This is a genomic window from Neptunomonas sp. CHC150, assembly GCF_030397555.1.
Taxonomy (GTDB): Bacteria; Pseudomonadota; Gammaproteobacteria; order Pseudomonadales; family Balneatricaceae; genus Neptunomonas; species Neptunomonas phycophila.
Map to the genome: position 1 here is coordinate 64,973 of NZ_JAPNXU010000008.1, position 57,671 is coordinate 122,643.

The 57,671-nt window shown below is 46.4% G+C and carries 49 protein-coding genes (1 of these 49 cut by a window edge); 20 read left to right on the forward strand and 29 right to left on the reverse strand.

Features of this window, described 5'->3' with window-relative positions; translation table 11 throughout:
- Positions 1–45: 45 nt before the first annotated feature.
- The 15 genes from OW491_RS09585 to OW491_RS09655 form a co-directional block, all read right to left on the reverse strand.
- Positions 46–312, reverse strand: a complete 267-nt coding sequence (locus tag OW491_RS09585) for a PAAR domain-containing protein (protein WP_075173909.1) — start codon at positions 310–312, stop codon at positions 46–48.
- A 7-nt stretch (positions 313–319) separates the two neighbouring features.
- Entirely contained in the window at positions 320–1,228 is a 909-nt protein-coding gene (locus tag OW491_RS09590; RefSeq protein WP_290035765.1) for a hypothetical protein, read from the reverse strand.
- Between the two features lie 591 nt (positions 1,229–1,819).
- Complete coding sequence (locus OW491_RS09595; RefSeq protein WP_290035766.1) at positions 1,820–2,173, reverse strand: hypothetical protein; 354 nt, start codon at positions 2,171–2,173, stop codon at positions 1,820–1,822.
- Between the two features lie 43 nt (positions 2,174–2,216).
- Positions 2,217–2,483: a PAAR domain-containing protein gene (locus tag OW491_RS09600; RefSeq protein ID WP_215151450.1), complete on the reverse strand. Its 267-nt coding sequence runs from the start codon at positions 2,481–2,483 to the stop codon at positions 2,217–2,219.
- Positions 2,483–3,547 carry a hypothetical protein gene (locus OW491_RS09605; protein WP_290035767.1) on the reverse strand — a complete coding sequence of 355 codons (1,065 nt, stop codon included), beginning with the start codon at positions 3,545–3,547 and terminating at the stop codon, positions 2,483–2,485. The genes OW491_RS09600 and OW491_RS09605 overlap by 1 nt, the downstream gene beginning before the upstream one ends.
- Complete coding sequence (locus OW491_RS09610) at positions 3,486–5,483, reverse strand: hypothetical protein (RefSeq protein ID WP_290035769.1); 1,998 nt, start codon at positions 5,481–5,483, stop codon at positions 3,486–3,488. Before OW491_RS09610 ends, OW491_RS09605 begins: the two co-directional genes overlap by 62 nt.
- Before the next feature lie 22 nt (positions 5,484–5,505).
- On the reverse strand, positions 5,506–7,035 hold the full coding sequence (locus tag OW491_RS09615; RefSeq protein WP_290035771.1) for a DUF4123 domain-containing protein: 1,530 nt from the start codon (positions 7,033–7,035) through the stop codon (positions 5,506–5,508).
- Positions 7,032–9,014 (reverse strand): type VI secretion system tip protein VgrG, encoded by a 1,983-nt coding sequence (gene tssI, locus OW491_RS09620; protein ID WP_075173913.1) that lies wholly within the window; start codon positions 9,012–9,014, stop codon positions 7,032–7,034. The genes OW491_RS09615 and tssI overlap by 4 nt, the downstream gene beginning before the upstream one ends.
- 152 nt (positions 9,015–9,166) lie before the next feature.
- On the reverse strand, positions 9,167–9,643 hold the full coding sequence (locus tag OW491_RS09625; protein ID WP_075173914.1) for a type VI secretion system tube protein Hcp: 477 nt from the start codon (positions 9,641–9,643) through the stop codon (positions 9,167–9,169).
- Between the two features lie 226 nt (positions 9,644–9,869).
- Positions 9,870–12,248, reverse strand: a complete 2,379-nt coding sequence (locus OW491_RS09630) for an AAA family ATPase (RefSeq protein ID WP_178969695.1) — start codon at positions 12,246–12,248, stop codon at positions 9,870–9,872.
- Positions 12,249–12,349: 101 nt separating this feature from the next.
- The gene (aroE, locus tag OW491_RS09635; RefSeq protein WP_290035776.1) at positions 12,350–13,174 is read right to left on the reverse strand and encodes a shikimate dehydrogenase; all 825 of its coding nucleotides are present in this window, start codon (positions 13,172–13,174) and stop codon (positions 12,350–12,352) included.
- Positions 13,175–13,176: 2 nt separating this feature from the next.
- Entirely contained in the window at positions 13,177–14,091 is a 915-nt protein-coding gene (gene hemF, locus OW491_RS09640; protein WP_290035777.1) for an oxygen-dependent coproporphyrinogen oxidase, read from the reverse strand.
- 58 nt (positions 14,092–14,149) lie between these two features.
- The gene (locus OW491_RS09645; protein WP_290035778.1) at positions 14,150–14,707 is read right to left on the reverse strand and encodes a Sua5/YciO/YrdC/YwlC family protein; all 558 of its coding nucleotides are present in this window, start codon (positions 14,705–14,707) and stop codon (positions 14,150–14,152) included.
- Between the two features lie 151 nt (positions 14,708–14,858).
- Entirely contained in the window at positions 14,859–16,025 is a 1,167-nt protein-coding gene (gene dprA, locus OW491_RS09650) for a DNA-processing protein DprA (protein WP_212667471.1), read from the reverse strand.
- A 106-nt stretch (positions 16,026–16,131) separates the two neighbouring features.
- The gene (locus OW491_RS09655; protein ID WP_075173919.1) at positions 16,132–17,169 is read right to left on the reverse strand and encodes a LysM domain-containing protein; all 1,038 of its coding nucleotides are present in this window, start codon (positions 17,167–17,169) and stop codon (positions 16,132–16,134) included.
- A 280-nt stretch (positions 17,170–17,449) separates the two neighbouring features.
- Between OW491_RS09655 and def the strand changes: the two genes are divergently transcribed.
- From def to OW491_RS09680, 5 genes are all read left to right on the forward strand, one after another.
- Positions 17,450–17,962, forward strand: a complete 513-nt coding sequence (def, locus tag OW491_RS09660) for a peptide deformylase (RefSeq protein WP_075179629.1) — start codon at positions 17,450–17,452, stop codon at positions 17,960–17,962.
- Between the two features lie 86 nt (positions 17,963–18,048).
- Positions 18,049–18,996 carry a methionyl-tRNA formyltransferase gene (gene fmt / locus OW491_RS09665; RefSeq protein ID WP_290035781.1) on the forward strand — a complete coding sequence of 316 codons (948 nt, stop codon included), beginning with the start codon at positions 18,049–18,051 and terminating at the stop codon, positions 18,994–18,996.
- On the forward strand, positions 18,993–20,303 hold the full coding sequence (gene rsmB / locus OW491_RS09670; RefSeq protein WP_290035782.1) for a 16S rRNA (cytosine(967)-C(5))-methyltransferase RsmB: 1,311 nt from the start codon (positions 18,993–18,995) through the stop codon (positions 20,301–20,303). Before fmt ends, rsmB begins: the two co-directional genes overlap by 4 nt.
- Before the next feature lie 13 nt (positions 20,304–20,316).
- Entirely contained in the window at positions 20,317–21,690 is a 1,374-nt protein-coding gene (gene trkA, locus OW491_RS09675; RefSeq protein ID WP_075173922.1) for a Trk system potassium transporter TrkA, read from the forward strand.
- A gap of 15 nt (positions 21,691–21,705) precedes the next feature.
- On the forward strand, positions 21,706–23,154 hold the full coding sequence (locus OW491_RS09680; RefSeq protein WP_075173923.1) for a TrkH family potassium uptake protein: 1,449 nt from the start codon (positions 21,706–21,708) through the stop codon (positions 23,152–23,154).
- 42 nt (positions 23,155–23,196) lie between these two features.
- Here the strand turns inward: OW491_RS09680 and OW491_RS09685 are convergent, their stop codons facing one another.
- Positions 23,197–24,099, reverse strand: a complete 903-nt coding sequence (locus OW491_RS09685) for a lysophospholipid acyltransferase family protein (protein ID WP_290035786.1) — start codon at positions 24,097–24,099, stop codon at positions 23,197–23,199.
- A 151-nt stretch (positions 24,100–24,250) separates the two neighbouring features.
- Here OW491_RS09685 and glyQ point away from each other — a divergent pair, with 151 nt between their 5' ends.
- The 6 genes from glyQ (at position 24,251) to OW491_RS09715 (ending at position 32,982) form a co-directional block, all read left to right on the forward strand.
- Entirely contained in the window at positions 24,251–25,222 is a 972-nt protein-coding gene (gene glyQ / locus OW491_RS09690; protein ID WP_075173925.1) for a glycine--tRNA ligase subunit alpha, read from the forward strand.
- Positions 25,222–27,270 carry a glycine--tRNA ligase subunit beta gene (gene glyS / locus OW491_RS09695; RefSeq protein WP_290035788.1) on the forward strand — a complete coding sequence of 683 codons (2,049 nt, stop codon included), beginning with the start codon at positions 25,222–25,224 and terminating at the stop codon, positions 27,268–27,270. The genes glyQ and glyS overlap by 1 nt, the downstream gene beginning before the upstream one ends.
- A 387-nt stretch (positions 27,271–27,657) precedes the next feature.
- On the forward strand, positions 27,658–28,134 hold the full coding sequence (locus tag OW491_RS09700; RefSeq protein ID WP_290035790.1) for a (2Fe-2S)-binding protein: 477 nt from the start codon (positions 27,658–27,660) through the stop codon (positions 28,132–28,134).
- A complete protein-coding gene (locus OW491_RS09705; RefSeq protein WP_290035791.1) occupies positions 28,131–30,353 on the forward strand; it encodes a molybdopterin cofactor-binding domain-containing protein in 2,223 nt (740 codons plus the stop codon). Before OW491_RS09700 ends, OW491_RS09705 begins: the two co-directional genes overlap by 4 nt.
- 10 nt (positions 30,354–30,363) lie before the next feature.
- On the forward strand, positions 30,364–31,599 hold the full coding sequence (locus OW491_RS09710) for a cytochrome c (RefSeq protein WP_290035793.1): 1,236 nt from the start codon (positions 30,364–30,366) through the stop codon (positions 31,597–31,599).
- 108 nt (positions 31,600–31,707) lie between these two features.
- Positions 31,708–32,982, forward strand: coding sequence for an XdhC/CoxI family protein (locus tag OW491_RS09715; RefSeq protein ID WP_290035795.1), 1,275 nt, complete (start codon positions 31,708–31,710; stop codon positions 32,980–32,982).
- Positions 32,983–33,012: 30 nt separating this feature from the next.
- On the opposite strand, the gene OW491_RS09720 is transcribed toward OW491_RS09715, so the two are convergent.
- From OW491_RS09720 to OW491_RS09750, 7 genes are all read right to left on the reverse strand, one after another.
- Positions 33,013–33,621, reverse strand: coding sequence for a nucleotidyltransferase family protein (locus tag OW491_RS09720; RefSeq protein ID WP_290035796.1), 609 nt, complete (start codon positions 33,619–33,621; stop codon positions 33,013–33,015).
- Positions 33,622–33,769: 148 nt separating this feature from the next.
- Positions 33,770–34,366 carry a DJ-1/PfpI family protein gene (locus OW491_RS09725; RefSeq protein ID WP_178969684.1) on the reverse strand — a complete coding sequence of 199 codons (597 nt, stop codon included), beginning with the start codon at positions 34,364–34,366 and terminating at the stop codon, positions 33,770–33,772.
- A 290-nt stretch (positions 34,367–34,656) separates the two neighbouring features.
- Complete coding sequence (locus tag OW491_RS09730) at positions 34,657–36,231, reverse strand: aldehyde dehydrogenase (NADP(+)) (RefSeq protein ID WP_290035797.1); 1,575 nt, start codon at positions 36,229–36,231, stop codon at positions 34,657–34,659.
- 115 nt (positions 36,232–36,346) lie between these two features.
- Entirely contained in the window at positions 36,347–37,867 is a 1,521-nt protein-coding gene (locus OW491_RS09735; protein WP_075179619.1) for a tripartite tricarboxylate transporter permease, read from the reverse strand.
- 3 nt (positions 37,868–37,870) lie between these two features.
- Positions 37,871–38,344 (reverse strand): tripartite tricarboxylate transporter TctB family protein, encoded by a 474-nt coding sequence (locus OW491_RS09740; RefSeq protein ID WP_170870371.1) that lies wholly within the window; start codon positions 38,342–38,344, stop codon positions 37,871–37,873.
- A 49-nt stretch (positions 38,345–38,393) separates the two neighbouring features.
- Positions 38,394–39,359 (reverse strand): tripartite tricarboxylate transporter substrate binding protein, encoded by a 966-nt coding sequence (locus OW491_RS09745; RefSeq protein WP_290035798.1) that lies wholly within the window; start codon positions 39,357–39,359, stop codon positions 38,394–38,396.
- A 104-nt stretch (positions 39,360–39,463) separates the two neighbouring features.
- On the reverse strand, positions 39,464–40,189 hold the full coding sequence (locus OW491_RS09750) for a ribonuclease activity regulator RraA (RefSeq protein ID WP_075173934.1): 726 nt from the start codon (positions 40,187–40,189) through the stop codon (positions 39,464–39,466).
- A 284-nt stretch (positions 40,190–40,473) separates the two neighbouring features.
- Between OW491_RS09750 and OW491_RS09755 the strand changes: the two genes are divergently transcribed.
- Together OW491_RS09755 and OW491_RS09760 are read left to right on the forward strand one after the other, a co-directional pair.
- Positions 40,474–41,190: a FadR/GntR family transcriptional regulator gene (locus OW491_RS09755; RefSeq protein WP_075173935.1), complete on the forward strand. Its 717-nt coding sequence runs from the start codon at positions 40,474–40,476 to the stop codon at positions 41,188–41,190.
- A gap of 77 nt (positions 41,191–41,267) precedes the next feature.
- The gene (locus OW491_RS09760; protein WP_075173936.1) at positions 41,268–41,546 is read left to right on the forward strand and encodes a peptidylprolyl isomerase; all 279 of its coding nucleotides are present in this window, start codon (positions 41,268–41,270) and stop codon (positions 41,544–41,546) included.
- Positions 41,547–41,878: 332 nt separating this feature from the next.
- Here the strand turns inward: OW491_RS09760 and gyrB are convergent, their stop codons facing one another.
- Genes gyrB through dnaA form a run of 4 tightly spaced genes read right to left on the reverse strand, consistent with a single transcriptional unit; the run spans position 41,879 to position 48,137 of the window.
- Positions 41,879–44,302: a DNA topoisomerase (ATP-hydrolyzing) subunit B gene (gyrB, locus tag OW491_RS09765; RefSeq protein WP_075179614.1), complete on the reverse strand. Its 2,424-nt coding sequence runs from the start codon at positions 44,300–44,302 to the stop codon at positions 41,879–41,881.
- 23 nt (positions 44,303–44,325) lie between these two features.
- Entirely contained in the window at positions 44,326–45,408 is a 1,083-nt protein-coding gene (recF, locus tag OW491_RS09770; protein ID WP_075173944.1) for a DNA replication/repair protein RecF, read from the reverse strand.
- A gap of 53 nt (positions 45,409–45,461) precedes the next feature.
- Positions 45,462–46,565 carry a DNA polymerase III subunit beta gene (gene dnaN / locus OW491_RS09775; RefSeq protein ID WP_075173945.1) on the reverse strand — a complete coding sequence of 368 codons (1,104 nt, stop codon included), beginning with the start codon at positions 46,563–46,565 and terminating at the stop codon, positions 45,462–45,464.
- Positions 46,566–46,592: 27 nt separating this feature from the next.
- On the reverse strand, positions 46,593–48,137 hold the full coding sequence (dnaA, locus tag OW491_RS09780) for a chromosomal replication initiator protein DnaA (protein WP_075173946.1): 1,545 nt from the start codon (positions 48,135–48,137) through the stop codon (positions 46,593–46,595).
- Positions 48,138–48,680: 543 nt separating this feature from the next.
- On the opposite strand from dnaA, the gene rpmH reads away from it, so the two are divergent.
- The 4 genes from rpmH (at position 48,681) to mnmE (ending at position 52,417) form a co-directional block, all read left to right on the forward strand.
- The gene (gene rpmH, locus OW491_RS09785; RefSeq protein ID WP_075173947.1) at positions 48,681–48,815 is read left to right on the forward strand and encodes a 50S ribosomal protein L34; all 135 of its coding nucleotides are present in this window, start codon (positions 48,681–48,683) and stop codon (positions 48,813–48,815) included.
- Between the two features lie 32 nt (positions 48,816–48,847).
- Complete coding sequence (rnpA, locus tag OW491_RS09790; protein ID WP_075173948.1) at positions 48,848–49,234, forward strand: ribonuclease P protein component; 387 nt, start codon at positions 48,848–48,850, stop codon at positions 49,232–49,234.
- Positions 49,235–49,238: 4 nt separating this feature from the next.
- The gene (gene yidC, locus OW491_RS09795) at positions 49,239–50,918 is read left to right on the forward strand and encodes a membrane protein insertase YidC (RefSeq protein WP_178969668.1); all 1,680 of its coding nucleotides are present in this window, start codon (positions 49,239–49,241) and stop codon (positions 50,916–50,918) included.
- Between the two features lie 131 nt (positions 50,919–51,049).
- Positions 51,050–52,417 carry a tRNA uridine-5-carboxymethylaminomethyl(34) synthesis GTPase MnmE gene (gene mnmE / locus OW491_RS09800; RefSeq protein ID WP_290035801.1) on the forward strand — a complete coding sequence of 456 codons (1,368 nt, stop codon included), beginning with the start codon at positions 51,050–51,052 and terminating at the stop codon, positions 52,415–52,417.
- Between the two features lie 11 nt (positions 52,418–52,428).
- On the opposite strand, the gene OW491_RS09805 is transcribed toward mnmE, so the two are convergent.
- Both OW491_RS09805 and OW491_RS09810 read right to left on the reverse strand, forming a co-directional pair.
- Positions 52,429–53,793 carry a TrkH family potassium uptake protein gene (locus tag OW491_RS09805; protein WP_075173951.1) on the reverse strand — a complete coding sequence of 455 codons (1,365 nt, stop codon included), beginning with the start codon at positions 53,791–53,793 and terminating at the stop codon, positions 52,429–52,431.
- A gap of 1 nt (position 53,794) precedes the next feature.
- The gene (locus tag OW491_RS09810) at positions 53,795–54,448 is read right to left on the reverse strand and encodes a TrkA family potassium uptake protein (protein ID WP_290035802.1); all 654 of its coding nucleotides are present in this window, start codon (positions 54,446–54,448) and stop codon (positions 53,795–53,797) included.
- Positions 54,449–54,587: 139 nt separating this feature from the next.
- Here OW491_RS09810 and OW491_RS09815 point away from each other — a divergent pair, with 139 nt between their 5' ends.
- The 3 genes in view from OW491_RS09815 to OW491_RS09825 are tightly spaced (each overlapping or abutting the next) and all read left to right on the forward strand, a layout consistent with a single transcriptional unit that may run on beyond the window.
- A complete protein-coding gene (locus OW491_RS09815) occupies positions 54,588–56,336 on the forward strand; it encodes a phosphoethanolamine--lipid A transferase (protein ID WP_290035803.1) in 1,749 nt (582 codons plus the stop codon).
- On the forward strand, positions 56,336–57,070 hold the full coding sequence (locus OW491_RS09820; protein ID WP_290035804.1) for a phosphatase PAP2 family protein: 735 nt from the start codon (positions 56,336–56,338) through the stop codon (positions 57,068–57,070). The genes OW491_RS09815 and OW491_RS09820 overlap by 1 nt, the downstream gene beginning before the upstream one ends.
- Positions 57,051–57,671: the 5' portion of a response regulator transcription factor gene (locus tag OW491_RS09825; protein ID WP_277252195.1), read on the forward strand. 63 nt of this gene lie beyond the right edge of the window; 621 of the gene's 684 nt are visible here — the first part of the coding sequence; it begins with the start codon at positions 57,051–57,053; its stop codon lies off the right edge, out of view. Before OW491_RS09820 ends, OW491_RS09825 begins: the two co-directional genes overlap by 20 nt.

Genomic DNA, 57,671 nt, shown 5'->3' on the forward strand with positions numbered 1-57,671 from the left:
ATGTGAAGTTCCTTTTCAGTTATTTTAGATTGAGTTGTTTTAAAGCTACGGCTCAACTAAGCACGTAGCCGAACCTGTCATAATGGTTCCACCGTGGCTGGTTTTGCAGCCGACGTACGCAATGGGTTTACCGTTCATATCCATGGTTGATGAACCTTGAACGATAACCGCGCCACAGCCGGTTTTATCACCGACCGTAGCAACGCGTTGACCGTCGACTTCTGAATCAGAAGCGACGGAAACGATAGGGGTAGTTCCACAGCCTTTTTTAGGGCAGGAGTGGAGGTCTCCTAGGCGGGCTATGGGTTTCATAATTGCTCTAAAAATCTGTGTCATTTGATATAAAGAATGGTATAAAAACCCCATCTTTTTTATAAAACAATAACCTAGAATCAATTTTTCTATCACCAAACTCCCATATTAAAGGGTCAGGAAAAATTCTGGCTAGCCTGCCGTCATCTAATATATCAAACGTAGTTCTCGAAAAGTCTGGCGGCATTATTTCATATTGGTTTCCATTACTAGTTCTTACAGCACTGAATGTTTCAATAACATTATTTTCTTCCAGATACTCTTGCAAACTCGTACCATTGTACTTTTTAGCTACCAATTCATACATAGGGTAGAGAGGTTTAATCGCATCTTCACGATTATTGGATTTAATTTTCTGATATTGATTTTCATAAGCCAGCTTTAGAAGATCTATATCTTTACTATCAATATGATCACCTTCTCTCCATATCCAAAAATCTTTTGAGGTTTTAAAATCTCTTACAACCACCTCTTTCTTTTTGGATATAGACTCATTTTTAAACCTACCTGTTAAAATAACGCTTCCAACAAAATCATCCTCTTTAACAACCTTTACATCATCACTAGCGAATTGAGCGACCCTACCTGTGTAAGTTTTGTTTCCATCGACCAACACTTTCTTATCCGCATCATACGACAAATTAAAAGCATCGACCTTATTACCATTCTTTACAATAGAGACATACAAGGATGATTTATCACTAAATTCTTTAATAATATCTCCCTCCTTATTTTCATATACCCCCATCACATTTACCTCTAGAGTATTACTACCTTCCTTAAACATATGATAGGCAGGTATTTGTAGGCTTCTTGGACTTAAATCTTTACTTTTTATTAAAGGCAACCCATTAACTCTAACGTCGTAAACCACATCTGTTGACTCAACACTGACTGAAATTTTATCGCTTGCCATAGTTACGCCCTGAAAAACAAATATAAAAAAGATGACTCTAAGAAGTATTAATCCACATTGGTATATCATCGGTTACCTCTTTAACTGTTAGCTCAAGCAGATCATATTATTTTTCCACTAATGTTTGACTGCTTTCTATTTTCGTTTTTTAAATTCAAGGTCTGCTTAAGATTGTTTATCAGTTACACCGTAATAAATCCCACCTTTAATCTTAAGTCCTTCAAAGAAATAACGCTTATATTCAACTAATTCGCCATTTTCTTTTTTCTGCTTATATTGAATATTCCAAGCGGTGTGTAAAATACCATAAATGCCAGCCTCGGCCTCCTAAATCACCACTTAAGCCTGCACCACAAAAGTAATTTTTGCCGATGTAGAAAACCTTAGTTCTTGCTCGGTTTCTTTTCCATAAGAGCTGCTTTTGAAAACCTTGTTACCATCCCTCTTTAATTCTACTCCTCCAGTAGAGCCATAATCAGTTATAAAATTCAGTGTGCAGCGATTTGATAGGTTGGTTGAGGGAAGCCCAAACTAAAACAGCAACCGACGTTGCTGTTTACAAATATGTCTTACTTAACGATAAGCGGTAACTTAAAAGAACCAGCCGGTAGGATTCGGGTGCGCTTGCTGCTGATCCAATGCTTTCATACCTTTAACGCAGCGAACGATGAGCCAGATGACCCAAAATAGAATAATAAACCAACCCACAAGCACCACCGATGTAATTGCGCCAATCGCTAGGTACAAGAAGCCGATCCAGAAGGTACGTATCTGAAATTGATAGTGTGTTTTTAGCCATTCAGAGGCATCACTTTTGTTAATGTAGGCCATGATGACACCTATCAAGCCTGTAATACCGAATACGATACCTGCTAGGTACAGAATGTAGACCAGCTTTGCAGAGCCGCTATTGGTTGATGAGGTGTTGATCACTTGATCAGTCATGTGAAGTTCCTTTTCAGTCATTTTGGACTGTGTTGTTTTAAAGCTACGGCTCAACTAAGCACTTAGCCGAACCTGTCATAATGGTTCCACCGTGGCTGGTTTTGCAGCCGACGTACGCGATGGGTTTACCGTTCATATCCATGGTTGATGAACCTTGAACGATAACCGCGCCACAGCCGGTTTTATCACCGACGGTGGCAACGCGTTGACCGTCGACTTCTGAATCAGAAGCGACGGAAACGATAGGGGTAGTTCCACAGCCTTTTTTAGGGCAGGAGTGAAGGTCTCCTAGGCGGGCTATGGGTTTCATTAAAAAACAGCTCCTACGCGCCATTCACCACTTTGATCTTTATAAAAAGCCACCTTCATTACAGGGCCTGAACCGTCAGACCTCACCCATTTAATCGGGGACGGGAGAACCGTAACTAACTTTCCTTTGCCAGCAATTTCAACATGAAAGTCTTCATTACTTTCTGGCAATTTAAGCTCTGCCAACTCAGCTCCTGGACTATGGACACGAATGTTATTCTTATTTAGAGAAATACTATTAAGGTAGCCATCTAAACCATCCAACCCTAATGCGGTCCCCACTTGTGTCCATAGAGGACCCATATAGTTTAAAAACTTTTCATAATTGTTATTATTAATAGTTTCATAAAATGATGAATAAACATTTCTTATTTCATCTTTTAAAGAGTCACTCATTTCAATTTCTTGAGCATTCACCCAAACAAACTCAGGGAACCAGTCGGACAATTCAAATTTTTTAGATATTGAATACGCGGCGATAGGTTTTGTGAAAGCATTATAGAATAAAGATTCACTTTTGTAATAAAGTTCATTTTCTACTTTTAGATGTTTAGAGTTTTTCGCTACTTCTATACCATTGAAGTGGTCATCCTCTTTTATTTCTCCCTTATCCATATCGTACGACGCATTGATAATCGTAGCAAAGTCCTTTCCCCTCGTCTTGTAATCTACACGTTCCAAACCTACATTTATATAAAATCCCTCTTTTTCTCCTATAATGTAATCACCCGAATTTTCATCTTTTCCAACTAAGGGAGAATATTTTATTTCTATGTCATTAATACCTTTTTTCAGAGTATAACTAATTGGTATTGAGGTACTTTGGGTCTTTACACTAGTTCTGTTTTCAACCTTAATTCCGTTAATATAAATAGAGTACAGCGCACCTTTAGAGTTAATATTTAAGTAGTAACCAGCTGTAACTTCTTTACCATATCCATTCATAGAGAAACCTAAAAAAACCATTAAAGAAATTGAAATATATACTACTATTTTTTTAAAATTAAACATCTTCCCACAAGTCATTTTCTTCAAGTGGGTCTTTAGTAGGTTTAAGAACTTCATACCAATCACCTTTTATTTCAGGACACTTATACGCATTACCACATACTGTTTCAGCAATTTTTTTTGACTCCTCTATAGCATCGTTCACTATACTGGAAACCTGAACATCCGTAGAATACAGATCGCTAGAGTTTCTAATTAGAGAAGTTTCAGATAAAGTTCCACCATTTTCAACGGCTTCTTCATCACTCTCTGCATCTATTCCTTCTGAAGAGGCACTTGGCGGAGTTTCATCAGTATATCCAATCTCTTTATATGCCTTAGCCTGTACTTTCAGGCCCTCAAAATAATACCTTTTTTGAAGCTTATAATTTTCACCTATTTTCTTTTTCCTCCTCTCCCAAACCCAAGAGGTATTAAGGCTCCCCTCTACACCAACACCTGCAGATAAGATCCAGACCCTAGCTTCCGCATGAAGCCTTATCAAGGCTTGCCCGAGAGTTCTAAATTTTCCGTTGAATTTATATTCCTTACCACCTGCATTTTCTTCAACTCCACCATTATTAGCTTTGATTAATAGCTTATATCCACTTTCTAAACCAAATTCTAAAGAACCAGTGGCAGACAAATTTATTTCAGCCCTAATTTCACCTTTAAAAGATTCACCATTAGCTATTTTTGTTCTACCTTCTTGGAGAACCCTCGCTCCTGCGGGTGTAAGTACTATATTGGCAATAACGTCCAATATATCAATAGTACCTTTTACACCTCCGGTAAAAACTACAGCGGCTTCTCCAAACTTCAACTCTAAATCCGGCGAACCTGAGCACGCAGCTAATTCCAAAGCACTTGTTTTAAGCTCTAACGAGCCGAAAAAATCAATTCCACTTGAAAATTGACTCATACCAGTATTGGTATTATTTTCTATAACTCTTCTATCATCACCGGATGAATCAAAATAACCTTTTAATTCTTTTATAATTCTAAGGACATCTCGAATACTTTTAGGATGATCATCTCTGCTGACTAACTCTTGCGCAGATGCGCCTTTGGCAGTTACTGAATTAGCACTTTCTATTTTGAATGCACCAAACTGGCCTGTTAAGTTTCCATCGAGGCCGGTGCTTATACTAACTCCCCCCGTTCTGATGCTCACTATTAGAGAGGCTTTAATTGTTCCATCTAATTTTACGTATGGATATGGTATAACTTTTATGCTACCAAAGTCCGCATCAATACAACATAGGTTAGGAGTAAATGCTTCAAAATCTGTTGTATTACGGTACTCATTTATATTATAAAACCAGTCAAAACAAGCTAACCCTAATGTAAATTTTTCACTTAGAAATAAGGATATGACCTCATAACGAAGAGTATTTTGATGCAAAGAAACTGCGACATCCGATTTAGAACTTAAATAATGGGGATTACTTGATTTTGTAAGGGCTATGGTAGCGCACATAGTATTAGAATTTTTACATTCCTCCTTATTCCAATCTATTGTTACTTCTGTGGCTAATTCGCTTCCCTTAACATCTTTAGCGACCATTAAAAGATTGGTTTTGTAATTGCCTTGACTGTCAACTTCCAACGGCCATGCAACGAACCTTCCCGAGCTATTTTTGTCCGAAACCCTGCCTGACTCCATACTACAAGGCTCCCTTGACTGGCAAGGTAAACATACACCACTAAATTGTGGGTCAAAGCCATTATCAGTCTCTGACTTGGCTAAGTACTCATACCCCCTCTTAGCCGCCTGCGCAGCCTTCGCCGCTTCCTCTCCTATTTCTTTACTTACTTCTGATGCTTCATTTAGAAGTTCTTGCCCTTTTTCTACAGCCGCTATAGCGCTTTCCTTAGTAGAACCTATAGCAGAGTTCACTCCGCTTCTTTCATAAAGCGTTTTTAGCGTCTCTTTAGCTGCAGCTGGATTAGCAAACTTTTCAGGGAACGCCTCCAAGACCGCCCGGGTTTCATCTAATTGACTAAGATCCATATTTAATTCCATATATATCTATTCATTCCATTGATTCTTTGCCAAGAAAATTTCTTCTTTCACATGCGCCCGGCAACCATCGTTTTATTTCTTTTCGTTTCTGCCATGCTAATTTATTACTACTAAGAATGGATTTTGCGTCTGGATACCCTTTAGGAAAATCAATACCCAGCTCCAATAAACAAATAGCCAGCATACTTATCTGATTCAAAGACGTCATGGAATAAAGCTGCCCGAGCTCCGGTGCATAATTTGACGCTGTTAAGTAGCTGCTTTCAGAAAAGCGATTTTGCGTGATAACAGAAAGTTTTCTAGCTAATGCTTTTCTAGCCCGAACCCCATGCAACTCCCCAAACCGTTCGAACTCGCGCTCAGTGACTTTAAACGCTTTTCGGCTGTTCACCGTTCCGTCCGGGAGTTCGGCTTGTGGTGCCACGGCGAGGATTCGGCCTTGGTAGGTGTACTCCTCACCAAAGAGGTCGACGCTGTTGTCGATGTTTTCGTGTTCGGCTAAGCCAAGCAGAGGCGATAGAGGGATGTATAGCTGCTCGATGGGTTGCAGGAGTCGGCCGATTTTCCAATCATCTAAGGTGTGTAGCGAGTCGAGCAATACGCGCGGGTCGTAGAAACGGTAGTAGATGGGCGATTTGTCGTCCGCCGGTGTCCAGAGCATGGTGAATAGCCGAAAGTGCTCGCGCAGCGCTTTGATGGGTTGATTGCTGCTAAAGACGATACCGCTGTGGTTGATTTGGTCTTGTTCTTTAAACCGTTCAGTAACTGGGTTGTCGGGGTCAAGCTTGACTAACCACGGGGCCATGGCTCGGTTTTCTTCATCCAGTGTGCTGTACAGGCAAGCGTGCGGTGGGTCGTGCGCTTCTAGCTCGTGCTGGATCTCTGGCCAGTTAGCGCCATCGATGATGGCCCATAGCGCGAATGGGGCGCTGTGGTGAAGTTGCGCAGCTTGCTGGAGTAGGGTGGTTTGCTGTTGGATGGCTTCCCAATCTAACTCGGTTAACGTCGGCAGCGGCCATTGCGGTTGGGGTGGCTCTGGGGTTGCTGATGCTGGCGGCGTGTTGTGCGGGCCTTCTACGTCCATGTCGCTGCGTAGATCCGCTGCGCTATTGTCTGTTGATCCATACTCATGAGCTATTTCAGGATTTTCAGACACCTCTTCTACACTCGGGACGCTGGGTTTGGCCTCGGTTTCTTCTAATGCTTGAAAACGACCAAAGATGACCGGCGAGGCAGGGGTGGCTTGTCGTGCTAGTTGCACTAAGTCTTGTGCCATGCCGCGCGTTTTAAAGCGTTGCAGTAGAGGCTCTACGTCGCCTAAACGAATTAGATCGAGCCCGTTATGCTGCAGTGATTGATAGAGTTGTGCTTTGTAGTCTTCCGGTGAACGAGCCAGTACGATGGCATAGGCAATGGCTTGCAGCTCTTGGCCTTCCCAAAAGCGAAGTTTGCCCGGTTGCGCCATGACCTGACATGCCCCAATCCAGGCTTGCGGACTTTGACTAGCGCTGTTGGTCATCGATGTAGCCTTCTGGTTCATGAGGCTTCTTTATCGGCGTTCGGGCAGTGAGATACAAACGGGGATCCCGTACCCGCCGCTGCTTTCATAACAGAGGGGGTCGTGGGAACCGCCGCGCCACCCGCACCACCGGGACCGACACTCATTTTAGGGATAGCTTTAACGCTACCGCCAGAAACAACCACGGCGGCACTACCGGCTACCAAGGTAATTTTTGAGGCATCTAGAATAATATTACCGGAGGCTTTAAACGTGAGGTCGCCACCTACTTTATTTTTCCAGTCTCCACCAACGGTTAGGCCTTTATCGCCATCGATTTTTTCGAGCTGTTTGCCTTTTACCGTCGCGTCGTGATTGCCTTCGATGGTTTCTAAACGGTTTTTGGCGACCACAAGGTTAGAGTCATTTCCCACAGAGGTGGTGTCATCAAACTCGATACGCGACTGGCGCGAATTTTCGACATGCGTTTCCATGTTCTTTTGGGCATGCATGTAGATGAACTCTTCGTCGGCTTCATCTTCAAATGTGAGCTCGTTAAACCCAGTCCCTTTATGGGTTTGAGTTTTGATGGTCATCCGGGTTTTGCCGCTCGGTAATTGGTTAGGCGGCATTTGTTCGGCGTTGTAGACTCGCCCAGTGATAATAGGGCGGTCGGGGTTGCCATCGTAAAAATCGACGATCACTTCTTGGCCGATACGCGGGATAACTAAACTACCGTAGTTGCGGCCAGCCCAGTTTTGGCTAATGCGAACCCAGCACGAGCTGTTCTCGTTGTGTTGGCCGTAACGGTCCCAAGGGAACTGGATCTTAACGCGACCGTATTCATCGGTGTAGATTTCTTCACCCGCGGGACCTACCACCACTGCGCTTTGCGGGCCTTGCATGCTAGGCCAAGGCGTTTTTTGTTCGGGACGGAAGATGGTGTCAGAGCTGATACAGCGAAATGCATTGCTGTAGCTTTTCTCTTGTTCGTCGTTGCTGGTAAATGAATAATCTTGTGCGGTATGCGCCACACTCAGCAATACATATTCACCTTGTTCTTCCGGCGAATCTTCATGCCGATTAAGGGTAAAACTATGGCCCGCCGTAAAGCTACGACAGCCACTTTCACCATTGACGGCATTGTAAGCCGCCTCATCGGCTTCGACGCGAATACGTGAGAACTGATCGCCTAGGGACTTATCGTGATAGCGTCCGGGATAACGGTAGTGTTCATACTTAGCAACGCCCGACACTTCCATATTAGCGGCGGCTGAGGTTTGTAAGCGATTACTAGGCTTTTTAAAATCAAAGTCACGATGCGTATGGCGACCTGCCATAAACTCGAACGAGTGATACCAATTATGAATGGTATGCTCCGATTGAGAGCCCGCATTGTAGCTTACCGATTCTTCTTCGCAGGCACCGTAGCCTCCGATATGATCACTAAGAACCAGCGTATGGGAATCAGCACTGTGCTCAAAGTAATAATAAATACCTTCTTCTTCGAGCAAGCGTGATACAAAATCAAAATCGCTCTCTTGATACTGTACGCAATATTCGCGAGCAGGATGCTGGCCTACAACACGGAACTGGAAGTCGCTAAAACCATTCTCTTTAAAGATGGAAGAGACGATATCTTGTACGGTTTTAAACTGGAAAATCTTACAGTCACTGGTTTGGGTTAAAAACCACAACCAAGGCACCACAACGGCGGAGTAGCCACGCAAATCATGTAGGTGTTGGCCTTCTTGCTTAAAGCTTTTGATGTAACCATTAATGTAGCGATATTCATTGGTTACCAGCAGCGCGTTTTCATCAGTGGCAGCAATTTTTAAGGTAACGTTTTGGCCGACAATATCAACTGGTTTAATATTGTTACGTGATGAATAGGCTTCGATGTTAATTTCGAACAATGACGATACAGACTCTTCACCTTCAAGACGAGTTAGCAGTAATACGTCATCGCCTAGCGGGCTATCCATTGCCAATAGGCGGCCTTGTTGGGTAAACACAGCCATACACTTCCTTGTATGAAATTCTCAGATTTGTAACAAAAATAAATTAAGCACTTGTTTTATAAGCCGTTTCAAACGAATGTTTAAAAACGCATAGCCTAAAACCCAAAACAACAGCCGTAGCTGTTGTTTCAGGTACCCCTACAAATGCAGGATTATAGACGAACGCCAGTGGCGATGTCGTAGCCTGCAGGGACGCTACCTTCTGGCTGATGTTGCTCATTCCAGTTGGTGTACTTCATCTCTACTTTAGTGAAGTTTAGCGATACTGCTTCAACAGGACGGTCGCCGTTGCTCATTACGCTGTAGCCACTGATCAACGTATTAGTCAGCGTGTATTCCATGTATGTTTCAATACCACCTGGAGTAGTTTGAACCATATGGATTTTAGCTGTTTTACCTTGACCTACGCAGGATTCAGCGAAGAACAATGGAGACGTTTTGTCCATTTTAGTTGTTAACGTGATTTCACCAACAACCGGTGTTGTAGACTCACGATCTTTACCTTGACCAGGCTTAGTTGTAAGGCTACGGTTTACGCTCCACTCCATTGAGTCACATTCAACCCAGTTTTCGTGGCCAGCTGCAGTTACGTCACCATCGAGTCCGTCGATTTTTAGATAAATTGCCATCTGTTTAAAGGTCCTTTTTTTGACAACATTTAAGAAAGTGCTCCAGCCCAAAGGCCGGTATTAGAAAGGAAGTCTGCAAATGCACACAGCTAGCGCGGAGATACAAATGGAAGATGTCCTTTTCTTACCATTCTTTAAAACTAAAGCTGAGCGATTGTAACGAATCTAGCGACAGTTTCAAAGGCGAAAATGGCACCAAATTCGTACAGGTCTGGGATTAGCTTTTTTACTTGTCGGCCAACGCTTTGTGCAACTCTTTTAGACGCTTTACAACCTGATGGTTGATACTGCGCTGTGGGAAGCTACCATCGTCTTTGCGCTTGCCGGGTGTCTTGTCCATTAAGATACCTAAGCACTCATCCACAGTAGATACCGCATAAACATGAAACAAGCCTTGCTCAGCGGCTTCGACGACTTCTTTTTTAAGCATCAAGTTACGCACGTTAGCTTTAGGGATGACCACCCCTTGCTTGCCCGTTAAACCGCGAGTTTGGCAAAGCTTAAAGAAACCTTCTATCTTCTCGTTTACACCGCCTATCGCTTGTACTTCCCCGTATTGGTTAATAGACCCAGTCACCGCAAAACATTGCTGGATAGGAATATGCGTGAGTGCCGAAATTAAAATACAGGTTTCGGCTAACGACGCACTGTCACCATCGACATAACCATACGATTGCTCCATGGCAATGCTCGCGGAGAGCGTTAGAGGAAAGTCTTGCGCGTATTGATGGCCTAAGAAGCCTGATAAAATCAAAACGCCTTTTGAATGAATAGACTGGCCTAGCTGCACTTCACGCTCAATGTCCACAATACCGCGCGTGCCTGGGTGAACGGTTGCCGTGATGCGCGCCGGAGAACCAAAAGCCACATCGCCTACTTCCAGTACAGTAAGGCCATTACATTTACCTACCGCCTCACCATCGGTATCGATGAGGACAGTCTCGTTTAAGATACTTTCTAGAATCTTTTCTGATAAGCGGCCGGTACGCCGAGATTGTGCTTCTAGGGCCATCTCCACGTGATGAGCGGTAATCAGATCATCTTGATTGGCAATCCGTTTGTAATCAGCTTCGCACAGTAAGTCCACTAAATCGCCAATGTGCGTGGATATTTTTTCTTGATCACCTGATAAGCGCGAGCTTTGCTCGACTAAACGCGCAACCGCTTCTCGTGTCAGAGGCGCTAGGCCTTCTTCAGCGGCAATGGTCTTCATTAAGCGGGCATAGTTGCGTATCGAAGAGGGGTCACGTGCGACTTCTTCTTCAAAATCGACCACCACACGGAACATCTTTTCGAAATCTTGATCCAGATCTTGCAACAGATAGTAAGTATCCCGACCACCGATTAGTACAATTTTTACATGCAGCGGAATAGGGGCAGGGCTTAGCGAGATAGTGCTAATGCCTGTGTAATCGCTAATGGGGCTTTCGATACCGATTTCGTGCGCTTTTAATGCGCGTTTAAGCGCGCTGTAAACATAAGGTTGCTCCAGCAACTTTTCTGCTTCCAAGACTAAATAGCCGCCATTGGCTTTATGTAAGGCGCCGGGGCGAATCATTTGAAAGTTAGTCACCATCGCGCCCATATCGCTGTTGTACTCGACGCGGCCAAACATATTCTCGTAACTAGGGTGCGCTTCAAAGACGACGGGCTGGCCTTTGGTTTTGTTGTTATCAACTAATAGGTTGACCCCAAACATCTCGTCTAAGAGGTTACGTTTACCGACCTCCGAACGCGCCTCTAACAACTTTTCATCGCCCAGCAAATCGGCGCTATTTTTAACAATGTAGCTTTCTAGTTGATTAAAATAATCACTTAGCCCGGTTATGTGGCTGTATTTTTCTTTAACGGCTTGTATGAGAGGCGAAATAGTTTGGCGCGCCGTATCGCGATCCAGCACTTTCATTTTTTCAGCCGCTTCACGTCGCCACTGAGGCATTTCGGTCAGACTTTCATTGAGATAATCTTCAAGGTCCGAAATGTTACGGTTAAAGGCATCCCGTACTTCTTCCGGTAACTGTGAGAACATTGCCTCGTCCATGGCCTGTCCTTCGGCAACCGGCGTAAAGCCAACGGAACCGGCATCACGGTATAACGCTATACTATGCTCGCGTGCGGCACGTTCTACCTGCTCGATGGCTTGATCGTAATGGCGGTTAAAGTCACGCTCTACTTTACTTTTACGGCGTAAGTATGCCGGGTTCTCGAAGGCGACCGGCAGTTCCGTCATCAGGGTTTCAATGAGTCGGCGGTTATCCCGACGAAGCTGCGTTGCTTTACCGGCCGGTAGCTCCACACTGATGGGATAGCGGCCGTCTTGCAGGTTATTGAGGTAGCACCAATCGGACGGTTTTTTTTCTTTTTTTGCGATGCCTTTCAGGTTTTCTAAGGCAAATGAAAAACGCCCCGTATGCGGGTTCCCCATCACAAACAAATTATAACCAGGGCGGCGCATACCAACACCAAAGCCCATGGCTTCTAGCGCTCGCTCTTGTCCAAAAAATCCGGAGAAGCTTTCTAACGTTTCAGTGGTTCGAAAAGGAAGTAGGTCTGTGTCACAGACTTGATAAAGCGCTTTAGGTGTCAGGGGTAGGTGCTTTTCCATGTAGCGATTCCACAGCAGCAGGGTTTATATTTGTTATAACCCCTGTGCTGCAGTGATGCAAGGCAGCATTGAAAGTTAAGCCTTTGCATCTCCCTTAAAAATCAAGCAGATAACAACTGTTCACGAATTGAACGTGTTACCTCGGCTGTTTCAGGACGCACGCCTCGCCAAATATAGAAAGATTCGGCCGCTTGCTCGACCAGCATGCCCAAACCATCGACACATTTATTAACACCTTGCGCTTGCGCCCAGCGTAAGAACGTTGTTGGCTCTGCACCATACATCATGTCGTAACACAGCGAGTTAGCATCGACTAGCCCGTCAGGCATAACCGGAACGGTGCCATTTAAGCTTGCCGAGGTCCCGTTCACAATGACATCAAAGTAGCCGTTTAGGTCTTCATACGCGCTTGCACTAACAAGACCGTATTCGGCGAATGTGTCGGCTAAGTCTTGAGCCTTTGATACCGTGCGGTTGGCAATCACAATTTCCGCAGGCTTTTCATCTAAAAAGGGCAGGATAGCCCCGCGTACAGCCCCACCAGCTCCCATCATTAAAATACGCTTACCGGTTAAATCTACACCGTAATTTTTCGTAATATCTGTGACAATGCCAAAGCCGTCAGTATTATCAGCGCATAATTGCCCTTGTTCATTGACGTACAGCGTATTAACAGCGCCAGCTAGCGTGGCGCGCTCGGACCGAATGTCGGCAATTTTCCAGGCATCTTCTTTAAACGGTACTGTAACGTTTAACCCTTTACCGCCTTGAGCCAAAAATGCCGCTACTCCTTCTTTAAAGTCATCAACTGGAATTAATAACTTCCCATAATCCATGTCTTGGCCTGTCGCTTTTGCAAAGGCAGCATGGATTTGAGGAGATTTAGAGTGTGCTACCGGATTTCCGGCAAGAACATACTGGTCCATTTTTACACCTCCAACCAATTACGTGGTGTTAAGTAACGCGTATACAGTTCAGCTTCTGGTGTACCAGGCTCGGGGTGCCAATCGTATCCCCACTTCACGTCAGGTGGTAATGACATAAGGATAGATTCGGTGCGACCACCGGACTGAAGCCCAAACAAAGTGCCGCGGTCATACACCAAATTGAACTCCACGTATCGACCACGACGGTACGCCTGAAACTCTCGCTCCCGTTCTCCAAACGGTGCAGCCTTGCGGCGCTCAACGATGGGCAGGTAAGCGTCTAAATAGGCGTTGCCAATTGACTGCATAAGCGCAAAGCTTTTCTCAAAGCCTAGCTCATTTAAGTCGTCAAAAAACAAGCCGCCAACGCCTCGCGGTTCGTCACGGTGTTTAATATGAAAATAATCATCACACCATTGTTTATAGCGCGGGAAAATATCTTCGCCAAATGGCTCGCACGCATTTTTGGCCGTTTGGTGCCAATGACGGCAGTCTTCGTCATTGCCGTAATAAGGGGTTAAATCGAACCCGCCCCCAAACCACCAAACCGGATCTTCACCTTCTTTTTCAGCAATAAAAAAACGCACATTAGCATGCGAGGTGGGTATGTAAGGGTTGCATGGATGCATCACTAATGACACGCCCATGGCCTGAAAACTGCGTCCAGCTAGCTCTGGCCGATGTGCGGTTGCCGACGCAGGCATAGATTCACCAAACACATGAGAGAAGTTTACACCGCCTTTCTCAAAGATACCGCCCTCTGAAATTACACGCGTTCGTCCACCACCTCCGCTTGGCCTTTCCCATGCGTCTTCGACAAACATTTGTTTAGCATCGGCTTCGGCAAGCGCATCGCAAATGGAGTCTTGAAGGCTTAAAAGATAAGCTTTTACGGCATCAATGTTCGGTACGGACATAGTGTTCTCAGCTACTGTCAAATGGAGTAGAAAGGCATACTTCCAGCTCCTTTTGAGATTAATTTCGTATGATTTTACTGCCTTGCAATGACTGGATACGTGTAGGCCTATCCAAGCCACCTAACTTTCCATCCACTTTGTAATCTAGCCTAGAGCCGAAGTAAGCATTTACTTCCCATAGACTTTTAGCAGGCGCAGCCCCTCCGGGGTTAGCCGAAGTCGATACCAATGGCCCGTCCACTGCATTACACAACGCACGTACTAAAGGATGGTCACTAATGCGTACAGCAACCTCTGAATGCTTGCCTTTTATCCAGTTGGGTACCCATTCATGAGGATCCGGCAGCAACCAGGTATAAGGCCCTGGCCAGGTTGCACTGAGACGCTCTTTTTCTTCCTCTGTTAAAGGATCAATCAAAGGCGCTACCTGTGATAGCGACGCCGCTATCAAGATAACGCCCTTTTCTACAGGGCGACGTTTCAGCAACAAAAGACGCTCCACTGCCGACGCATTAAAGGGATCACATCCCAAACCCCAAACAGCTTCTGTCGGGTATGCGATGACGCCTCCTTGGCGGACAACACGCGCTGCCTGAGATATATGCCATGTATTCATTACATAAAAGCTCTCAACAAGATGTACAAAATACGTGAAAAAACGAGAAACAAAGAAGCGGAAAACTACCTCTTTAGCGGGGCAGATGCAACTCAGCTAGCCGAGAACGAACAGGTTATAAAAGATGACAAGCAACGACTGAACAGCGTATTTAACGAATACGCCGATAACCTCCCGCTACAGATTCAATCCACCCAAAGAGCTCTAGCTCGACAAGTACTGTACTCAATTGGTCATGCGCAAGGCTTAGATTAAGGCATATATCTTCAACAAACGTGTGGGAGTAGTCGATACCTTGAAGCACTCTTTGCTGGCTAGCGTCGAGTTCCGATAAATCAGCCTCTAACAAAGGAGCCTGTTCCATCGTAGGGATAGCCGAAACCCTTTTTTGTGTTGTTTTTTGCTGAGCAGTATCGACAAACGCACGGTATCCACCTAAAAAGCCGCGTAGCTCGTCCACCATGTGATCCATAGATTCCACGAGCGTGGCTCCTTGGCGGATTAAAGCATGACACCCTCGGCTTCCAGGATGATCAATAGAGCCCGGCAGCGCAAAAACCTCGCGCCCTTGCTGCAAAGCTTGACGAGCCGTAATGAGAGAGCCGCTTTTTACCGCCGCCTCGACCACCAAAACGCCCGTCGACAACCCACTGATAATACGATTACGGCGAGGAAAGTGAGGAGCAAGCGGAGGCGCACCGGGTAACAACTCGGACACAAGCGCACCACCTGATGCCAAAATAGCCTCGGCCAAGCCTTTATGTCGAGCTGGGTAAACTTTATCGATACCTGTCCCCATAACCGCGATAGTTGGCTTTTGTAGCTCAACCGCGGCTTTATGAGCCTCGCCATCAATGCCTAGCGCTAAACCACTACTAACGACAAAGCCTGCCTCTGTTAGCGCTTTAGAAAACTGGTAAGCATGGCGCAACCCGCCAGCGCTGGCATGGCGACTCCCAACCAATGCAATCATGGGTAGATGCAAGGCCTCAACATTGCCTTTAACAAATAACAGAATAGGGTGGTCAGGTGCGGCTCGCAGTAATGGTGGGTAATCATCGCTATCCGGCATGAGCAGCCTTGCGTTAAGCGAGGTTAACGAGGCTTCCACCTCGCAACACTGCTCCCATAACGTGCCGCGTTGATCAACAAAATCTATGAGTTGCGTACGGTTTTCACTAGAAATAGCAAAAGGAGAGTGGTCCGTTTGCGCCAGTAATCGTTGCGGCGTCCAATCGTTATAAAACAGCCGCGAGAGCTTTGCCGGACCAATACCCGACAGCAAACTGAGCCCTATCCAATCCTTTGGATCAGCCACATGCATTATCCTTAATCAATGGCGCTTTGCTTAACGTTAGCTAAAAGCGCCGGCTGAATAGCCTTGCAACCTGTGCTGTAGGTCGCAAGGCGTCTTGCTTACAAGCTTACAAGTCCGGTGATTTAAAATTATCACCTACAGAAAGCACGTTTAGTGCTGTCATGACCAGTGCATAACTGACTTTATCGTACACCTTATAGACCATTAAGGTGCCTGCTTCTTCATCAGGCAATTTGACACGTTCACCTGTCACAGGATCGTCCATCTCTTCACCAGCGGCATATACAATAAAGACATGTCCGGGCTTCACACCCTCTCGGCGGCCTTTGTTAATCGCCACAGCATCAAAGCGTCCGATCTTCTGAACACCGCCATCGACCGACAAGATATAACCTTCTGTTTCTTCAGGCGCTGGGGCCGGATAAAACATAGACTGGATACGCGTTTCAGGGGCCGGTAATACTCGGTCCATAACACGCACTTCTTGTTGCGATTTAGCCAGCTCTAGGGTGGTGATATCTTCATCATTGGTCGAGACGACATAAGCCTCTGCTATTTTAGACAGCTCATAGCCCAGCAACTCATCTGTTATCGGGTCATGGAACGCCTGCAATGGACGATAGATATTCTGATACTTATGATCAGATTCCATTTCGCCACGCGCATAGATGCGGTCCCCAGCACCGGCAATGATGCGCTTATTGCGGCCGCCTAAGACATAAGGGGTTTCTGCCAGTAGCTCATCGTCTAACACGACGTTCTCCTGCATAAACGCATCCATGTCTTTCAGCGGTATAGCTGGAATAGGATTCTCTAACGGTGTCGCACGAGCCCGAGGCACCAGCTTGTTATCGCCTTTAATGCGTAAGCGCGGCTTTCCATCTACCCATGTCATGTAAATAACATCACCAGGATAGATCCAATGAGGGTCATCAATCTGTGGATTAACACCCCAAATTTCAGGCCATCGCCAAGGTTGGGTCAAAAAGCGCCCTGATATATCCCATAAGGTATCGCCTTTCACCACAACATATTCTTGCGGGTAGCCTTCCTGCAGAGCGAGAACATCCGCTCTGGCGTGTGCCTGGTTGGGCGTAGTAATAGCTAACCATGATGCCAAACACAAACCTGCCAGTTTTTTCATCTACAGTTTCCTTGCTACTCATGTCGGACACTCATGCTCAAACCCATAATTTTGAGCAAAAGCGAAAGATCCAGATTACATGTTAAGTCCTGCACTCATTAAAACGGATTATTCTTGACCCGATACAATGAAGAGCGCGTATAATTTATGATCATCAATGGTAAACGACAAATGCATCGTCACGCCAGATCAGTATAATAGATAAGTTACTCTGTTTGCCCATCAATTCATCTTTTTGACAGTGTGGCAAACTCAATATTAACAAAGCATTAGTTGAATTATGGCCCTGTTACCTATTTTAGAATTCCCTGACCCTCGCTTGCGTACGATAGCAGAGCCGGTTGATCAGGTAGACGACAATATCCTTACAATCATTAAGGATATGTTCGAAACCATGTACGACGCACCCGGTATAGGGCTTGCGGCGACACAGGTTAACATTCACAAACAAATCATTACGATTGATATTTCGGAAGATAATGACGATCCTTTAGTCTTAATCAACCCCAGCTTCGAAGTTATTAACGAGGAGCTAGAACAGATGCAAGAAGGATGTTTGTCAGTTCCTGGGTTTTACGAAGAAGTAGAACGTCCGAACAAAATCAGAGTAACCTCGCTGAATGAAAAAGGCGAACAGATTGAGTTTGAAGCCGAAGATTTACTTGCCGTTTGCATACAGCACGAGATCGATCACCTAAACGGCAAACTGTTTGTGGATTATCTTTCCAACACCAAGCGTACTCGGATCCGCGGAAAGCTTGAGAAAAAACATAAGCTTGAACGCGCAGGCTAACACGACAAAGCGTTACTAACAGGTTTGCATTTGCAAACCTGTTTTTCTATGTGGACACAACGGATACGCTTAGCAGCGAGGTTAATGTGAGAATTATTTTTGCCGGAACACCGGATTTTGCGGCCAGCAGCCTGTCGGCACTTTTGGATACAGATCATGAAATTATTGCAGTCTACACCCAGCCTGACCGACCGGCAGGGCGTGGCCGAAAACTCACTGCCAGCCCGGTAAAGCAACTCGCCCTCGACAACAACATCCCTGTTTACCAGCCCGCTTCTCTTAAAGACCCCGCCGAACAACAAATACTGGCAGATTTAAACGCCGATTTAATGGTCGTTGTCGCTTACGGTTTATTGCTCCCCAAAGCGGTATTAGACACACCCAAACGCGGCTGCATTAATGTCCATGGCTCTTTATTACCTCGTTGGCGCGGCGCGGCACCTATACATCGCGCCGTATTAGCAGGCGATACCGAAACGGGCATAACCATCATGCAAATGGATGTCGGGCTCGACACAGGTGATATGCTGTATGAAGTAAGCTGCCCCATTAACGAGACCGATACCTCTGGCGATTTACACGACCGTTTAGCCAAACTTGGTGCAGGCGCTTTAACCGACACACTAACCTTGTTAGAGCAGGGCGCTATAACCCCGCAGCCTCAAGATGACAGTCAAGCCTGCTATGCACATAAACTCGAAAAGCAAGAAGGCTTAATTGATTGGAGCCAAACCGCGCAACACGTTGACCGACAGGTGCGCGGCTTATTCCCATGGCCAGGCTGCTTTACGACGCTCAACGGTGATAACCTTCGTATTCATGCAACCACACCTTCAGAGCAAACTATTGATCCTCAGCTTCCACCAGGAACCATAGTTAACACAGACAACGGCGTTATTTTAGTCGCTTGTGGTGCAGGAACGGCTATCGCAATCACTCGCCTACAGATACCCGGCGGTAAGGCTTTGTCTTCTAAAGATGTGCTCAACTCACGTCGTTCGTTGTTTGCAGATGGGACTATATTAGGCCAATGAGAAATATAAGAGCGCTTGCCGCCAACGCAATCTATCCGTTATTGATGCATACAGGTTCGCTCAATCAATCACTGGTGAATGCACTGGACTCATGTCCAGAAAAAGACAGACCGTTGCTTCAGCAACTGTGTTACGGCACAGCGCGAAATTTTCCTCGACTGCTTTGTATTGCTGATTCGCTGATGGATCGCCCTCTACGCGAGCGTGATAATGATGTACTTGCTGTACTGCTAGTTGGCTTATACCAGCTTATGGACATGCGCATACCCGTACATGCAGCCATTAGCGAAACAGTCGACGCGGTTCACCAGCTCGATCGAGGTAGCCTTTCCGGTTTAGTCAATGCAGTGCTTCGCCGTTTTGATCGCGAAAAAGAAGATATTTTAGACGCGCTCTATGATGACATTACCTATCATTACAATCATCCTGAGTGGTTTATTCAAAAGCTCAAAGCCAATTGGCCCGAGTTTTGGCAAACGATCCTTGAAGAAAACAACCATCAAGCCCCTTTAACCCTCCGCATCAATCGCCAACATGTTTCACGTGAAACCTATCACCACATGCTGCAAGAAGCAGGGCACGGCTCAGAATTGACACGTTGGAGTGAAGACGGGATCGTTTTAGACGAGCCATGCGATGTCCATGTACTGCCTCATTTTTCAGATGGCTGGGTCAGCGTACAAGACGAAGCCGCACAGATCGCCGCACAACTCGTCAACCCAAGTCCTGGCGAAAGAATCTTAGATGCATGTGCAGCACCGGGTGGGAAATTGTGCCATTTGTTGGAACAGGCCAGTGTTTACGAGAGCAACGACATCACCATTGATGCGTTAGAGATAGATCGACGCCGAGCTAAACGCATCACAGAAAATTTAGATCGCCTCAGTCAGACCTGTAACCTTATGGTGGGCGATGCTTCTGAGACAGATTGGTGGAATCAAGACCCCTACGACAAAATGCTAGTCGATGCTCCATGCAGCGCTACAGGTGTAATACGACGTAACCCAGACATTAAAATTTTACGTACCGGCGAAGCGATACATCAATTATCAGCTATCCAAATGGCTATTCTCAAAAATCTGTGGCCAATGCTCAAAAAAGGCGGCACATTGGTGTATGCAACTTGCTCCATTTTTTCGCAAGAAAACGACAAACTGATTAAGCGCTTTATTGCAGAGACCGAAGATGCAGAGCACCAACCCATCTCGGCCGAGTGGGGAATTGAGCGACCTTATGGCCGCCAACTCTTCCCGCAACGCAATGGGCATGATGGCTTTTATTATGCCGTCATTAAAAAAATAGGCTGAGAAACCAAAACGCATGAAGATAATCATCTTAGGAGCTGGTCAAGTTGGTGCATCCCTTGCGGAAAACTTGGCCAATGAAGCCAATGACATCACCATAATCGATACCGACATTGGACGCTTACGCGAGCTACAGGACCGTTTAGATATACGCACGGTTAACGGTAAAGCGTCACATCCAAGCCTACTGAATCAAGCAGGGGCTCAAGACGCCGACATGCTGATTGCCGTTACTAACAGTGACGAGGTCAACATGATCGCCTGCCAGATAGGTCAGACGCTGTACAATATTCCGACCAAAATCGCTCGGGTCCGTGAGCATGATTACCTTCAACAAGAAAACCTCTTTAATCGAGAAAACCTACCAATCGATGTACTGATCAGCCCTGAGAAGCTAGTAACTGAGCATATAAAACGGATGATCCAATATCCCGGTGCGCTCCAAGTTCTCGATTTTGCAGATGGGAAAGCACAGCTTGTTGCCGTTAAAGCCTATTACGGTGGGCCTTTGGTAGGGCGTGAGATTTCTTATTTACGCACCCATATGCCGAATACCGATACTCGTGTTGCTGCAATATTCCGACAAGGCAAAGCGATCATACCGCAGGGCAATACGGTAATCGAAGCAGATGATGAGGTCTTCTTTATCGCGGCGCGAAAAGATATTCGCAGTGTAATGAGCGAGCTACGCCGTCTCGACAACCCTTATAAGCGCATCATCATTGCCGGTGGCGGTAACATTGGTGCACGTTTGGCTGAAAACCTAGAGAAGAAATACCAAGTAAAAATCATTGAGCGCAATATTAATCGCTGTAACGACCTAGCTCGAACGCTGAGCAACACCATCGTTTTACATGGCAGTGCGTCAGATCGAGATTTACTACTCGAAGAGAACATAGAAGACACCGATGTTTTTTGTGCCCTGACAAACGACGACGAAGCCAACATCATGGCTTCCATGCTCGCCAAGCGACTAGGCGCGCGCTCCGTCATGACATTAATTAACAACCCAGCCTATGTAGATTTAGTGCAGGGCGGTGTGATTGATATCGCGATTTCTCCACAACAAACTACGATAGGCGCTTTGCTAACACACGTAAGGCGGGGCGATGTAGTAGCCGTCCATTCATTACGACGCGGAGCAGCAGAAGCGTTAGAAGCCGTTGCGCATGGCGACAAACGCAGCTCAAAAGTTGTCGGAAGGGCACTTGAAGATATTAACCTTCCACCCGGCACCACCATTGGTGCCATTGTACGAAACGATGAAGTACTCATTGCTCACGATGATGTCATTGTTGAAAACGGTGATCATGTGATTCTCTTTTTAGTCGACAAACGCCGAATAGGCGAGGTCGAGCGATTATTCCAAGTTGGCCTAGCCTTTTTCTGATCAGCGGGGATCACTATGCGCTATCGCGTCATTTTACGAATACTTGGCATATTACTCATGGTTTTCAGCATCACAATGCTGCCGCCTGTCGTCGTGTCTTTTCTCTACGATGATGGCCATGACTTCGCGTTCATTGGTGCGTTTGCCATTACCCTCGCAACGGGTTTTGTGATTTGGTTACCCGTTTACCGGGTTAGGGAAGACTTACGCACACGTGATGGGTTCTTAGTAACCGTGCTTTTCTGGGTGGTTCTCGGGCTATTCGGTTCCATTCCGTTGATGATTTCTGAAAGCCCACACCTCACCGTAGTAGATGCTGTTTTTGAATCATTATCAGGCTTAACAACGACGGGGGCAACCGTTATAACGGGAATTGATTCACTGCCCAAGTCTATCCTCTTTTACCGCCAACAGCTTCAATGGCTGGGTGGCATGGGTATCATTGTATTAGCAGTAGCTATTCTCCCTATGCTAGGTATCGGGGGGATGCAGCTGTATCGTGCTGAGACACCTGGGCCCGTTAAAGACAGCAAACTGACCCCACGCATTACCGAAACAGCGAAGGCGCTTTGGTACATTTACCTTTCACTCACTATCGTGTGTGGTTTAGGTTTTTGGCTGGCAGGGATGACACCCTTTGATGCGATTTGCCATAGCTTCTCAACTGTAGCAATTGGTGGTTTCTCAACCCATGACGCTAGTATTGGTTACTTTGATAGTGCGGTTATAGAAGCGATTTGTGTATTTTTCATGGTCGTCTCTTCAGTTAACTTTGGTTTGCATTTCTTTGCCTGGCGCCAACGTTCTTTACTTCACTATTTTGAAGACCCTGAATTTAAGTTTTATTTGGGCATTTTAAGCACCATTATCTTAGTCACATTATTCTCTTTGATAGCGACATCAACGTATGGCCCAGTAGAGTCATTCCGCAAGTCGGTATTCATGGTGGTATCTGTCGCTACCACAACCGGCTTCGCGACTGCCGACTTCGCGCACTGGCCTGCTATGCTGCCTTTCATGCTGTTTATTGCGGCCTTTGCTGGCGGGTGTGCCGCTTCAACGGGCGGCGGTATGAAGGTGATCCGAATCTTACTGATCTTGAAGCAGGGCTATCGTGAGATTTTACGTTTAGTTCACCCCAATGCCGTGATACCGGTCAAAGTAGGGAACAAGCCAATTTCGGACAAGGTACTCGAAGCGGTGTGGGGCTTCTTCTCGGTCTACCTACTTGTCTTTGTTGTTATGCTGATTGCGTTACTGGGCACAGGCTTAGATCAAATCACAGCATGGTCTGCTGTTGGCGCAACACTCAATAACTTAGGCCCAGGGTTAGGGGAAGTGTCCACCCATTACGGCGAATTGAATGACACGGCAAAATGGATTTTATGCTTGGCAATGCTGATGGGGCGTTTAGAGGTATTTACATTGCTCGTGTTGTTTACGCCAGCGTTTTGGCGACGTTAACGCTTAAACCCTCATACGATTACAGCAAGATTAGTGCAGCGACTAATCTTGCTTTGCATATATCTTTGATTCACCCGCGGGTCGGGTATTAAAGCGCTTATATTCCCACTGGTATTGAGCAGGGGCATGAGCCACGCACTGTTCTACCGAAGCATTCAATCCTGATAAAGCCGTTAATGGCTCATCGCTGTAGATATCTGGATGCACGGCTTTGAAATAAATATCAAACTGATCGGTACCCTCTAACCTTAATGCGTAGCCGCAAACAACGGTTGTCTTAGTCTGCTTGACCAGCTGGGTGAACAGTTTCATTGTGTAAGCCTGAACACCAAAGAAAGGGGCAAACTCTCCACTGCCTTTAGCCGGCTCCTGATCCGGAAGTATTCCTACGGCTTCTTTCTTTTTTAATGCTTTAATCACTTTACGCACACCGCTTAAATCCGCGGGGGCTAGGTTTGTACCCAAACGTGCGCGCATTTTTTTGATTAGATCATCCATCATTTTCAATTTGGGCGGTCGATACATCACGGTGACAGGGCACTTATTCGATACGTAAAGATTGAGCACTTCCCAGTTCCCTAAGTGCGGTGCCAAGATAATAACGCCTTTCCCATGAGCTATAGCTTCAGTCAGAATAGACTCGCCATGTACATTACGAACTTTTTTAAGCGTGCGCTCAGGCTTCCACAGCCACGACATGCCCGCTTCAGTAATTGACATACCCGTATGCAGCAGACTTTCGTTGATCAAGGCTTCTTGTTGTGCATCGGAAAGTTGTGGATAACATAAGGAGATATTTTGACGTGTGATTCGCTGCATATCACTTTGTGAATTGGCAATAAAACGCCGGCCTATCATGCGGCCTAGCCTTTGAGCGAGTGATAAGGGCAACAAAGCAAAGATGCCAAGCGCACCCACAGCGAACAATGATTTTAATAACTGCATGAATAAACCAGCCAAAAGCGCGATGATAACAAGATAATGCGCTAATTATAGCGAATTAGTCTGCTCTAGCCTCGCACTAAGAACGCAAAAAGCGATCAATCGTGTATAATTTGGCGCTAATTTTTAAACTTTTTTTCTTCAGAATTCAGCAATGGTGGTTTCCGTGACTGATCAAACGACTCCGGACGCAAGCACGTTTCAGGGGCTAATTTTGGCTCTGCAAACATTCTGGGCCGAGCAAGGCTGTGTACTTGTTCAACCTCTCGACATGGAAGTAGGCGCGGGGACGTTCCATCCAGCGACTTTCTTACGCGCAATAGGGCCTGAAAACTGGCGCTCTGCTTATGTCCAACCTAGCCGCCGTCCAACTGACGGTCGCTATGGCGAAAACCCAAACCGCTTGCAACATTACTATCAGTTTCAAGTAGTCATCAAACCGTCTCCCGACAATTTTCAAGAACTCTATCTTGAGTCTTTAAAACGCCTAGGTGTAGACCTCAATATCCACGATGTTCGCTTCGTTGAAGATAACTGGGAATCACCAACACTGGGCGCGTGGGGGCTTGGCTGGGAAGTCTGGTTAAACGGCATGGAAGTCACCCAATTTACCTACTTCCAACAAGCTGGCGGTCTTGAGTGTTATCCCGTTACTGGCGAAATCACATACGGCTTAGAACGTATTGCGATGTATTTGCAAAACGTAGACAGCGTATACGACTTAATCTGGACAAAGAACCCCGATGGCAGCGTTGTAACTTACGGTGATGTTTTCCACCAAAACGAAGTTGAAATGTCGACTTATAACTTCGAACATGCCGATGTGCCTAAGCTATTTGAAAACTTTGATCACTACGAAGTCGAGTGTAACAAGTTGCTAGCTGCTAAACTCCCGCTACCTGCCTACGAGATGGTGCTAAAAGCTTCTCACACATTTAATTTGCTCGATGCTCGCCATGCGATTTCGGTAACAGAGCGCCAACGCTACATCTTGCGCGTTCGTACATTGGCCCGTGAAGTTGCTCAAGGTTATTTTAATACGCGCCGCGAACTTGGCTTCCCGATGGCATCCGAAGACATCCGCAATGAAGTTTTGGCCGCTACCGCTGCGCAGGAGGAGAAGTAATGTCTACACGCGATTTTTTAGTAGAACTGGGTACTGAAGAACTGCCACCCAAAGCATTGCTGTCGCTGTCTAATGCATTCACTCAGGGCATCACTGAAGGCCTGAAAAAAGCGAACATTAGCTTTGGCGAAGTTACTAGCTACGCTGCGCCACGTCGTCTAGCTGTAAAGATAAGTCAGCTGTCAGAACAACAGCCCGATGCAGAGATTGAGAAACGCGGCCCTAGCTGTAAAGCACCAGAGAAAGCCGTAGAAGGTTTTGCTCGCTCGTGCGGCGTAACTGCTGATCAACTGCAAGTATTGAATACAGATAAAGGTGATTACTTCATCTACAAAACCGTAGAGAAGGGCACCGAGACTAGCTCATTATTAGAAGGTATCGTTGAGCAATCGCTAAACAACTTACCTATACCGAAACGCATGCGTTGGGGTTCCAGCCGCGTTGAATTTGTTCGCCCTGCCAAATGGTTAGTTATGTTGTTTGGTGACCAGGTTGTACCCGCTAGCATCCTTGGTCTTGAATCGGGCCGCCATACTATGGGCCACCGTTTCCATTACAACCAACCCATTGAGATCATGGCAGCGGATGAATATGACCAGAAGCTATTGTCTCCTGGCTATGTTATTGCAGATTTTGCAGCGCGACGTGAAAAGATTCGTGAACAAATTATTGCGGCGGGTATTGCTCTAGGCGGGACTACAGAAATTGATGAAGACTTGCTGGATGAAGTCACCGCACTTAATGAATGGCCTGTTGCGTTAACAGGGCGCTTTGAAGAACGCTTTTTAGATGTACCGCCAGAAGCACTTATCCTGTCAATGAAAGAGAACCAAAAGTACTTTCATGCAGTAGATGCAAAAGGCAACTTAATGCCTTACTTCATCACAGTGGCTAATATCGAATCTACCGATCCACAACAAGTGATTGAGGGTAACGAGAAAGTGATTCGCCCTCGTCTTGCGGACGCGGCTTTCTTTTTTGAAACAGATAAAAAAGAGACGCTGGCGTCACGTACAGAGCGCTTGAATACAGTTGTCTTTCAAAACCAGCTTGGAACGGTCTACGATAAAGCGACCCGCATCTCTGCACTAGCCGCTTATATCGCAGGGCAGCTAGGCAATGATCAACAGACAGCTGAACGTGCGGGTTACCTTGCTAAAGGCGACTTACTAAGCGACATGGTCTATGAATTTACCGACCTTCAAGGGCTCATGGGTTATCACTATGCATTGCATGATGGTGAAGGCGAGGCCGTAGCTAAAGCCATTAATGAACAATACCTTCCAAAGTTTGCTGGTGATGAGTTACCCGAAACAGAGGCCGGTATCGCGGTAGCAATTGCAGACCGTCTTGATACCTTAACAGGTCTTTTCGGTATCAAGCAGCCACCGACAGGCTCTAAAGACCCGTTTGCATTACGCCGTGCTTCCCTAGGTGTGCTTCGCATCCTTATTGAGCGTAACCTAGATTTAGACCTTAAAGACTTAATTACTAAGGCGGCTTCATTACACAAAAGCCTACCAGCGGCTGAAACCGTAACAGAACAAGTCACTGACTTTATGCTGGAACGCTTACGAGCCTGGTATGAAGATAAAGGCGTAGCTATAGACAGCTACCTAGCCGTTCATGCCGTTAAGCCAACAAAGCCTTTAGACTTTGATAAGCGCGTTAGCGCTGTTAACGCCTTTAGATCGTTGCCTCAAGCAGCGTCATTAGCGGCTGCTAACAAGCGTGTTTCCAATATCATCGCTAAACAAGAGGGTGAAGCAACAGCGCTTAATACGGCTCTGTTATCTGAACCTGCCGAGCAAAAGCTGGCCCAATCTGTTGCTCAGTTGAGCGAGCAAGTAACACCGTTATTTGCCGAAGGGAACTATCAGGATGCGCTTGAGAAGCTCGCTAGTTTACAAACAGATGTAGATAGCTTTTTCGATAGCGTAATGGTCATGACCGATGACGAAGCTGTTAAAGCTAATCGTATTGCTTTACTTAGCCAGCTACGCTCTTTGTTTTTGCAGACCGCTGATATCTCGTTACTAAACGGATAGGAAGAACGTTTTAGTGATAGATTAATCACTGCATCTTTTCAAAAGCCGGCTTCTATGTCGGCTTTTTTATTTCCTCAAGCCTAACCACATACATGTATGCGTTAACAATGATCCATGTTTCATGTTTCACGTGAAACATACATCATCAAGAAAGAGAAATAGGCACATATTAAAGAGCTTTAAGCACAGGAACAGATCGTTCCAAGTCAGCATTAATAATAACCCTGCACCATCACACGTAAAGCATACATCCTTGGTAACATGTATTTAAACCGACGTTCGTTAGCATTAACAGCTATTTGAATAAGCTCAAGAACCAAGACAATTAACACGTCGAGCACATAATAACGCAGCCGATAGTATGAACACATACGGCTCGGGGGACACATGAAAACTCTCAATATAAACGGAAATATCGTTCAAGCCGATGTCGCCGATGACACGCCTTTACTATGGGTGTTGCGCGATGAGCTAGGTCTAACAGGCACTAAATACGGTTGCGGCATAGCACAATGCGGTGCATGTACAGTCCACATGGACGGCGCACCTGTACGCTCATGCTCATTACCAATAGGCGCGCTAACCGGCCAAAAAATTACTACCATCGAAGCCATTGGCGAAACACCGGTAGGACAAGCCGTGCAAAAAGCATGGCTAGAACACGAAGTTGTTCAATGCGGTTATTGCCAATCTGGCCAGATAATGTCTGCAACGGCTCTATTAGCAAACAATAGCACTCCTTCAGATTCAGACATAGACATGGCTATGTCGGGAAACATTTGCCGGTGTGCAACTTACACTCGTATCCGCTCCGCTATTAAAGATGTGCAGTTCGTTGATGCGATGGAAGGAGCTTCATCATGAAAACTTCCAGTATGTCTAACTCAACACCTGATGCAGATAATGGCTTAAGTACGGAGCGACGCCGCTTTCTAAAGAGAAGCAGCCTATTACTAGGCGGGTTAGCTATCAGCACCTGGCTACCGCCTATGACTCGTAACAGCTTTGCATCTGAGGCTATATCAGGAGCGCAGCTTGGTGACAATTCAGCGCAAAAGGGAGGATACGGAGCGTTCGTTCGCGTAGGCACAGATGGCAAGGTCACCCTCATATCATCAAAGATAGAGATGGGTCAGGGCGTACAAACGGGCATGGCCATGATGGTCGCTGAAGAATTAGAAGTCCCGCTAAAAGATGTAAGCGTGGTAGAAGCGCCAGCCAATGCGGCTCTATACACAGATCCTTTACTTCAATTTCAAGCAACCGGCGGCTCTACATCCACACGAGCAACGTGGGAGCCTTTGAGAAAAGCAGGCGCCACTGCACGTATGCTGCTTATACAAGCGGCCGCTAACCGATGGAATGTCGACGCCACATTATGTACGGCAAAAGCGGGGACTATCAGCGGCCCAGAAGGGCAGACCGTAAACTACGCAGAGGTGGTAGAAGACGCTATTGAGCTCCCAATACCGACTGAGGTAACGCTAAAATCCCCAGAGTCTTTTACATTAATTGGTACTCCAGCCCAACGACTCGACACACCAGCCAAGGTCAATGGTAGCGCTAAGTTCACTATCGATTTATCCGTGCCTAACATGCTAATTGCTTCGACGATCACGTGTCCTGTGCTTGGTGGTAAGGTAAAGCAGGTAGATGCCAGCAAAGCTAGGGCAATCAAGGGTGTCAAAGATATCATCACACTCCCTAATGCCGTTGCCGTAACAGCAACCAACACATGGACCTGCTTCAAAGCCATTAAAGCATTGGATATAGAATGGGATCTTGGAGATAACGCCAGCGTCAACTCAGAGGAAGAAGCAAACGCTGTACGAGAAGCCAGCCGGCAGCAAGGAGCCGTAGCAAAGACAGTTGGCGATATAGACACGGCGTTAAAAGAAGCACCGCATACATTTGAAGCATCTTACGAACAGCCTTTCCTATCACACTCGCCGTTAGAACCTATGACCTGCGTCGCCCATGTAAGACAAGACAGTTGTGATTTATGGGTAGGCACACAAGTACCAGACTTCGCTCAAAAAGCCGCCGCTAAACTAACAGGGCTGGCTCCTGAAAATATCGCAGTACATAACCAACTAATCGGTGGCGCTTTTGGAAGACGACTGGAATATGATTTTATTATTCAAGCCGTCCAAATTGCTCAGCACGTGAACTACCCAATTAAGTTAACCTGGAGTCGAGAAGAGGACATGACCCATGACCTCTACCGCCCCCATTATGTGGATCATATCCAAGCGGCACTCGACGATAATTTAGAGCCAACAGGTTGGCGTCAACACATAGCCGGAGCTTCTGTACTTGCTAGCTACGTAGGCAGCCTGCCAGAAAGCGGAGTTGATGGAGACGCAGTCGAAGTCGCGATTGACCCTATTTATGCTTTAAGTGATCTAGAAGTTCAGTACAACCGACAAGACGCTAAGTCTGTGAATATTTCTTGGTGGCGGGGCGTTGGCCCTTTGCGGAGCACCTTCGTTCAAGAATCCTTTATTGACGAACTGGCTCATCATGCCAATGTGGATCCACTTACCTTCCGATATGATCGACTTAAAGAACACCCTCGTGCTCAAGCACTTCTAAAAGTGCTAGAAAAGGCCAGTGATTGGCATTCAGCCTTACCCGAAGGGTATGGCCGAGGAGTTGCTATCAGCCATGTATTTGGCGGCTATGTGGCAACCGTCATAGAGCTAGCGATGCAAGGGGAATTAGGCGTTAAGATCAAACGTGTTATCAGCGCCGTTGATTGCGGTATTGTCACTAACCCAACATCAGTGTCAGCTCAAATTGAAGGGGGAACGTTATTCGGAATTTCGGCCGCATTCTTTAATGAAATCCATATAGAGAATGGCGCGGTACAACAAAAGAACTACGACACATACAGACAGTTGCGAATAACAGATGCGCCATCCGTAGAAGTACACATAACCAAAAGCGCTGAGCAACCCGGCGGCGTAGGTGAAGCAGGCACATCACTAGCAGCTCCGGCTTTAGTTAACGCCCTCTATGCAGCTTCTGGCAAACGTATTCGTCGTATTCCACTTAACCGTCACGGCTACTTTACCGTTTGAGGAGAACAGTATGACTATCATCAAAAAGCTCCTCATTGGAGCTAGCCTAACCTGTGCAGTTGCCAACGTAACACATGCGGCAACAAGCCAAGAAATGATTGATAAAGGCAAGTACCTTACCGCTGCCGCCGACTGTGTGGCTTGCCACATAACACCCGGCGGTAAGCCATATGCTGGCGGGCTGGAGTTTAAACTACCCTTTGGGTCATTGTATTCGCCCAATATTACACCGGATAAAGAAACCGGCATTGGCACCTGGACTGACGAGGAGTTTGTTAGCGCACTACAAGAAGGGGTAGGCAAGGACGGAAAACATTACTACCCAGCCTTCCCGTATACATCCTACACCAAGATGTCGCGCGATCAGATATTAGCTATAAAAGCGTATTTATTTAGCTTAGAACCGGTATCACAACGCCCGCCAGAAAATGACATCAGCTTTCCGTTCAACCAACGCTGGGGCATGATGTTTTGGAACTTCGTCTTCTTAGATGAAGAGCGCTACACACACAATCCAGACAAAAGCGACACATGGAACCGCGGCGCTTACTTGGTTGAAGGCCCAGGGCATTGCGGCGAGTGTCACACACCTCGCAACTTGTTCCAAGCGACTAAGGACAGTAAGGCACTTGCAGGTACAAACATACAAGGATGGAAAGCGTACAACATCAGCTCCGACCCTGAACAAGGTATTGGCGCTTGGTCCGAAGACGATCTTGTTAACTATTTCTCGCAAGGCGCAGCTCCGGGTTACGGTGTAGCAAGCGGCCCTATGGCCGACGTCGTAGAGCACAGCTTAAGCCAAATGACTCAAGAAGACCTCAACGCTATTGCGGTTTACTTAAAGGATACGCAACCTCAAACAGAAGGTGTCAGCAAACCGCCTATCTTTATCGCTAAGGCAGCTGAATCCAGCGATTCATTAGGCAAAAAGGTGTTTGCTGATGCATGCTCAAGTTGTCACTTGTGGACAGGCCAGGGGAGGCAAACCCCAGTGACAACATTAAGTGGACTCAAAACAGTTAATGACCCTGAAGGTACTAATCTTATTAATATCCTTTTGACCGGTAATTCGCCTATCCATTTAAGTGTAGATCATCGGATGCCAAGCTTTAAAGAAGGGTATAGTGATGAAGAGTTAGCAGCCGTTAGTTCGTTTGTGCTGAAGCATTTTGGCACCACGAATGCGAGTATCAACCAACAGCAAATCAAAGCCGCTAAAGAAGCACAATCAAAAGCGCATTAACTGAAATCTAATGCGAACAGCATCGGCAAAGAAGGGCGCTCCCCTTTGTCGATGCACCACTAAACCCGCATTAGCCCAAACTAACGATACCTGTAGACACACCTTTCCATGTCAGACATAAACCGACTTATTGATGCCATTAACCGTGCAAGAGAAAACAGTAACGAATCCGTATTAGCCACGGTCGTTAAAGTTGAGGGCTCGGCCTATCGCCGCCCAGGCGCACGCATGCTTATCTCTCAGTACAATGGCACACAAGGAACCATCAGCGGTGGCTGTCTTGAGTCACATGTTGCAAAAAAAGCCTGGTGGCACACCCAATCAGCACCTACCGTCTTATGCTACAACACGGCGCTTGATGACGATCAAAATGAATTCTTCGAACCCGCTAATAACAACTCATCAGCCATGTACCCAAAGCAAAACGAAACATCTCTAGAGTTCGGTTTAGGGTGTAATGGTAAGGTTTATATTTTATTAGAAAGGCTTGCCCACCATTACGACAATCCTTTAATGACGCTGTTCGAGACCGTCAACCAAACTGGGCAAGGCGGGGTGTCGGCCACTATCATTGCTCACAACACGGATCCGGCAAAAGCCCATATACAAATAGGGGACCGAGCTACACTCAGCCCCAGCGGGGCAATCGACAACGGCATAGCAAACCCGCAATTAGCTCATTACGTAAGCCAGCAATTGCAATCTAGCTTAGATGCTCAGCGCTCGACCCATTACACATTTGAAATTGATTTAGAAAATGGTAAAACGGCCATAGTCGATGTTTTCTTTGACTATATAGCCCCACAACAAAGGCTGGTTATTTTTGGCGCAGGGGACGATGCACTGCCTCTGGCTAACATGGCTGCACTAATGAACATGCACGTCACAGTGATAGACAGCCGCCCACAGTTTGCAACCAAACAACGGTTCAATGAAGCAGATGAGGTACTTAACATTGCTCTCGATGCACCGTTTGACTCAGCAAAATTATTGGATAACGCACACATAGTGGTAATGACTCATAGCATTACTCAAGATAAGTATTGGCTTAGTCTGTCGCTTAGTTCCTCACCTGCCTATATTGGTCAGCTAGGACCAAGATACCGCACAGAAAAACTACTGGCCGAAATTAAAGAAGGTATGGCCGACGTACATCAGATCGAAAATAACAGAGACAAACTTCATTACCCGGTGGGGTTAAACATCGGTGCTAATACACCTGAATCCATTGCAGTGTCGATCTGCGCTCAACTCGTCGAGTGCATGGCCAGAACAGGCGTTCGTGATCCCAAGGCTACATATGTCACAGGAGTCCATAACACTAACAGCCAACTCACACCGGATAATCCAGAGGATGATGTAACAATTTACATTGAGGATTAACGCCTTCAATCATTTCTACGTTTGTTTGTCCTATGCTGAAGGGATATCTTTTTGCCGATCGATATCACTAATAACACCTGGATCATCAACGGATATCTGCATCACATTAGCATCAGCCAATACCGCTTTAGCTCCATCATCACCACGTAACTCTTTTACCTTTTCCCAGTACTCTCGACCAACAATGACTGGATGGCCCGGCTGACCATTATAAATAGGGCGCACAATGACCTGTGCGCCTGAGCTTCGGTGAAGCAAGGTATGCGTGCTTTCATCAATAAAGGGCATGTCACCCAATATAACGGCTATTGATTCTACGTTTGTACTAGCGGATTCCACATCACTCTCATAACAGGTTATACAGTAATCCTCTATGGCAGCGAATGCCTCAGCCATACTAGAACTAAGGCCCTCTAATGCATGCAAACAACGAATAACATATACATGATCAGGGAGATTAAGAGAGAACGTATTATCATCTGGCCTGACTGCCACAAATACACGACGATACGTATTAGGAATAGATTGAATGGTAGAAGCTAATAACGACTTCCCATCACCGACAACCGCTTTACGTTTATCGGAGCCAAACCGGCGACTTTGACCTGCAGCCATAACCAGTGCGACCGAATCTTTCATCTAAGCAATCTCATTTTATTAATACGGTTATCAGTATCGTAGATTAATAAGATGACATCTAGCTGAACGTTAGCGATAAAATAAGATGTTCCACGTGGAACACCCCAATCAAACACATTAGGAACTCGTGGCGCACTTAACTCATAGCTTATAAATAAGGCTCAATATTTGATACCACTCGGTCGACATATACGTCTTTCTCTCCAACAGGAGCGATATAATAAATAGCATCAATAGCCGTCTGTAAATTATGTGTTTTTGCCAACACCCACGCCGCTAAATATTGAGAGGCCAAACAACCGCCGGCAGTCGCTATGTTATTGTTGGCGTAAAAAGCTTGATCAAGCACATCAAAGCCTGCATCTTGCACCCAAGGCTTAGTTGTTAAGTCGGTACATGCAGGGACTCCATCAAGCAACCCGAGCTTCCCTAATACAAGCGCGCCCGAACATTGAGCACCGATCAGCTGCCTAGCAGGATCAAGGGACAGTTGTTTCATGATCTCAGCATCTTTAACAACATCTCGTGTTTGCAGGCCACTGCCTACCAATACAACATCTGCTGTAGCAACCTGATCCAATGAGACTTGCCGTTTAATCTCCACACCATTCATCGATGTAACAGATTCAGTAGGGCAAGCAATCGAGACTTTCCAATCAGGCGATTTAACACGATTGAGAATGCCCGATGCGATAAAGGAGTCGAGTTCATTAAATCCATCAAATGTAAGTATGGCAATATGCATATAACCACTCCTGAGCGACTGCTCGTTTATTAACATCTAGAAGAAGATTTTACAGGTAATGCATAATCGCAAGGTAACAAGTAACAAACCCAAAGGTTGATGGCTTACAACATGACAAGCGACTCTGCTGCTTACTGAGAAACGAGAACTAGCAGACAAAAAAAAGCCTGCTTAACACAGGCATAAAGACAGAAGCCCAATGAAAACCCTTTCCATTGGAACCTTCTTAGACCACTCGACAAAAAGCTAAAGCAGATGCATAGGGAAAGCACCCACTTTAGAACAACTGGCTAGACGCGCTTCCCATCCCAAAGGTGAGAGACTTTGGACAACTCATCATCACGTAGATTCTTAGGCAAAAGCGCCTGCGGCAGATTCTGGTAACACACCGGTCGCAAGAATCGGAAAATAGCAGAGCTACCTACAGAAGTTGAACGCGAATCGGAAGTTGCAGGGAAGGGGCCACCATGGACCATCGAGTGACACACTTCTACACCCGTTGGCCAACCGTTAACCATGACACGTCCCGCTTTTTCTTCAAGCGTTGGCAATAGGAATTGTGCATGCGCCAGATCATCATCATTCATCTGTAGCGTTGCCGTTAGCTGGCCTTCGAGTTTTAAAGCGACACTTAACACTTGCGCCATATCTTCACACTCGACCACTAAAGAACACGACCCGAAGACTTCATCCTGCAATCGCTCATCAACAAGGAAGTCGGAAGCCGACGCAACAAATACAGCCGCCTGACACAAATTAGGCTGCTCGCCATCTTTGCCACACCCTAACAAGCGTACATTCTCGTTAGAAGATAGGGCATCAACACCGTTAACATACGCACGATGGATACCTGGAGTCAGCATTGTTTGCGCAGCAACCTCTGATATGGTGCTTACAACTGTCGATAAGAAGCGATCTAAAGCCTCTCCGCGAAGGGCTATAATTAATCCTGGGTTAGTACAAAATTGACCAGCTCCCATCGCTAAAGACCCAACAAACCCGGTTGCTAATTCTTGAGCTTTTGTTTCAAGTGCATTAGGAAGCAAGAAAACAGGGTTAATGCTGCTCATCTCTGCATAAACAGGGATAGGCTCTGGGCGAGACTGAGCCGCCACAGTTAACGCGATACCGCCACTGCGGGAGCCGGTAAAGCCAACAGCCTTAATCCGGTGATCCATAACCAAGGCTTGCCCTAACTCGCTTCCTGAGCCGTACAGCAAAGAGAAAACACCTTCCGGCAAGTTACATTTAGCCACAGCAGACTGCACGGCACGGCCGACTAGCTCAGAGGTTCCCGGATGCGCAGAATGAGCTTTAACTACTACAGGGCAACCAGCCGCCAGAGCAGAGGCCGTATCACCACCTGCCACACTAAAAGCAAGCGGGAAATTACTAGCACCAAATACAGCTACCGGCCCAAGAGCAATACTTTGCTGGCGCAAATCTGCACGAGGAAGAGGAGAGCGATCAGGCATAGCGGTCTCAACTCTGGCATCTAACCATTCGCCAGCACGAACAACCGAAGCGAACAAGCGCAACTGACCACAGGTACGTCCGCGTTCACCTTCGATACGCGCTTGCGGCAAGCCCGTTTCTTGCATACAGCGCTGCACTAAAACATCACCAAGCGCTTCTATCTCGGATGCAATAGTTTCTAAAAATACAGCGCGTTCTTCTAATGATGTGACCCTAAATACCTGCTTCGCTTTATCCGCTAGATCACATGCCCGATTAACCTCATCAATACCACCACAATGGTAAGCAGGCTCGAGCGTTTCACCCGTGGCTGGGTTAACGGCGTAGACAGGCTTGCCGTCTAGTTGAATGTCACTTTGGCCAATCAGTGAACGACCTGTAATTTCCATTTCATACTCCTAGCAAAATTAGTGAATGTGACTAAATAACTGTAATTGATCTAACCATGCTGAATAGCCCACCCAAAACCCTCAAACAGGGCTTTAGCGTGGGCAAGTTTTTGACTCAACCATCAGACACAGGGCTTTTAAGCGGCTTCTTAATGGCTAAGAAATACACAAAAATAAGCGTGAGAATGATGAAGAAAAGGCTATCCAAATTAGTGAAGAAGGTAAGCGGGTTACCATTGGATAAAGCTAAAGAGCGGCGCAAGAACTCTTCCAAGTTAGGCCCCAAAATAAAGCCCAGCAACAAAGTAATAACCGGGAAACCATCCTTACGCAGATAGTAAGCTAACACGCCCATTACCAGCGCCATTATCATTTGGAAGGTTGAATAAGTAGCAACGTAGCTACCCACAACGGCTAAGAGCGCGATTACGCCATAAAGCACATCTTTACGGATGGAAACAATCTTAATGAAGTAAGGCCCCAACAAGAATAGTGTTAGTGGTATAAGCACCAAAGCACTGAATACTAAAGATGCCAGCATTGGCGCGATAAGGTCAGCCTGGCCAGACATCAACTGCGGTCCTGGCTGAATGCCATTAATCACTAAAACACCCAACATGATAGCGGTGATAGGATCACCCGGTATACCGAAAGTCAGCATAGGCACAAGAGCACCACCACAAACCGCGTTGTTTGCGCTCTCAGAAGCAGCAATACCTTTAGGGTTACCCTTACCAAAGCTTTCCGGATTAGATGAGGTACGTACCGTTTCAGCGTACGCTAAAAAGCTACCCATAGAGCCGCCAGCACCAGGGAGCGTGCCCACAAAGTAACCAATCAAGCTGGATTTGACGTAGCACACCACACCAATTTCACGAATAGCAGAAAGAGGTGGGATAAAGTCTCGGCGCCTAATTTTGACCTTACTCAAGGCTTCCGCCGTCTTATTGGAATCAACAGCTAGACTGGCTTGCATCAATATTTCGCTGATCGCAAACGTACCGATAATGACCGGCATTAAATCGATGCCAGCTGTTAGGTCTGCCATGCCAAACGTGAAACGAGTAATAGGTTCCATGGCATCTAAACCAATAGTAGATAACATCAAACCAATACAGGCGGCCATCCCTGCTTTAACCATGTTGCCGCGCTGCGCAATAACAATGACAACAATAGCAAACGCTAGCAAAGAGAACTTACCGGTTGTCTTAACCAATAAAGAAGCCTCTGCCACAAAAGGCGCGATTGCAATTAACAATATGGCACCCAGTGCTCCACCGACCATCGACCCTAAAGCCGCATGGCCTAAAGCCAGCGCACCCTTACCTTGAAGTTGCATCGGATAGCCATCTAAAGCCGTCATCATAGAAGAGGGCGCACCGGGTATATTAATCGTTGTCGCCGTAATACTACCGCCGGTCATGCCGGCCATATAAATACTGGCACACGCCATTAACGCGGTTGTGACATCTAGGCTATAAGTTAACGGAAGGAGCAAGGCTAACGCCAAGGTTGCCGTCAGACCGGGAATTGAGGCAAAAATAGTTCCTATCAAAAAGCCTGCAACGACATACACCAGAATAAGAGGGTCCAGCAGCATCGCAAAACTACCACCAACTAGACTAATAAATTCCATAACTTACCCCCAAAGAGCTGGCAGCCGAACACCAAACATCTGTTCGAAAACAAGATATCCAAGCGCCGCTATGATTAATGAAATTATTGTTTTTTGAATTATCTTATCGAGGGATGAGAAGATTACGATAATTGATAAAACGAACAGGAATGAAGATAGAAAATACCCCACTACCTGAAACGCCATGATGTAAATAAAGATCGACAACATGACCCACAATGGAGAGTAATTCGCCTTACCTACCGAACTGTCATCTTCCGCTAATTGGCTACTACGCTTAATAGATGCGAACTCTCGAAACACCAAAATGGCGCTAAAAGTAACGGAAAAAAGCCCAAGCAAAATAGGGAAAAAAGACGGCTCTACACGCCCATCAGACAGCGGGCTTCCCAAATTAATAGCTGTTATTAAATAGCCAAGGGAAAGAGCAAAGACCAAATACAGAAATACTAAATTTCTATTTAAAAGCATCATCATATACCCGTACACACGCCTCATCAGAACAGAGGCGTGTGTTTTTCAGTATTTATAAACCTAATTCATCCATTACTTTAAATGTATTAGTCTGCAATTCATCGATCCATGTTTGGACTTCTGAAGCACCTAACCAACTAGGTGTTACGCCAACACTGGTTACCCATGACTGAAACTCTTGCGTTTCGAACGCTTTTTTATAAGCGGCCTCTAGGGTTGCAATGGCCTCTTTAGGCGTGTTCTTAGGCGCAGCTAAGACAATAAAGCTACCCGTTTCCAGATCATGTCCAAACGTGCTGATCGGCGGAACGTCCGGGTAAGAAGGGTTTTGCTCAGATGAAAGCTCGACAACACCTTTAGCGTCGCCTGATGAGATGATCCCGTTAAAGTCACCCAAGCTAGAAATAGCAGCATCTAGCTCACCCGATAACAATGCTTCAGCTTCAGCACTCGAAGAACCTGGGTATGAAATAACGTTAAAAGTTACACCCGCTTGCTGCTCTAAACGGCGAACAGCGAGGAAAGGGCCTGAGCCTTTAGGAGCCACACCAACACGAATCGTATTTGGATTCTCTTTTGCGGCGTTAATCAGCTCTTCAAAGCTATTAAAGCCTGAGTGCTTAGAAACAACCACGGCATCCGCTTCACGCGTAATACGAGCAATAGGCTCCATATTATCGAGCGAGTAACCGGGTACCATTTTGCCTCGCGGCAGCGTGATGATACTGTCGTACGTTAAGACACCTACCGTATGCCCATCGGGACGGGCACGCATCATTTGCATCAAGCCTGTCGCGGTTACAGCACCAGCTATGTTTTCTACGTAGATTGACTTAGAAAACTCTTGCTCAGCAATATTACTAATCTTACGTGAGATCGCATCAGCGCCGCCGCCAGCAGGCCAAGGCACAACTAAGCGAATATCACGAGTAGGGAAGTCGGCCGCCATAGCTGATGTGCTAAGTACTAAAGCGCCAAGTGTTACTGTTAATGTCTTTTTTATACTTTTAGTAAACATAACTATTTCTCTTTTTATAGGATTATTAATAGGTACGCTGTGTAAACCGCCGATATAAACCCATCTAATACAACCCACGTATTATCAAGGCGGGGCTTACGTTATTAACCGTTCATGTGTTCGTTGTATTTTGCTAGCGACTCGTCATTAGGCGGGTATAAACCAATCACTTTAGCGCCGGCTTGTACTTGCTCAATAACGTAATCTTCAAACTGTTCCATCTTGATCGCTTCTTGCGAAATCTCATCCGCGATTTCAACAGGGATTACAATCACACCATCACCGTCACCCACCAATACATCTCCTGGGTAAACAGCAACACCACCGCAGCCCACAGGAAGTTGCAGATCAACACCATGATGTTTCGTTAAATTAGTAGGTGCGCTTGGTTTAGCGCAGAAGATAGGCAGATCCATTTCTGAGGCATGCTCAAAATCTCGGATACCCGCGTCTGAAACAAAGCCTGCACATTCGCGATATTCAAGACGAGACAACAAAATACTACCGGCGCTTGCTGCCGAGGCATCTTGTCTGCAATCTGAAACCAAAATCATACCTGCAGGTACGGACTCAACCGCTAAGCGCTGAGGGTGCTCAGGGTCTTTAAAAGCACTCACTGTATCAAGATCTTCGCGTGCCGGAATGTAGCGCAACGTAAAGGCCTGACCAACCATCTTAACTTTTTTCTGATTAACGCGGCTAACCCCTTGGATAAAGGTATTGCGCAAGCCTCGTTTGAATAAAGCAGTATGCAACGTCGCTGTTGAAACGTTACGTAACCGCTCCAAGACCGACTCATCGATCTTTACAAAGCTACTAGCCTCACTCATGTGTTCCCCTCCGTTTGATTAAAACATGAGGGTGACAATACACCTCGGAAAATGACAAATCAAACTAATATTTACAACTTTTTACTGATTATTATTAAAAAGGAGACACTTTTAGACTTTATTTTCACTTTAAACTGCTGTTTTCTTAACAATTATGGATTAAAAAATGTAATATTAAGCAAATTAGTAAGACAACTTCAGAAACTGAAGCAAGAATAGTAAACTTAGGTAATAGGCCACGACATACCTATTATCGTGCTCACATAAGGCCATGGTACACACTTATGAGTAAGGGAAACGCTCACATTAGCAACTCACACCAATCCTTAGGGGCAATCGTTTATGAGCAAATACTCGCTTCCATAATCGACGGCACCTACGCGCTTAATACAAAGCTGCCTGCAGAGACACAGTTATGTAAAGAACTCAATGTATCGCGCCCCGTATTGCGTGAAGCACTAGCTCGCCTAAGAGAAGATGAGCTAATCGCCTCACGCCGTGGGTCAGGCAGCTATGTCATTAAGCAACCCGATAACGTCGTATTACAATTTTCGCCGTTATCAAGTATTGCTGATATCCAGCGTTGCTTTGAGTTTCGCGCTACGATGGAAGCCGAAGCAGCCGCGCTCGCTGCCAAGCGCAAGACACCCGCACAGCTCGATGTCATTATCAGCGCTTATGAAAAAATGAACGAAGCAAATGTATCGAGCAAGCTAGCAACTGATGAGGATTTTGCTTTCCACCTTGCCATCACCAATGCCGCAAACAACCACTTTTACAGCACCGTATTGCAGTCTTTAGAAAAGAGCATTACCGATGGCATCAACATCACGCGCAACCTATCATTACGGCACTCAAGCGAGCGCTTGAAGTTGGTACAAGCCGAACACCACGCTATCATTGTCGCCATTAAAGAAGGGGACTCAGACGCCGCCCGAGAAGCCATGCGAGATCATATTAACAACGCACGTAACCGTATGTTCGATGGCCCGCCTAGCTGACCACTCCCGCAACACGGTAATATAAACGCGTTATGGCATACGCATTAAAGACCCCGACAATCACATAGGTAAGAACCATGGCCAAAGCCGGTGCTCGACACATCTTAGTAAAAACAAAAGAAGAAGCCGAAAAGCTCAAGCAGCAACTGGCTAAAGGTGCCGACTTTGCCACGCTAGCGAAGAAACATTCCCTCTGCAATTCAGCCAAACGGGGAGGAGACCTAGGCGAGTTCGGCCCCGGAACTATGGTGAAACCAATAGACAACGTCGTCTTCAAAAAAGCACTACTCACCGTACATGGCCCAGTAAAAACTAAGTTTGGCTTTCACCTAGTTGAAACTATTTACCGGCATTAACAGCACAAGAAAAACGACGCTTCCCATTCAATACTAAAATCTCCCCAAGGTATCAGTAGCTACTGATACACAATATCTTAAAGTCATTCACAACTTGCCCCTGTATTGCCTGATGATAGACGTGGCGTTTCATCCAAAGGTCGCCAGTGTGTTGAAAAAGCCCAGCTGGATTATAACGAATCACTAAAAGCAGCACTCAAAGAACACAACGCGGAAGAACTACTTCGAACCTTCTTTCGATAAAGATAAGGGAGAAAACTTAGGCATTAATTGATTCAAAGTATTCATAAAAAAAGCAGCCTCTCGGCTGCTTTTTTAGTTACTACACTTACCTAAACATCCACATTCGCTGCCGCTAGTGCGTTGCTTTCGATAAATGCGCGGCGTGGTTCAACTTCATCACCCATGAGGGTGTTGAATAGCTGATCCGCTGTGATCGCGTCTTCGATGGTGACTTGCAGCATACGACGAGCGTCTGGATCCATGGTGGTTTCCCATAGCTGGTCAGGGTTCATCTCGCCCAATCCTTTGTATCGCTGGATCGAGTTGCCGCGTTTAGACTGCTCTAGTAGCCATGTAATCGCGTCTTTGAAATTGCCAACCGCGCTGGTACGCTCACCACGCTTCACGTAAGCACCTTCTTCTAACAGGCCTTCTAACGCATTGGCCATATCAGCAATGGCTTTGTACTCGCGAGACGAGAAGAAGTCATTACGGAAGGTGTAGGTGGTATCTACGCCGTGGTTTACATAGATCAAGCGCGGTAGGTAAACGCTATGCTCTTTGTCTTCTACCACTTCAAAAGACCAACGTTCACTCGCCGATGTTTTAAGATCTAACGCCGCCAGTAATGTTTCTGTCCACCCTTGGACTACGTCACGCTGCTTTAAGGATTCGGGTGTGAGCACTGGCATGTAGATCATTTGCGTCATCGCTTGAGCCGAGTAAAGCTTACTCAAACGATCAATCACGCGCTCTACATGACGATACTGGTTAATAAGCTGCTCAAGGGCTGCACCCGAAACAGCAGGCGCGTCTTCGTTAACATGGAAGCTTGCGCCGTCTAATGCACCTTGAAGCAGGTGATTTTCGAGGGCTTCATCATCTTTAAGGTACTGTTCTTGCTTACCTTTTTTGATCTTGTACAGTGGCGGCTGCGCAATATACACATGGCCACGTTCGATCAACTCGCCCATTTGACGGAAGAAGAAGGTCAGCAGCAGGGTACGAATGTGTGATCCATCCACGTCGGCATCGGTCATGATGATGATACGGTGGTAACGCAGTTTATCCGGATTAAACTCTTCGCGGCCGATACCACAACCCAGTGCGGTGATCAGGGTGCCGACTTCAGCGGAGGTCAGCATCTTATCGAAACGTGCTTTCTCCACGTTAAGGATTTTACCTTTGAGTGGCAAAATCGCTTGGGTACGACGGTCACGGCCTTGTTTAGCCGATCCACCCGCCGAATCACCCTCCACTAGGTAGATTTCGGAAAGCGCAGGGTCTTTCTCTTGGCAATCAGCCAGTTTACCTGGCAGGCCAGCGATATCGAGGGCGCCTTTACGACGTGTCATTTCACGGGCTTTACGCGCCGCTTCACGCGCTCGGGCGGCATCGATCATTTTATTAACAACAGCTTTGGCTTCTTGTGGATTCTCTTGCAAGAAGTCAGCAAAGGCTTGCGAGAAGGTTTGCTCAACCGCTGTTTTAACTTCTGATGAGACTAGCTTGTCTTTCGTCTGCGATGAGAACTTAGGGTCTGGCACTTTAACCGAAATAATCGCACACAGGCCTTCACGGCTGTCGTCACCCGAAGTCGCGACTTTGCTGCCTTTGTTGAGGCTTTCAGATTCGATGTAGTTGTTTAACGTTCGCGTTAGCGCTGCACGAAAACCCGATAAGTGAGTACCACCATCGCGTTGTGGAATATTGTTGGTAAAGCAGTGGATGCCTTCTTGGTACGAATCATTCCACTGCAAAGAGACTTCCACACCAACACCGTTCTCATGCATAGCAGAGCAATGGAAGATTTTATTCACGGTTGTTTTATTCTTGTTTAAGAACTCAACAAACGCGCTTAAGCCGCCTTCGTATTCGAATATTTCTTGGCGAGCTGTGCGCTCATCCGTTAATACAATACGGACACCCGAGTTAAGGAACGACAATTCACGCAGGCGCTTAGCTAATAGCTCAAATTGGAATTCACGTACGTTGGTGAAGGTCGCTTCTGAAGCTTTAAAACGAATCTCAGTACCCGACTGGTCGGTTTCACCGACGATTGCCAAGGGAGCTTCTGGTACACCGTGGATATAATTTTGTACATGAACTTTGCCGTGGCGACGAATCGTCATGGTTAGCTCAGACGATAGGGCGTTTACAACGGAAATACCAACACCGTGCAAACCACCGGACACTTTATAGCTGTTATCGTCAAACTTACCACCGGCGTGTAATACCGTCATGATAACTTCGGCGGCTGATACGCCTTCTTCTTCATGGATATCGGTAGGAATACCACGGCCATTATCGGCAACAGAGACACTTTCATCGGGATGGATAGTGACGCTTATCTCGCTACAGTGGCCTGCCAGCGCCTCATCGATCGAGTTATCAACAATCTCAAATACCATGTGGTGCAGACCTGTTCCGTCGTCTGTATCACCAATATACATTCCTGGGCGCTTACGAACAGCGTCCAGGCCTTTTAGGACCTTAATACTACTCGAATCGTAATTATTCTCTTCGCCACTCATGGCTGTCTCCTGACTCAGTGTGTCTACACCAACTGGCCGCTGTCTAAATGAAAGCAGGCCACCTCTGTTTCCGGCTGCCAAAATCCTAGCAAACTGGCCGGATCAACACAGGTGATGAAACATTGATTATGTGTTTGTTCTAAAAACTCGCAAAACAAGCGACAGTGCTGTTCGTCGAGCTCTGACGGCAGATCATCAATTAAATAGATGCAAGGGCGCTGGCTCATGCGGTGAAATACAGCACCTTGCGCTAATTTAAGCGCACTCACCACCAACTTTTTTTGCCCGCGCGAGAGTCGCTCTGCCGCACTCACGCCATCTACTTTTACTTTAAGATCAGCTCGCTGCGGACCTGCACTGGTAAACCCTTGTTTAAGGTCCCGTTGCAGGTTGTCGTTTAGCAGCGTATCTAACGGTATTTTTTGATCCCAACCGGGAGCGAACGACAAGCGTATATCAAGGTCGGAATTTAGCCGGTGCAAAATCGCATCAAAATCCGGTATTAACTCTTCAATATAAGCCTTTCGAAGCGCGGTAAGCTGATCAGCGTACTGAACCAGCTCTTTATCCCAGAGCTCACGTAAAGTGGGATCAATTTTACCACACTTCAGCAAAGAATTACGCTGTTGTAACACACGCTTAAAGCTTCGCCAGATCATGATAAATGTTTGATCTGCATGGAAAGCGCCCCAGTCGATAAATTGTCGACGAATAGCAGGACTACCTTCTAATAATTCGAACGTATCAGTGTTAATAACTTGCAAAGGTAACAAGCTTGCAAGCTCCGACAGCTCAAGCGTTGCACCACTATAACGAATGCGGACATCGCCATCGAGGTTGCGGCTAATCCCCAAAGGATGCGACTTACCAGCGCTGTAACTGTCGACTTCGGAATACACTAAAGATTCACGCTCAGCCGAGGTGACAAGATAACGAAACTGATTGGTCCGGAAAGAACGTGTTAATCCAAGAAAATGGATAGCTTCAAGCAGCGAGGTTTTACCGCTACCGTTAGCGCCGTGGATAATATTGATCCGCTTTGCTGGCGTAAAGGCGACCTCAGAGAGATTACGTATTTTTTTAATAGACAGGGATGTTATCGACATAAGAGTCCATGTGGCGTGTTACGACGCCACATGGCAGGCTCACAGTGTTGCAATTACATGCGCATCGGCATTATGACATATACGCTTGAGTCTTCATCAAACCCTTGAATCAGCGCACTGCTGTTAGAGTCAGATAAGGTAAAGCGAACAACATCCGTATTCAAAATCGAGAGCACATCTAACAAGTAATTTACGTTAAAGCCGATCTCGAGCGCTTCACCTTGGTAGTCGATAGCGATAGTTTCCTCGGCTTCTTCCTGCTCGGGGTTGTTCGCCATGACCTGCAAGAAGCCACTGGTTAACGAGAGTCGCACGCCTCGGTATTTCTCGTTAGACAAAATCGCGATACGGCTAAAGACTTTGCGCAACTCCTGACGGTCACCCAATACATCTTTGTCGCCATTACGTGGAATAACGCGCTGATAATCAGGGAACTTGCCATCAACTAGCTTGGAGGTGAACGTAAAATCACCCACGTGCGCACGAATATGATTAGCACCGATCACCAGTTGCAAAGGCTCATCGCCGTGCTGAAGTAGTCGAGCCAGCTCTAATATACCTTTACGTGGCACGATGATTTGGTGATCGCCTGTCTGATCTGTCTCTACCGATGCAACACTGGTTGCCAAACGGTGGCCGTCGGTAGCCACTGTGCGCAATGAGTTCTCGGTCACTTCTAGCAGCATGCCGTTTAGGTAGTAACGGACATCTTGCTGAGCCATTGAGAAGCCAGTTTGCTCGATCAGATAACGCAGCTGACCTTGCGATAAGGTTAAGCCAAATGTTTGCGGGCTATCTTCTACGTTAGGGAACTCAGCCGCCGGCAAAGTAGACAGTGAGAAGCGGCTACGGCCGGACTTGATCACCATTTTTTGGCCGCTTAATTCAAGCTCGATACGTGAATCGTCCGGTAAGGACTTACAGATATCCATTAGCTTACGCGCTGGCACAGTCACAGAGCCTGCATCAGCGGGCTCTTCTAGCATAACGCGGCCAACCAACTCAACTTCGAGATCGGTTCCGGTCATGGATAACTGATCGCCTTCGGCTACCAATAAAATATTGGACAGTACCGGAAGGGTTTGGCGACGCTCAACCACCCCAGCCACCAACTGCAAGGGCTTGATTAATGCTTCACGCGATATGACGAATCTCATGGCTACCTACCTTAGTTCGATCCGCTGCTACGATGTCAGGTGACGCAGCAGGTTTTGATAATCTTCTCTGATATCCGCATCTGTTTCACGTAGTTGCTTAATCTTACGACAGGCATGCAGCACTGTTGTATGATCGCGCCCACCAAAGGCATCCCCAATCTCCGGCAAACTGTGGTTCGTCAGCTCTTTAGCGATACTCATCGCTACCTGACGCGGCCGGGCTACAGATCGACTACGACGCTTAGAAAGCAGGTCGGATATCTTAATCTTATAATACTCGGCGACCACACGCTGAATATTATCAATACTAACTTGTTTATCCTGTAATGCTAGTAAGTCCTTAAGGGACTCTTTAATAAAGGGTGTTGTAATAGCACTACCGGTAAAATGTGCGTTAGCAATAACGCGCTTAAGTGCGCCTTCAAGCTCACGAACATTGGAACGTATTTTTTGCGCCAAGAAAAAGGCCGCATCATCAGGTAATGAGATGCGCGCCTCTTCGGCTTTTTTCATAACAATTGCGACTCGGGTTTCTAGCTCTGGCGGCTCGATAGCTACGGTTAAGCCCCAACCAAATCGCGATTTTAGTCGCTCTTCAACACCATGAATCTCTTTTGGATAACGGTCGCTGGTTAAAATCATCTGCTGACCGCCTTCCAACAAGGCGTTAAAAGTGTGGAAAAATTCTTCTTGTGAGCGCTCTTTTCCTGCAAAAAACTGAATATCATCAATTAACAGCGCATCAACCGACCGGTAAAAACGCTTAAAATCATTAATGGCGTTAAGCTGTAACGCTTTTACCATGTCAGCAACAAAGCGCTCTGAGTGCAAATACACGATGCGCGCGTTGGGGTTCTGACGCAGCATTTCCAAACCAACGGCATGCATCAAGTGAGTTTTACCAAGACCCACACCACCATATATAAAGAGTGGGTTATAAGCGCCACCTGGGTTATCAGCCACTTGTTGCGCAGCAGCCAAAGCTAGCTGGTTAGATTTACCTTGTACAAATGAATCAAACGAGAAGGAATCATTCAGGTTTGATTGATGGCGCAAACCACCTTCAACTTCAATAATCTTACGCTCGGGCTCAACCACACCTACATCTAGCTCTAATTGCGGCTGAGGCTGACTTTGCGTATGTAAGTAAGTATTCGCTTCGGCTGGGGCGCTTTCAGAATAGCGAGGAGCCGTAGCAGCTGGTGGAGGATCCATGTAAGAAGGCGCAGGCTGATGGCTCTCTTGTGGCGCACTGGGTGTGGGAGCAGCCGGGCGAGGGCGCGGTGGAGCCGCGGGCATACGACGCGACATCAAATGAGCGGGGCCTGCCGTACTCACTTCAACGCGAACATCAGCGCTAATATCACCAGATACGTCACAAATAACTTGGCGGATGCGCGATAGAAACTTGTCATTGACCCAATCGCGAACAAAACGGTTAGGCGCAACCAATACCAAGACCGAGCTCTGGCTTTCTTCGGCGCGCAAAGGCCTGACCCACGTATTGTACTGTTGGGCAGGAAACTCATTTTGTAAACTGGGTAAGCAGCGTTCCCACAACTCTGCTGACATAGCTTCTCCGCTAAATTAAGTAATACCGCTTTTTAAAGCACGCACGCTAGCCCGATAAACGTCTTTGCAAGTCATCTAACATTAGTCAAACATGCGTATAACCTTAAAACATTCGCATTCTAACGCGCCGCACACCAGTTATCCACAACAAGATGAATAAAGTTGGCACTTATTTTGTGAATAATTGTAAAACTCGCTCAACAAAAGCCAAAAAGTTTAAAAAACATACAAATATGGCGTTATAAACATAATTAATACAGTTTAAACACACCCTTACCAACAGACCAACTAATTGTTTTATAAAGATAAATAGAATTCAATTCACAGATTTAGCATTAATAGAGTTTTTTTACCTTTTTACCCTCTGTTTAAAAAAGTACAAATATATGTGCAGAAAAAATCTTTCTATTTATGGCATTTACCACCAAATAAGGTTTGATATAACCGTACGGATTCACTACAATCTCGTGCCTTAAAATTTGCTCTGTAGGGCTTCAGCCAGCCAATATTCGAGCACAAACGAACATTAAGTAGGACTGACTGATGAAAAGAACTTTTCAACCAAGCGTTTTAAAACGCGCACGTAACCACGGCTTCCGCGCTCGCATGGCAACTAAAAGCGGCCGCGCTATTATCAACCGTCGTCGTGCTAAAGGCCGCAAGCGTCTGTCTGCCTAATCGGTAGCAGTCGCTGGTCTGGTTATCGTTGAATGACCAAACACGAATATCCCCGGCAGTTACGTTTGCTAACTGCCGGGGATTTCAAATACGTCTTCGATGATGCCTCCGTTAAGGCGCACGACCAGCGTGTTTTAATTCTCGCCCGTCCCAACGGACTCGATCATCCACGCATCGGGTTTGTCATTTCTAAAAAAAATATACGTAGAGCAGTGAAACGTAACCTCGTTCGACGTATTATTCGCGAGTCTTTTCGCCTGAATCAACATAAATTGCCTGCTTTAGACATGGTAGTACTGGCGCGTCCCGGTTTAGGGGATCTCAGTACAGAAGATATTCATGCCTTATCTATGAAAAGCTGGAATAAGTTAATTCAGAAAGCCAATAACGCACACAACAAGCAAGTGAAACGGTCTTAATCCCATGGATGTAAAGCGAGTCATACTGATTGCCGCTCTGTCATTAATCTCTTACATGCTAATTTTGCAGTGGAATGAAGATTACGGACAGAAACCAACAGCCGAAGCACCGGTAGCCTCTGTTTCTGCCTATGGTAGTAAAACAGCCACTGGTGACCTCCCTGCAACAGGCACTGCTCAAGCTACGGCAGATATTCCTGCGACTAGCGATAGCGCAGAACAGCCAGCCGCCGCTCAAACCAGCAGCGCACAAATCATTACGGTTACCACACCGGTTCAAGATGTCTTAATTGACACTAAAGGTGGTGACATTATTCAACTCGCACTTCCAGAACAAAAAGCGAGCCTTAATAGTGATCAACCTTTCCTACTTCTTGAACAAACGCCTAACCGCACGTACGTTTCTCAAAGCGGCTTAGTGGGTCGTGATGGTCCTGATGCTAATAAAGATGGTCGCCCTGTATATACGGCCGATCAAACCAGCTACACGCAGGAAGGTGATCAAACTCTTTTTGTTGATCTGAAATACACAACGCCTGAAGGTGTGCAGATCACTAAGCGTTTCACTTTCACCGAAGGTGCGCACAATATTGGTGTTGAATATTTAATCAACAACCAATCCAACGCTGAGTTTAAAGCCAACTTATTTGGTCAAATTAAGCGTGATAACAGCGAAGATCCAAACGGATCACCTGATATGGGCATGCAGTCTTACTTAGGCCCAGTGTTTTCTACAACAGAAAATAGCTATCAGAAGTATTCATTTGGTGACATCGACGACGATGGCAACTTTAAGCAGACATCGGAAGATGGCTGGGTTGCGATGGTTCAACACTATTTTGTGACGTCATGGATACCAGCACCAGGTGCCGAGTACACGTACAGCACGCGCAAAATCAACAACAACTATATTGCTGGCTTTATTTCACCTGAGCTAACTGTTGCTCCAGGTTCAGAAGCAAGCGTAGGCGCGCATTTTTATGCTGGTCCTAAAAACGTTGATGAAATGGAAGCAGCGGCACCCAAACTCGATAAAACCATCGATTTTGGCGTATTGTGGTGGATTGCTTCTCCGCTTTACATGCTACTTAAAGCATTGCACGGCTTCTTGGGTAACTGGGGCTTAGCGATTATCGGTATTACGCTGATTGTTAAAGCTGTTCTCTTCCCATTAAACGCAAAAGCGTTTAAGTCCATGGCTAAAATGCGTAAATTTGCTCCTGAAATGAAGCGCATGAAAGAGATGTATGGTGACGATCGCCAGAAGATGTCTCAAGCTATGATGCAACTTTACAAGAAAGAGAAGATCAATCCATTGGGCGGATGTTTGCCAATGGTGGCACAAATGCCGATCTTCATTGCTTTGTATTGGGTACTAGCTGAATCCGTTGAGCTTCGCCATGCAGAGTTCTTATACCTAGCTGACTTATCAGCGAAAGATCCGTACTTCATCCTGCCAATTATCATGGGTGCAAGTATGTTTATTCAGCAAACACTTAACCCTGCACCACCTGATCCAATGCAGGCCAAAGTGATGAAAATGCTGCCAATCCTGTTTACTTTCTTCTTCCTGTGGTTCCCTGCAGGTCTGACACTGTACTGGGTTGTGAACAACATCCTGTCGATTGCACAGCAATATGTAATCAACAAACAAATAGAAGCAGGCGACAGCAAAGCCTCCTAGGCATACGCTCAGCGACTACAGGCTCCTTCGGGAGCCTTTTTTATGAGTAAAAAATCGCTATTATACGGTGAGTTAAACAACCTCATGTACACCAGCACCGCAACTCAATAACCCAACACCCGGAGCATTTGATGACAAGCTACACACAAGACACCATTGCAGCGCAAGCAACCGCACCCGGTCGTGGCGGGGTAGGGATTGTCCGTGTATCAGGGCCTAAAGCGGCTCTCATTGCTGAATCTGTTCTTGGGTATGCCCCCAAGCCACGTTACGCCCATTACAGCCCGTTTAAGGATGAGCAAGGCAATGAGTTAGATGAAGGGATAGCACTTTACTTCCCTGGGCCTAATTCGTTTACCGGTGAAGATGTATTTGAGCTACAAGGCCACGGCGGTCCGGTCGTCATGGACTTTTTATTGCAGCGCGTCCAATCACTAGGCGCGAGGTTGGCTAGACCGGGGGAGTTCTCAGAGCGAGCCTTCCTCAATGATAAGCTCGATTTGGCCCAAGCAGAGGCCATAGCGGATTTAATCGACAGCTCTTCCCAGCATGCAGCACGCTGCGCCTTACGCTCATTGCAAGGTGAGTTCTCGCGCCGTATTGACCACCTAGTCGAATCACTAATCCATTTGCGCATCTATGTTGAAGCGGCAATCGATTTTCCAGAGGAAGAAATCGACTTCCTAGCGGATGGTAAGGTACTCAACGACTTACATAGTATTATCAACAATTTAGAAGACGTACAAATAGAAGCCAAACAAGGTAGCCTGATTCGCGAAGGCATGAGCGTGGTTATTGCCGGCCGTCCTAATGCGGGCAAATCGAGCTTACTGAATGCGCTAGCCGGACGCGAAACAGCCATTGTGACCGACATAGAAGGCACAACTCGCGACGTTTTACGCGAACATATTCACATTGATGGTATGCCATTACACATTATCGATACGGCAGGCTTACGAGAGGCTCCTGATGAAGTTGAGCGTATAGGCATCCAGCGCGCGTGGGATGAGATACAAAAAGCGGACCGTGTTTTGCTGATGGTCGATAGTATGCGCAATAATGCTGATGACCCGCATCAAATCTGGCCAGAGTTTGTCGATCAGCTGAACGATGATAGTAAAATTACCGTGATTCGTAACAAAGCTGACTTAAGTGGCGAGACGATAGGCCAAACACAAGCGCATGGTTACCCGCTTATCAACTTATCAGCGAAAGCAGGCGAGGGGATTAATATCCTGCGCGACCACTTAAAACAATGCATGGGGTATCAAGCGACTACCGAAGGCGGTTTTCTTGCCCGACGCCGCCACTTAGAAGCGCTAGATACGGCACATGAGTTACTCATCACCGGCCGTGACCAACTGCAAATGCACGGCGCAGGCGAACTTCTGGCTGAAGATTTACGCCAAGCACAGCACGCCTTGGGCGAAATAACAGGGCAGTTCACTAGCGATGATTTATTAGGACGTATTTTTTCTAGTTTCTGTATTGGGAAGTAATCTGCTACGTATTATCCGATGGCAATTTTAGCACTCGGATAGCGCAGCTTTTTAATCCGAGGGCTCGCCAAGAAATACGCTAGCGTGAGCGGCCCCAGGCGTCCCATAAACATCAAGAAGATTAGAATAAACTCCCCAGCTTCGGATAATGACGTGGTGAGACCTCTAGATAACCCGACTGTTCCTAACGCAGAAACGGCCTCAAACACAATATCCAACATATCGGCTTCCTCACTGAGTAACAGGCAGAAAATAGCGATCCACGTTACACCGGCCGATATAATGGTTAAAGCAAGCGCTTTGCTTACGGTTTCTTTCGGTATTTCACGCTTTAAAAAATGCACGGCGCCATCTCGGCGTAAGTAATTATAGGTGGCCATCACCAACACCATAAAAGTCACAACTTTAATACCACTAGCGGTACTCATAGAACCGCCACCAATAAACATAAGCATCAACATTAAGGCGGTTGTTGCATCTTCGAGTTGATCAATGGCTACCGTATTAAAGCCAGCCGTTCGCGTTGTCACGGCTTGGAACCAGGACGCCAGCCATTTACCGGATTCACTTAAAGGCGCCAGCGTATTGGGGTTGTTGTATTCAATACAATAAATAGCAATGACAGCTACAGAGTTGATAACGACCGTTCCTAAAATCATCATCTTGCTATAGAGCGACAGCTTGGCCCATCGCTTATTCTTCACTAAGTCGATCCAAACAGAAAACCCTAAGCCTCCTGCTATAAAGAGCCCTGTAATGGTCATGTTGATGACTGGATCAGCAACATAAGGCGTTAAGCTGTCGGCCCTCAATGCAAACCCAGCATTGTTGAACGCGCTAATGGTATAAAAAAAACTATGGTACAAACTGGTTTGCCACCCTAAAGGCTCTAACCAATAGAGAAACAACACTAACATGCCGATCAGCTCAATAATCATCGAGAAGATAAGCACCGACTTAGCCGTTGATACGAGCGTTGAGGCATCCGTCTGATTAAACGCTTCACGGGCGACCGTAAACTGAAGAAAGCTAATTTTTCCACCCAAGGCAATCAGGGTGACTATCGCCAAGGTCATTAGCCCCAACCCCCCGCACTGTATGAGGAGGGCAATAATGAGGTGTCCGTATACAGTAAAGGTCGTGCCTGTATCCACTACCGCTAAGCCAGTAACGGTGACCGCGGATGTCGAGGTAAAAACACTCTGCACCCAGGAGATAGGCACATGCGTTGCCATTGGCAGCTTAAGTAAACAAGTACCGAGCGCAATGAGTAAAAGAAAACCCCCACATAAAATCAGCGGCGGAGCGGCTGCAATTTTGCCTGACGCTTTTGGTTTTCGCTCCAAAGGGCTGATACTAGGATGCCACTGTTCCATATTAGATCAGCCGAGGGGCCAAGTACTGTAGCTCGGCACGTGTGCCACATAACAAGAGCACATCGTTAGTGAGGAGCGCAAAGTCATGCCCGAGTTTAGTAAACTTAGTTGGGCCTCGTTTGACGAGAATAGCGTCTACTGAACCTCGCAGATCTTTAAGTACTTGCCCAATAGTCGAGCCATTGAGTTTCTCTTTAATTGGGATTTCTACCACATGTAAGCCATGACCCAGCGATAGGTAATTATTAACCATGGGATAATTCAAGGCCTGTGCTACCCGGATCCCCATTTCTTCTTCGGGGTGGATGATCCGTGAGACACCCAGCTTGGACACGATGGTGTGGTGCGCTTTGCTACTGGCTTTTACCCAAATGTTTTTCACACCAACGTTTTTTAAGGCCAGCGTGCTCAACAAGCTAGCTTCCATGTCCTCACCAATCGCCACTAACACGACGTTACTGCTGTTAAGGTCTAGCTCACGTAAAGCCCCTTCATCGGACGCGTCACAGATAACCATTTGCGTTAAGTTATCAGCGTATTTTTCTGCGATTTTGGGATCTAGATCTACCCCTGTCACCGTATGCCCTAGATGGATCAACTCTAAACTAGCGGCGATACCAAAACGGCCTAAACCGATCACAGTAAAATGGGCCATCGTTTGTACCTTATCAATGACAATTTCTAAAGCGTGTATTTAATCATCCTGCGGATTAAAAACACACCTACTTTTCACATCCATTTCACCTTGTGCAGATTACGTTAGGCTCATTCAATCCGACAGCCTGAGTAGCCCAATGCCACAACACATTTCCGCTAAGGTCACCGCCACCTCTGGACCCATCACTGCGTTAAGTCTATCAAGCCAACAACTGACGTTAGTTATTGCTGGTTTATTAACCCTTTTTTACAACACAGCCCTGTGGCAAACACTACTTAACGCATTCCCAGAGCTAAACGCAGGGCGGGTACTATTTTTTACCTCGTTTGTTCTCTTTATAGCCGCTGCACTTTCCATCATCCTGACAATTTTTAGCGCTAAATATGTGCAAAAACCCATACTGATATTCATTTTAATGACGGCGGCCCCTGTTACCTACTTTATGAACACCTACGGTGTCGTTATTGATAAAGAGATGGTACAAAATACTTTTGAAACAGATCCGGCTGAAGCATACGATTTACTCAGCGGAAAACTATTCCTCTACCTACTAGTGTTAGGCGTGATACCGTCCATTGTCGTCCTGCGCACTCGTATCCGTTATCGTCCTTTTTGGCCCGAACTACGTAACAAAGTACTGCTGATTATCGGCTGTATCCTCGTCATCGGGGCCATCGACCTTTCTTTCGCTAAAGAATACTCGTCCACTTTCCGAAACAACCGACAGATACGCCACTTAATTGTCCCTAGTAACTATTTGTATTACACCAGCCGTTACCTCGCTGGCGCGTATGATGAACAAGCACGCGTGTTAGAGCCCGTCGGCCGAGATGCCAAAATGGGGGACGTTTGGCCCAATACCGCAGTAACAAGCAAAGCGCCAACGCTCTCACTTATCGGCTCAGCAAAAGCAGCCGTCAAAACTCACTTTAAGCCCGTGATCACGGTTGTGGTTGTAGGAGAAACTGCACGCGCAATGAACTTCTCACTCAATGGTTATGAGCGCGACACTAACCCGCTTCTGAGCAAACAACCGCTGGTAAATTTCTCGCAGATGTCATCGTGCGGGACAAGCACTGCTGTCTCAGTACCCTGCATGTTTTCAGACATTACACATGACGATTACGACGCTAACCGCGTGCGCGCACGAGAGAATGTTTTAGACGTTCTATCACATGCCGGAGCCACAGTTTTATGGAGGGATAACAACTCTGGCTGCAAAGGCGTGTGTGCTCGCGTAAAGAGCGAAGACATTAACGACTATAAAGCCGATCAGTTCTGTGACGGCAATGAGTGCTACGACGAAGTGATGTTGAATGGTTTAGATGCCTACCTGAATAAGATCTACACGCAACAAACCAGCGACAATATTGTTATCGTGTTACACCAGAAAGGCAGCCATGGGCCAGCCTACTCAAAACGCTACCCGGCGAGCTTTAATCAGTTTACACCTGTCTGCGATACCGCTGATTTAGAGCAATGCAGCCGAGAGGAGATCACCAATGCTTACGACAACACGATTCTATATACCGATTATTTTCTCAACCAAGTGATTAACTTTTTACAACAACACGAAGATCGCTTCGTCAGTAGCATGATCTACCTATCCGATCACGGTGAGTCGTTAGGTGAGGCGAACGTATACCTTCACGGTTTGCCTTATTTTATGGCACCTGAAGAGCAAACCCATGTGCCCTTTATGACTTGGTTCTCACCCAATTATCTTTCACAGCTAAAAATCAGCGCGCCGTGTATCAAACAAAAAGCCGATCAAGCCGTCAGCCAAGATAACCTCTTCCATTCATTGCTGGGGTTACTCGACATACAAACAAACGCTTATCAACCGACGCTCGATCTCTTTGGTACTTGCCGGAAGCCGATGTAATGCCTAATCATTTTATGCGTAATCACTTAGTCATACCGCTGATTGTGTTTAGTGTAATAGCCACCTGTTTTGAATGGCAACAGTGGGATCTTGCAATCGCTAAAACCCTATATGGATGGGAAGGCGGGCAGTGGGCACTCAAAGATAACTGGTGGTTCAAGGAGGTGTTTCATACTGGCGCACGCAATCTGATGTCGGTATTCACACTGGTCGTACTCATCACCTGGTTATTCAGCTTTATGCTTAAACCACTGCGCGTATGGAGACGCCCCCTGACATACTTAGTGATTAGCATTTTAGTGTCCGTTATTGTAATTGCCGTTGGAAAACGATTTAGCAATGTTGAATGTCCATGGGGACTGAGCATGTTTGGTGGTTCTCAAACGTACTTCCCTATATTCTCTGAGCATATGTTCAGCCCATCTACCTCTGAGTGCTTCCCAGCAGGACACGCCAGCGCAGGCTACGCCTGGTTTGGGCTCTACTTTTTACTCACTAAGCACGCTCCGCGGTGGCGCTGGTGGGGGCTACTAAGCGTTGTGGCGTTAGGACTCTTCTTTGGCGGCATTCAACAATTGCGCGGCGCGCACTTTTTATCGCATGACCTATGGACTTTGGGTATTTGCTGGCTAGTTGCAGTGGTATGCTGCCCCTTATTGTATCGCTCAGAACACAGAGCGAAAACAGCCGCCGCTATCCAAGAGAACCTACTACATGCTAGTGCTAGTCGCTGATGATGATATCGACATACTTACGACCATCGCAGACCAATTAGAGCTTCATGGTATTGATGTTGATTGTGCAAAGAACGGCAACCAAGCCCTGACCCTATCGCAAAGCCAACACTATGATGTCATTGTGCTCGATATCATGATGCCAGGACGCGATGGCTTGTCCACCTGCCAAGCGCTACGCCATGAGGGCTGTACAACACCTATTTTATTCCTAACGGCACGTGACACCTTGGATGATAAAATAACCGGATTTTCGACAGGCGCGGATGATTACCTCGTGAAGCCTTTTGCAATGAAGGAACTCGTCTATCGTATCAAGGCACTCAGCCAACGGGTATCTCGACAGCACGTACGCACGCTAAAATACGGAGAGCTAGAGCTGGATGTAGAGCAAGGAAGTGCGAGTCGCGCAGGACACCCCTTAAAGCTAAACGCGTTGCAGTTTCGACTGCTGCGCTTGCTAGTATCGCAAGCCCCAAATATTGTATCTCGCCAACGCATGGAGCAAACGTTATGGCAAGACGAACCGCCGGACAGCGATGCTTTACGCAGCCATTTGTATCAATTGCGTCAAATTATCGATAAACCTTTCACATACCCA

Excerpts from the sequence above, each read along its gene's own strand:
- OW491_RS09585 (WP_075173909.1), bottom strand. The coding sequence starts at position 312 with ATGAAACCCATAGCCCGCCTAGGAGACCTCCACTCCTGCCCTAAAAAA.
- OW491_RS09590 (WP_290035765.1), bottom strand. The coding sequence starts at position 1,228 with ATGGCAAGCGATAAAATTTCAGTCAGTGTTGAGTCAACAGATGTGGTT.
- OW491_RS09595 (WP_290035766.1), bottom strand. The coding sequence starts at position 2,173 with ATGACTGATCAAGTGATCAACACCTCATCAACCAATAGCGGCTCTGCA.
- OW491_RS09600 (WP_215151450.1), bottom strand. The coding sequence starts at position 2,483 with ATGAAACCCATAGCCCGCCTAGGAGACCTTCACTCCTGCCCTAAAAAA.
- OW491_RS09605 (WP_290035767.1), bottom strand. The coding sequence starts at position 3,547 with ATGAAGTTCTTAAACCTACTAAAGACCCACTTGAAGAAAATGACTTGT.
- OW491_RS09610 (WP_290035769.1), bottom strand. The coding sequence starts at position 5,483 with ATGGATCTTAGTCAATTAGATGAAACCCGGGCGGTCTTGGAGGCGTTC.
- OW491_RS09615 (WP_290035771.1), bottom strand. The coding sequence starts at position 7,035 with ATGAACCAGAAGGCTACATCGATGACCAACAGCGCTAGTCAAAGTCCG.
- tssI (WP_075173913.1), bottom strand. The coding sequence starts at position 9,014 with ATGGCTGTGTTTACCCAACAAGGCCGCCTATTGGCAATGGATAGCCCG.
- OW491_RS09625 (WP_075173914.1), bottom strand. The coding sequence starts at position 9,643 with ATGGCAATTTATCTAAAAATCGACGGACTCGATGGTGACGTAACTGCA.
- OW491_RS09630 (WP_178969695.1), bottom strand. The coding sequence starts at position 12,248 with ATGGAAAAGCACCTACCCCTGACACCTAAAGCGCTTTATCAAGTCTGT.
- aroE (WP_290035776.1), bottom strand. The coding sequence starts at position 13,174 with ATGGACCAGTATGTTCTTGCCGGAAATCCGGTAGCACACTCTAAATCT.
- hemF (WP_290035777.1), bottom strand. The coding sequence starts at position 14,091 with ATGTCCGTACCGAACATTGATGCCGTAAAAGCTTATCTTTTAAGCCTT.
- OW491_RS09645 (WP_290035778.1), bottom strand. The coding sequence starts at position 14,707 with ATGAATACATGGCATATATCTCAGGCAGCGCGTGTTGTCCGCCAAGGA.
- OW491_RS09655 (WP_075173919.1), bottom strand. The coding sequence starts at position 17,169 with ATGAAAAAACTGGCAGGTTTGTGTTTGGCATCATGGTTAGCTATTACT.
- def (WP_075179629.1), top strand. The coding sequence starts at position 17,450 with ATGGCCCTGTTACCTATTTTAGAATTCCCTGACCCTCGCTTGCGTACG.
- rsmB (WP_290035782.1), top strand. The coding sequence starts at position 18,993 with ATGAGAAATATAAGAGCGCTTGCCGCCAACGCAATCTATCCGTTATTG.
- trkA (WP_075173922.1), top strand. The coding sequence starts at position 20,317 with ATGAAGATAATCATCTTAGGAGCTGGTCAAGTTGGTGCATCCCTTGCG.
- OW491_RS09680 (WP_075173923.1), top strand. The coding sequence starts at position 21,706 with ATGCGCTATCGCGTCATTTTACGAATACTTGGCATATTACTCATGGTT.
- OW491_RS09685 (WP_290035786.1), bottom strand. The coding sequence starts at position 24,099 with ATGCAGTTATTAAAATCATTGTTCGCTGTGGGTGCGCTTGGCATCTTT.
- glyQ (WP_075173925.1), top strand. The coding sequence starts at position 24,251 with ATGGTGGTTTCCGTGACTGATCAAACGACTCCGGACGCAAGCACGTTT.
- glyS (WP_290035788.1), top strand. The coding sequence starts at position 25,222 with ATGTCTACACGCGATTTTTTAGTAGAACTGGGTACTGAAGAACTGCCA.
- OW491_RS09700 (WP_290035790.1), top strand. The coding sequence starts at position 27,658 with ATGAAAACTCTCAATATAAACGGAAATATCGTTCAAGCCGATGTCGCC.
- OW491_RS09705 (WP_290035791.1), top strand. The coding sequence starts at position 28,131 with ATGAAAACTTCCAGTATGTCTAACTCAACACCTGATGCAGATAATGGC.
- OW491_RS09710 (WP_290035793.1), top strand. The coding sequence starts at position 30,364 with ATGACTATCATCAAAAAGCTCCTCATTGGAGCTAGCCTAACCTGTGCA.
- OW491_RS09715 (WP_290035795.1), top strand. The coding sequence starts at position 31,708 with ATGTCAGACATAAACCGACTTATTGATGCCATTAACCGTGCAAGAGAA.
- OW491_RS09720 (WP_290035796.1), bottom strand. The coding sequence starts at position 33,621 with ATGAAAGATTCGGTCGCACTGGTTATGGCTGCAGGTCAAAGTCGCCGG.
- OW491_RS09725 (WP_178969684.1), bottom strand. The coding sequence starts at position 34,366 with ATGCATATTGCCATACTTACATTTGATGGATTTAATGAACTCGACTCC.
- OW491_RS09730 (WP_290035797.1), bottom strand. The coding sequence starts at position 36,231 with ATGGAAATTACAGGTCGTTCACTGATTGGCCAAAGTGACATTCAACTA.
- OW491_RS09735 (WP_075179619.1), bottom strand. The coding sequence starts at position 37,867 with ATGGAATTTATTAGTCTAGTTGGTGGTAGTTTTGCGATGCTGCTGGAC.
- OW491_RS09740 (WP_170870371.1), bottom strand. The coding sequence starts at position 38,344 with ATGATGATGCTTTTAAATAGAAATTTAGTATTTCTGTATTTGGTCTTT.
- OW491_RS09745 (WP_290035798.1), bottom strand. The coding sequence starts at position 39,359 with ATGTTTACTAAAAGTATAAAAAAGACATTAACAGTAACACTTGGCGCT.
- OW491_RS09750 (WP_075173934.1), bottom strand. The coding sequence starts at position 40,189 with ATGAGTGAGGCTAGTAGCTTTGTAAAGATCGATGAGTCGGTCTTGGAG.
- OW491_RS09755 (WP_075173935.1), top strand. The coding sequence starts at position 40,474 with ATGAGTAAGGGAAACGCTCACATTAGCAACTCACACCAATCCTTAGGG.
- OW491_RS09760 (WP_075173936.1), top strand. The coding sequence starts at position 41,268 with ATGGCCAAAGCCGGTGCTCGACACATCTTAGTAAAAACAAAAGAAGAA.
- gyrB (WP_075179614.1), bottom strand. The coding sequence starts at position 44,302 with ATGAGTGGCGAAGAGAATAATTACGATTCGAGTAGTATTAAGGTCCTA.
- recF (WP_075173944.1), bottom strand. The coding sequence starts at position 45,408 with ATGTCGATAACATCCCTGTCTATTAAAAAAATACGTAATCTCTCTGAG.
- dnaN (WP_075173945.1), bottom strand. The coding sequence starts at position 46,565 with ATGAGATTCGTCATATCGCGTGAAGCATTAATCAAGCCCTTGCAGTTG.
- dnaA (WP_075173946.1), bottom strand. The coding sequence starts at position 48,137 with ATGTCAGCAGAGTTGTGGGAACGCTGCTTACCCAGTTTACAAAATGAG.
- rpmH (WP_075173947.1), top strand. The coding sequence starts at position 48,681 with ATGAAAAGAACTTTTCAACCAAGCGTTTTAAAACGCGCACGTAACCAC.
- rnpA (WP_075173948.1), top strand. The coding sequence starts at position 48,848 with ATGACCAAACACGAATATCCCCGGCAGTTACGTTTGCTAACTGCCGGG.
- yidC (WP_178969668.1), top strand. The coding sequence starts at position 49,239 with ATGGATGTAAAGCGAGTCATACTGATTGCCGCTCTGTCATTAATCTCT.
- mnmE (WP_290035801.1), top strand. The coding sequence starts at position 51,050 with ATGACAAGCTACACACAAGACACCATTGCAGCGCAAGCAACCGCACCC.
- OW491_RS09805 (WP_075173951.1), bottom strand. The coding sequence starts at position 53,793 with ATGGAACAGTGGCATCCTAGTATCAGCCCTTTGGAGCGAAAACCAAAA.
- OW491_RS09810 (WP_290035802.1), bottom strand. The coding sequence starts at position 54,448 with ATGGCCCATTTTACTGTGATCGGTTTAGGCCGTTTTGGTATCGCCGCT.
- OW491_RS09815 (WP_290035803.1), top strand. The coding sequence starts at position 54,588 with ATGCCACAACACATTTCCGCTAAGGTCACCGCCACCTCTGGACCCATC.
- OW491_RS09820 (WP_290035804.1), top strand. The coding sequence starts at position 56,336 with ATGCCTAATCATTTTATGCGTAATCACTTAGTCATACCGCTGATTGTG.